The sequence below is a fragment of the Paenibacillus sp. NRS-1760 genome (genome assembly GCF_050467785.1).
Classification (GTDB): Bacteria; Bacillota; Bacilli; order Paenibacillales; family Paenibacillaceae; genus Pristimantibacillus.
This window is the reverse complement of sequence record NZ_JBITPK010000021.1, coordinates 346,029-403,699: the sequence shown is the minus strand read 5'-3', so window position 1 is coordinate 403,699 and position 57,671 is coordinate 346,029. Positions and strand designations below refer to the sequence as shown.

The following is a 57,671-nucleotide window of genomic DNA, read 5'->3' as shown; positions in this document are numbered from 1 at the left end:
GTTCAACAAGTGAGCGGTTAGTCCAAGGTGAAACGAGTTGATACGAGGCTCGGCACCTAGTGGCTGTACACCTGCCCGGTGGAATGAAACCTTGTAGCCTAATGAACGCAGAAGCTGGCTAAATGCGCCATTTAAATGAAAACAATATCCGCTTCTGCCATGGATAAGGAGCGGGACGGATTGATTGAGTTGAATTCCTGCGGGTTTACCTGCAAAAACATCAATGGTTTGCCAAGAAAAAACTCTTACATGGGCTCTATGAAGCTCAAATAAAAATGCCTTGGTTGGCTCCTGAATTTCTGAGATGCCAAGCCTGCTTAAATAAGCTTTTATTTCTTCTCCCGTCAACGGTTCCATAACGATTCACCTCTATTGCTCAAACATCATTTTGAGCTTCTTTATTTTATTGCCTTTATCACATCCTAAACGAGAAAGAGCTAGAGAACAATGTAGAAATGCAAAGACTGTACCGGTACAGCATCATCAAATGAATGGTTAGTCATGATGACCAAGTCCTTATACATATACTTTTTGAAGAGCATACCGAGAGGAGACATCTGCGTGAATAATCAGGTGCGTTATTATAAGCCGTTTATTAGCCCTTTAGATCCCTGCCCGCCTATAAAAGTAAAAAGCTTCAGCACACCGCCTCAATTATTTATTACCTTTCAACCGCCCAATTTACCTCAGTTTTCACCTCATGAAGCATTGAGATATGGTACTCTCTGGCCCATGTTGTATAGCCCATATGATCCGAAAAACGACAGACAGGAAGAAGGTGATTGACGGTGGCGATCATACTTGATGAAGAGTATTACAAGCTGCTGCATGATTTGCAGGCGGTAGATTTTGTACTCGTGGAGCTGAATTTATATTTGGATACTCATCCTACAGATTCCAATGCCATACATCAATACAATCAGTTCGCACAGCTAAGATTGCCTATCGTACAGCAGTATGAATCGAAGTACGGGCCTTTAAAGCATTTTGGCCAAAGCTTCTCCACCAACCCTTGGTCATGGAATGATACACCATGGCCGTGGCAAGTATAAATAGTGGATAGAGCCAGTAGGAAAACTAGAGGAGGCACCGTACATGTGGGTTTATGAGAAAAAACTGCAATATCCCGTTCGCGTAAGTAAATGCGATCCAATGATGGCTAAGTTTCTAATGGAGCAATATGGCGGTGCTGACGGTGAGCTTGCAGCAGCGCTTCGGTATTTAAACCAGAGGTACACGATTCCGGATAAAGTCATTGGATTGCTAACAGATATAGGCACTGAAGAATTTGCCCACTTGGAAATGATTGCTACAATGGTCTATAAATTGACAAAAGATGCAACGCCTGAGCAGTTAAAGGCTGCTGGCCTAGGTGCTCATTATGTGGCTCATGACAGCGCCTTATTCTATGAGAATGCAGGAGGCGTACCCTTTACGGCTACCTATATTCAAGCGAAAGGCGATCCGATCGCGGATCTATATGAGGACATAGCGGCGGAGGAGAAGGCTAGGGCGACGTATCAGTGGTTGATTGATCTAACGGATGATGTCGATCTACAGGATAGCTTGAAGTTTTTGCGGGAGCGCGAGATTATACACTCTCTGCGGTTCCGGGAAGCGGTTGAGATCCTTAAGGAAAAGCGGGATGAGAAGATATTTTATTAGAGGGAACCTCTCTGCAGGGTGCTGCGGGGAGGTTTTTTTAGTGTAATACAGAGATTTTATTTGAGGTAAGATAGTTTCCAATTATGACCTACACTAGCGCTGCATAAAATTCCGAAGTCATTTATGCAACGCTAGTGGGTTCGATGATTAATGTTTACTTTAAATTTAACCAAAGGTATATTTTATAAATTTTCAGTTTAATTCGACATAAATCGACAAAATATAACAAAATAACCCTCTATTTATTACATTATTTTAATATAACCTTATTTAGCAGAGTAATTGCTGTAAAAATATTAGGGATGGTGTCATGTTGGAAAGAAAAAGAACGAGACTAATTACCCATGTATTGATTTTAGTTGTTTTTTTGCAAGTATTTACATCAATTCAATTTACAAGACCAAGTATAGCTGCGTCATATGATTTTAGTGACATGTTAATAAGTAATGCCCTATCTTCAAGTTCATACGCATTAAAACAAGGTAAGGTTTATGCTTGGGGAAACAATTATTACGGTCAATTAGGAAATGGAACCTTGAAGAATAATCCTACTCCCACAGCGGTACCAGGGCTTACAGATGTTAAACAGTTGGTAGCAGGCGCGAATTATGCGCTAGCCTTAATGAAAGATGGCACAATAAAAGCCTGGGGATATAATGCAAATGGTCAATTGGGTAACGGAACCAAAACAAATCAATTGACGCCTGTTTCAGTGCGTGGTCTGCGCAACGTGAAACAAATTGTTGCAGGAAACACTCATTCTTTGGCTTTAATGGAAGATGGTACCATAAATGCTTGGGGAGATAATTCATCTGGTCAATTGGGTGTCGGAAATAAAATAACTCTAATCACGCCTCTTTCAGTGTCTGGTCTAAGCAATGTGAAGCAGCTAGTTGCAGGAGGCGCGCATACGTTGGCATTGATGGAAGATGGCACCATTAAAGCTTGGGGATTTAATACAAATGGTGAATTAGGTATTGGGACCAATACAAAACAAACGACGCCTGTTTCAGTGCTTGGTCTAAGTAATGTGAAGCAGCTAGTTGCAGGGGCTGCTCACACGCTAGTGTTAATGGAAGACGGTATTATAAAAGCTTGGGGAGATAATTCATTTGGTCAATTGGGTATCGGAAACAGAACAAATCAATGGGCGCCTGTTTCAGTACTTGGTCTGAGCAATGTGAAGCAACTAGTTGGAGGAGGATATTATACAATCGCCTTGATGAATGATGGAACGGTAAAGTCATGGGGGGATAATCTTTATGGTCAATTAGGGAATGGGACTGTGGAATACTCACAAATACCTATGACTGTAGCGAGTTTGACGAACGTCAAGCAAGTTGCTGCAGGAATAAATCATACGATCGCCTTAATGAAGGACGGCTCAGTGAAGTCATGGGGGAATAATACCTATGGGCAATTAGGAAATGGAACGATAAATATGGGGACTACTCCTGTAATGATACCTAGTCTAATCAATGTGAAGCAGATAGTTAGAGGAGGATTTCATACACTCGCATTGATGAAGGACGGTACAGTAAAGTCATGGGGGGACAATTCATTTGGTCAATTAGGTAGCGGAACCCTTATGAATCAGACTATACCCATGACGATATCTAATCTAACCGATGTTAAGCAAATTGCATTAGGAGCCTATCACACTTTAGCTTTAATGGCAGACGGTACGGTAAAGTCGTGGGGTATGGGTCAAACTACACCTTTGACGATAGCAGGTTTGACCAATGTCAAGCAAATTGCTGCAGGAGGCTTTCACTCGCTAGCTTTAATGGGAGATGGGACGGTAAAGTCATGGGGAAGTAACAGTAATGGTGAATTGGGTAATGGAACTTTAACAAGTCAGGATACCCCTTTACTGGTACCAGGTCTTAGTAACGCTATACAATTGGTTGCAGGAATTGCACACACGCTAGCCTTAATGGAAGATGGAACCGTGAAATCGTGGGGACTTAATTCTTTTGGTCAATTGGGCCATGGAACCACAATGAGTCAGAATAAACCTTTGTTAATAAATGGTTTGACAAATGTAAAGAGATTATCAGTAGGGTTTTCTCACTCAATGGCCATATTAGAAGATGGAACGGCAAAAGCGTGGGGAAATAATACACTTGGCCAACTGGGCACATCAGGAACGGGTACTGTACCATTGACTATATTAGGACTAAGCAATGTAAAACAACTAGAGGGGGGAGAGAACTACTCGCTGGCCTTAATGGAAGATGGCACTGTAAAATCTTGGGGAAATAATGCATATGGTCAACTGGGTTACGGAACCTCAAGTCTGAAACAAACGACACCTTTGACAATTGCAGGTCTAAAAAACGTAAACCATATAGTTGCAGGATCAACATACGCGTTTGCAGTACTGGGAGATAGTACTGTAAAGGGATGGGGGAACAATCTAACAGGTAATTTAGGGTTATATCAATTCTATATTCCAATAGTGATTAAATTTAATTTAAAATTAATAGAATATTCATATGATATTAACGGTCAATTAACTGAAATCACTCTGACTAATGGAGACATCATAAAAATGCAGTATGATTCGAACGGGAATTTAATATCAAAAACTCGAATAACATCTAGTTAACGATGTGTAAGTTGATAAATAGTTGAAGTTTTCCAAATACTTCTTTTTGTCCTGCACCCGAGTGATAAAGACATAATCTTAATGTAAACCCAATTGCAACTCCGATTCTTATTTGTACCAATTCACTAGTGGCGTTTAATATATAACACTAATGTTGAATAATCTATAAAAAATTATTATAAGTTTCCGGATATTACTTTCGTGTAATAATCCAATAGATTTAGCACTCTTTAAATGTAAGGCATATGAAAAATAGAAGTTATTCTTGCGATGAGCCCTTTTGGTGGATTATGTAACAGGTATTTTTCACATATCTATTGTATAGGGTTTCTTTCGTTGGAATAAGGAAATGGCTGTACGTTTTAAAATTCCTTAATATATATGTCTAGCACTTGTTAGTTTTATAAATAATGAAATAGGGAGACACATAAGTGTACACTAAAAAACGAATTAAACTAATATCAATAATTTTAATCATCACTTTTTTTATGGGACTATTTAATAACTATGAGCGACAAACTGTTAATGCGGAAGCAGAAGAGAATCAATCGATTATAGCGCAAGACATGATGAAGCGCTTTTCAGTATCAGAGAGCTTTATTCAGGAGAATATAGATAATGGCTACAATTTAAATGAAATATACGCTGCTTTGTATAAAGCTGAATTAGAAGGGATTTCATTTGAACAAGCACTTTATCTGTTATTTTCTAAAATGGTGAATGAATCACAAACTGCAACAACGAGTGTCTATAATGGAGCAGCAGGTGATTCCACCCCGAAAATGATAATAATTGAAGCTGATAAATCAACGATTACAGGAAGTGTCTATAATCCTGATGTGACAGATAGTGTTTATGATTCTCCTTCGGTAACTGAAGGAGTTTATGGGAACAAAGGATATCAGTCAATGAGTTTGGTCGAAACACCGCCAATATTAGAGACAGCTCCGGTGTACGATAAAACTAAATTAAGTGAAGCCCCATATAGTGTTGGAATTAATAATGAATCTATTTCGAGTTTATCAGGCAGCTTATCCATTCAAAATGTAGATATGACATTACCAGGTAGAAATGGACTGTCATTTGCCTTAACGAGACAATATGACACAGATGATGCACAATACTATGATGAGAAATATGGTTCAGAGGTCTATGAATATGGAGACTATAAGTATTATGTCCAATTTAACGCGATTAAAAAGAAAATATTATATCGGTACACATTGAAGTACAATGAAAATAAATGGATTCAGCAAGATTACGATAAAAACGGAAGCATTGATTATAATACCATTCCGTTATCTACTGATGAAAAGTTGCGTGGTACTTATGAGACTAAAGCGGCAGCCCAAGCAGCAATGGTCTTACCACTAAAGTATTCTATTAATTCTGATCAGATTTACAAAGAAGAAATCAGGCCGTTAGATAATTTGAATACAATCCCTAACTATATTATGTATAGTCAATATGGATATAGTGGAGCACTTTATAAAACAGGAGATCCATTTAAAACTTCCGGAAGCTTTACTGATGCAGATACAAAAACAGGCAAAGACACATGTATTGCGAAGTTTCCCGGAAAATATAATTCTTCTAAAATTTGGCAATCCACCGAGCCTGGTGGAAGTTGTGGTACTTCTATGTTTTATGACAAGGATGGTTATGTAGGTAATCTTACAACCAAAGTTAATTCACTAACTAAAGATTGCCCGAATGGTAGTACGCCTGGTTGGATATGTACAAAAGAAATCACATCTTATTTTTCTGGTTTGGTTACAAAACCAGCTGTAGACAATCGGAAATATTCGCAAAAATATAATGGATACCCGACTATGCCAGCTTACGTGAGTTCGACAAACTATGGACCTTGGGTAGATGATTCTGTAACAGGAGGAAGAATGAGGTATGCCTATGAAATCAATGGTTCTCAGTGGATTGATATTGAGGCATATGACGGACCAGTAGAAGGTGATCCAGTTCCGTTGATAACCCCTTTATATGAATATACAACTGCTAAGGATGAAGCTATTTCTATTAACGGCAGAGGAAATACCTTAGCGGGTACAGAGGACGGATATAATTATTATTATGCCTCAAATCCCAATGCGGAGTTGAAGACTTTCCGAGTGGGAACATCGGCTGGAATTCGATACTTTAATGATACGAGTATGCCGCTCAATGAGAAGCTCTATCCAATTGGGAAAGGGTGGTCATGGAATCTACCGCACGTGCAGTCGGAGCAAGATAAACTCTACGTCATTATGGGAAATGGCGGGAAATATGAGGTAGAAGGTACCAATCTGAAAGGATCTGACTGGTTAGGCACGAGCTTGACATTGGATACTACGGTCAAGGTAAATGGAATAAGTTCAAAATACGTCTTGACTCCAATTGATGGTAGTATTAAGCAATATTTTGATCAGGAAGGTCGTATTATCCAAATCTCCGATGCGTATAACAACACGATTGAATTTAAATATGCCCTTGAGAACTCAACTTATAATGGTAGGAAGTTGTTAAGTCAAGTTAAGGATGCAATTGGCAATACCATTGATATTATCTATTCATCTACTGAAGTGAAGATTCAAAAAGGAAACGAAATTGTAACCTATACAAAGAAATTAGAAGGGAATATGGAACTGCTTGAGTATGTCGTAGATGCTGAAAATAGAAGAACAGATTATAAGTATGAATTGGGAGAGGCAAAGTTTAACTTGATGAATGCCTATCCGGAACGTGCGAAATCAAATCCTTATGTATTACTGAAAAATATTAAGCATCCTACTGGGATGAAAACGGAGTATGTATATGAAGCTGCACCTGTCAAACGCTATTCAGGTGTGGATGTCATGAATGAGGCTTACCGAATTTCTTCTCGCGTAGATCGATTATATTATGAAAATGGGACGGAAAAGCAGTTCAATTGGAGATCTATGTCTTATAACAATACGGATGTTGGTCAGTCCTATGGTCAAGATTTTACATTTTCTACAACATTAAATAACGGACTAACAAATGTGACCACACAGTATAAAAAAGACTTTATTAATGATCAAACACCAATGCAGGTTTATCTCGAACAACAAAAGGAGTCGGCAGATGGTTTTGATAAAGTAGCTAACCATGCCTATACAAAGGTTGTCGGGTCTAGAGCGTACCCCGTGTCGGCTCCAACAAGCACCACATTGAGTGGAGTTGGTCAAATATCCCAATAATCAAACGCTTGCTGCAGCTTATAATGATACACAAAATACTGTAACGGTGACGGATGAGATGGGATACCAGACCGAGACTCGTTATAATGGATTGGGTTGGAAAGAAGAAGAAGGGGTAATTGTAGCAGGCAATTTTCAAGTGAAAAATAGACTCTTATATGATGCATTTGGTCGTGTAGCTGAATCGCAGGATGCATTGGGCAATCGAACCCAAATGCAATACGATAACCAAAGCCGAATAGTTAAGACCACTGGAGAAGATGGAACAGAATCTACTATTTCATATGATGATGCGCAGCGTAAAATAACCAAAATGGATCTTATGGGTTATACACAAGTTGAATCCTATAATAAATATAACCAACTAATGACGCTGCAGGAAATGTCGCAATTAGGTGGTGAGCTTCGGTACTTATCTCGTAATGTCTATCATCCGAATAGTGGGAAATTGATCCAACAAACGAATGCAAACAACGAGACGACAACATGGGCGTACGATACGGTAGGACAATTGAGGTCAGTCACCAATGCAGAATTGGAAACAACAAGCTACAACTATGATTTACTAGGTAACCTCGTGAAAACGACATTCCCAGATGGAATGTTTCAAACGAAAGAGTACGATGAGCTAGGCAGATTAATTCGATCAAAAGATCCCTTGCTCAAAGAGAAAACTTTTTATTATGATGCGAATGGGAATCGAATTAAGATGAAAGATAAAGCAGGTCAGGAATTTGTTTACACCTATAACAATAGGAATTTCTTGATGTCTAAACAAGGGCCGTCTGAAGTAATATCTTTCACATACAAAGCTAATGGAGCACGTGAAAGTATGATAGATGGGATGGGGACAACTAGTTACACATATAAGCCATTTACGGGTGAGTTAGAATCGGTTGTTTATCCAGACCTTAAGACCATAGCTTATACGTATGAGCAGAGAGGGCTGCGTGAAACAATGACGACACCTTTCTCTGATACAGTTAAGTATGATTATAACAATATGAATCAATTAGAATCAGTTAAGTGGAATGGTGAATTACAAGAAACCTATAGCTATAATGACAATGGTCAATTAGCTGAAAAGACACAATCGAATGGAATAAAAACAGAGTTAGGCTATATCGATAACAAGTTGATAAGTCTAAAACAAATTAATTCGATTGCGTCGGTATTAGGTGAGTATGCTTATGAGCATGATGCAAACCGTAATATTAAAAATATAATGGAGAAGTTTGAGGGTGATATTAAATCGGATAATAGCTTTACGTATGACTCCTTGAATCGAATTAGTACATCTAGTCAATTTGACGAAACATACACATATGATAATCGCGGCAATCGTCTCACTCTTACATCCGATAATGAAATTCAGCTAAAAATGAATACCTCATATGAATATGATGAATGGGATCGTCTAACGAAAGTAACCGATGATGATGGACAGGTTGTTCAGTATCGTTACAATGGGGACAATCTACTCGTCGAACGAATAGAGAATGGAGAAACCACTCGCTATTATTATGACGGACAACAAATCATAGCTGAGGGTATCGTAAAGCCTAACGGCAAGGCGGTAGAGAAGGTAAGCTATCTTCGAGGTAACGGTCTAGTTATGCAGGAGCAAGTCAATGGAGAAAAAGGATACTATCTGCATAACGGGCATGGGGATATTGTCGGCATTCGAGATGAAGCAGGAGATATTCTGAATGAATATGAATATGACCTATGGGGCAATACAATTTCTAAAGTGGAGCAGGTAGACAATTCTTTCCGCTACTCTGGTGCATATTGGGATGAAACTACTGGATTACAGTACCTTCGTGCTCGTTGGTATGACCCTTCAATGGGGCGGTTTATAAATGAGGACACGTACGAAGGGGAACTGGGAAATTCATTAAGTCAGAACCTATATACGTATGTGGAAAATAATCCATTGATTTATATGGATCCGAGCGGTATGGCTCCTGTTCTAATAGGTTACATTTATATTATTGAAGGTCCGAATACAGAAGTATATATAGGGTCAACGGCACAAGATATAAAGAATAGAATGAGCAATCATAAATGGAAGGAATTGGTCAAAAATCCGGATACTGTTGTAAGGGCTATTGAGGTGAATGCTGAACTTGATATAGAAGCCTCGAGAAGAGGAACTAATTTGGGTGCCAGAAATGAGGCGTTAAGAGCTGCTGAACAAGAAGTTATAAATAAGTATAGAGATGCAGGGACAGACCTTAAAAATTTAGATAATGCAGCTGAAAAATCAAATATGGATATCTGGAAAGCCCGTCATTCAGTTGAATTCGATGTTAACTCGTCAAAAATTGCTTTAAAAGGCGGCAATCGTGTGAATTCTGCTATGGGAATATTTGATTTTTACGGAGCGTTTATGGCTATAACCCAGTCACAATATGAATATGCTCCCTATTATATGCAAGACCAAGGAGGAGCGTTTACGATTGGAAATTCTAAGAATGGTTGGTTTTCTAGTACGAATTATTTCAAAACCTATGAGTCGGGTACGACTGAAGGGATTAGTAAGGATGAGTATAATTTCTGGAAGGCGGAAGGGAGAGCACTTTGGGGGTATCTCGATAAATGGGGTAATTTTGTTCCGGGGTTATTCAATCCGAGATTAGAAGATTATACTGCATAAAAATTGTTGCCCGAGCAAATCAATATAAGGGTTTTGTTTGGGCGACAAAAAAACTTAAAAGAGGATGATTATAATGGCAGCAGATCTAACGATAGATGAGTCGCATTTTACTAGAATCGTTAATATAGAGTCGCAGTATAACAGCTTGACAATCAGTAATACATTAGAAATAGAAGTAAATGCTGAAGCATTAATTGAGCATCTGAATCAGATGGAAGGAACGGACCGAATCGAGAAGCTGATAATAAATTATAACTCTTCATTAGGAGATCTCAGTGTACTACAGGCGTTTTCGAGTTTGAAAATTTTGTATGTCTATGGACAAAAAATTAAATCTTTTGATGGAATAGAGCGGCTCTGCAAAGGTGAATATATTCAAATCCAAACTCATCGTAATCGACGAAGGGATATATCTCAGCTTTCCCAGACAAAAATAAAACGTATTGATATTTATGTGGAACAAATCGAGGATTATTCGGCTGCTGCAAGATGTAAGCATCTGCAGACCATTGATATTTTTCACAGCTTGATAGAGCCGGATTTTGAGGAATGGAAAGAAAGCCCAGTTGAAAAAATGGCATTTAAAAGCTGTAAATTTAAAGAGTTGGGAAATGTAGCGTTAATATCAGGATTGACTAATCTCAGTGTACGGGGTTGTCGCAGCCTCGAGCGTTTCAAGGGAGATAACAGCAGCATTAAAAGGTTGGAAGTAGACAGCTGCAAAAAGCTGGACTTGAGTACGTTAAAAACATTCAAGGGAGTTGAAGTGCTAATTGTAAATAGCTGTACCAAGGAATTTAATCTTACAGAAATTGAAGGATTGAAAGACGTAAAGATTCTAGGTTTCATTTTATGCAATGTAGAGGTAGATTTAATCAACCTGAAGGATTACTTTCCGAATTTAGAGTCCATGCATATCTCTAGTATGAAAAAAGACTATGGTTTGCAGTTGAAACAATTGAACCCTGATGTCCAAATTACGAGTCGATCATTTGAGCTTTAGCAGAATATCATTAAAGTCAACTGATTTAAAAGAAACCTTGGAAGGATTCATGCCTTCAAGGTTTCTTTGTTTGCAATACTAGTTAGAGCTGGTTTTTATTAATGTATTTAATGTTGTAATTCTACCTGGTGAACCTGGTCGTGAAAATAGCAATTAGTGAACGAACGAAGTTTTTGCGTGTTTATCGCACATTTTGATTGCAGTGGATTGATTATAAAATGCTTGTAATCTCTACGTATGGGATAGGAAACTAATCCTCGATGGTAATGGTCGGTTGCTTCCAAAATAATGGTTGGTTCTTTACCCGAGAGTACCTTCAATTCATCAGGCAATTCTCCCAGTCGTTTAAACCGCTCTCCTCGTGCGTAATATTCTCCAATATTCCGTATGGTTCATTCTTTCGCAGAAAAGCCTGTATCACGATGATTTATTTAGCCGCATCTACTCCTATAACTGGCTCCATAACACACTCCCTAATTAAGCGGGATGAGAAGATATTTTATTAGAGGGAACCTCTCTGCAGCGATGTTTGGCTGTGGGGAGGTTTTTTCGCTTACTTATGCTATTGAGTTAACGGGCAGAGGTGGTGCATACAGAAGAGTGGGAAGCAAACCGACTGCGATGGAATGAAGTAATAGGAATTACGAAGTCCTTCAACCTTTTGGGCTCGCGAACGTTTTGTTCTTAACGCGCGAACAACAGATAATGGTATTAGTACTACATAGGCGATCGAGGTCAAAGCAGCAGCGGAACGAATAGGTAGCACGACCTTAGCATCTACCGATAAGAAAGCACGGAGTGGTTATATTGGTGCTAAGCAAGGTAAGGTTAAGCTAAAGACGTTTTAAAAGATGGGGACTATGTATTCCATTTTAGAGCCATGTATTCGAATGGCATCGCGAAGGAGAGGGATGTTACATCGATGCCTGATACGTGTCAGATTTTCATATCGCAATACAAGGCTAGATACATAGCCATATTTAAGTTTTATACCCACGACATCCGCCACGATTTTAACCTCTTTACGTTTCTTGTATCTGTATTTATGTTTCTTGCCTTCTACAAAAGGGCTATCTGGATGCTTCGATATAATTCCTTCCCATTCGCGTTCATTTAACCAGTTCTAAAGTGCCGGTTCATCATAAAGGAGATCCGTTACAAAGACTCGCGGCTGCTTAGTCATAAATTTAGAAGCAAGTCGAGCATAGCGTTACATCATATCTTTTACGATTAACACCCATCAGGACGCGCTGAAAGTTCGGACGGCTGCCGTCAAAATAAGCGATCTCATCATCTAATACACATCGGCCTATACGTAGAGGACTAAGAAGCTATAATTTCGGGAAAACGATCATTTCACAGCTCAACACGCTTTGAGAAGATTTCTATACCTCTGTCTCCATCCTTCCGTACCAGAGTGCGAATGCCATCCCATTTAATTTGGTAACCCCAATCGGGGCCTGTAGGAATGTCTGCTGAAGTAATTGGAGTAATAGGGACTGTAGGCAGCTGCATATTCATGAGGCATTATCCATGGTTTTCATATTAAGATATTACTTTTTTTGTGTTAAATGAGAGATATCGACCTAATTAGACAAAAAAAGTCTTTTTTAGCTATATATAAATAATGTTTGTGTCATTATACTTTACATATGAAAGGTGATTATGAAATTAAATCTAAAGTTTAGTTCTTAGGAGGGGTATAGTGGGTAAGAAAAAAGTTCTATTTGGTCTATTATTGGGTGTGTTAATCCTAAATTCTTCATTTGTTTATGGTAGCGTTGAGAAAGGGAAACGAATAATCCAAACGAATCAATTAGCATTAATGAGCCAATCAATAAATGGCAATGAAGAATTGATTAAGGATAGTAACGAAATGGAATTATCTTGCAAACAAGAATTAAGCGCAAGTAATGAGAGATTGAAAAGTATTAAAGCTTCGCAACCATCTCTGATTGATGAAAATACAAAGCAAAACGGTCTAAGTAAAGATGAGACACTTGCGAATGAAATCATAAGTGAGCGAACAGAGCATAGTAAAACGTTTCAAATTTCAGAAAACATCCAAAAGTTTGTTTCAACAGTGGAATCTCAACATTATATAAATGACGGACAATGGCAAGACATTGACTCTTCGTTTAAATTGAATGAACAGTCACAAATAGTCATGGATGGGAATAGGTTTTGTGTGACTATTAATAACGATTCAAGTTCCGTCAAACTTGCAATCGCAGACTCCACAATGGATTATGTCCCTGTAAGTGCTAATAAAGCTAAGGTAATTGTGGATGAGAACCAAGTAAGTTTTATAGAACTTTGGACTGACACTGATTTGGTTTATACCGTGCATAATGATGTTTTAGAGATGAATATTAATTTGAAGTCGTCCAATACCCCAAGTCAGCTTAAATTGAAACTTGGTATGCATAACTTGCGAGCGGAGGTTGATCAGTTCAATAATATTTTATTAATTAATCAAAATAATCAAACCCTTATGGTTTTACCCAAAATGAATAAACATAAAACCACAGTGGGAAGTCAAATTGAGGGTGAATTTTCCTATTATCTAACGACTGAAGATAACGAATCATATCTAGTATTTAATGTAAACCCAAGTGAGCGAAAAGCATATCCTTTGTCAATTAGTCCAGTTATTACAGAAGTAGAGGGATACTCAAGTAATAAGTTATTTCATGATCTTCCTAATATAAGTACGGATAAAATACAAAGCATTACTTTCCGGAATGAGTCGTCAAATGATGATGATTGGAATCCTATTAATCGTCCTATGAAAGTTTATTTTATGCGTGAAGAGGTCTATGATAATGGATGTAATTATGGACGCGGTTGTAGTCCTGATCTAGAACCAGGTTCTGATGGGAGAACTGTAGCTTGGCTAGGAACTACAACAAGTTATGATGGCTTTTTTAATAGTATCACTTTCTATTCACCTGAAATACTTCAACTTGTAGGAACGATAGATATTTATGGTGCTGTATTTTATCATACGAGAAATCTCGTTGAACCTACGAATCATATTACATCAATTGAAATGATCTATAAACAAACAACTCCAAAGCAAATTCAATATTTCTATGATGCTAACAATAGATTGAACTATATCCTCATGGACAATGGGGAAAGAATTAACTACATATATGATCAAAATGGGAATCTAGTAAGTAATACATTAATAAATAACCCATAGTAAGCGAAATGATAAATAAAACCTATATTGTTAATGTAACAATAGGCGCAATTTAGGTCGAGACACATGTATCGCAAAATTCCCCGGAAAGTATAATCCACAGGTCCTGGTGGTAGTTGTGGGACCTCAGATTAAATGTCTAGTATGCTGCGTGTTAAAAAAACATATTTTAAAGGAGAAATGAAAAGTGAAAAGGAGAAACAAAGCTATCTCCAAAATTATACTTATTTTATTTGTGTTCCTTTTAGCCGTGACTGACTCGTTGCATATTGTAAGTGCAGAGCAACTAACTGATAAAAATGAAAGCTCAATCAATTCGTTGCAGGAGACTCAATTTCATGGAAAAACTGAGGATTCAATGATTCCTGAGTTTGCACTACAACCTTTAGATATTTCACCTATATCAGTAAATAATTCAGTCTATAATGCAGATTGGAATGGAAAACTTAATGAACTTATTAAGCAAGCTAATATAGAGAGGGAAAATCGTCTTTTTCCTGAAGATCAATTTAACTATACAAAACAAGAAATTGAAGAGTTAATAATGCAAGGTGCGACTGTAGAGGATATTTATATGTCTGATTATATAGGTAATGTTTTACTGGAAAATCCTAAAGATCTGATCCTTTTAAAAAAAGAAAGAGATATAAATTGGGAGCAAATTGATAATGAAATCAAAAATGAAAAACAAATTAAAATAGAAACTTTATTAAAAAAGTTCTCTTCAAAAGAGAATAATATATTAAATATTAAAATGAGTCTTGCGGAAAAATTAATTCTTTTAGAAGCGATTGAATATGAAGGACTAAATAATGCAGATGAACTCGTCGAAAGTTATCAAAATCTAGGTTTTAATGGATTGAATCGAGATATCTCATTTGAGGGTAAAATAAAAATTGAAGAATCTAGTGTTACAAATTCAGTCTATGATAACACTAGATTAGTTAATGGAAAAAGTGTGACTGAATCAGTATATGCTACTTCGCACACTGTAAACAATAAGTATTCTAATATGAGATTAAATATAAATAGCGTCTTGGATGGATTAATAACGCAACAATTAATAAATCAAACAAATAAACAGCAGTTTGCAAGTAATGAAGGTACTGAAACTATCGACCCTGTAACAGGTAAATTATCATGGAAACGCACTGATATCCATCTTCCTGGTAGAGATGGGCTTGATTTAAATCTAGGTGTTATGTATAACTCAAACTACTCATTTGACTATATGAGGAATACTCCAGGGTCAGATCAACTATGGAGGTATAATTATTTAGTATCGAGATATGATTTGGGGGTAGGGTGGTCTTTTCAATTCCCTTCTGTACAAAATGCTGATGGATATCTTTACTATCATCGTGGGGATGGACCTATATATCAAGTAGATTTCAATGCTACGGACACTTTAGGCAGTTATACTCATTTAATAGGATATGAAGGTAAAGACGTTAAGTTTATTCAAGATAATCAAGGATCTTATAGCAATGGTCAATCTAGTTCTGCCTATTTTCTTGAATACGCAGATAAAAAAAGAGAATATTTTGCATCAGATGGCAGGTTGTTGGGAATAGTCGATAGATTTGGAAATGAAATAAAATTTCAACATATTGATCGTCAATTATATGATGGTCAGACTTATAAAGTCATATCAACGATTACTGATTCAATTGGTCGAAAAATATCCTTTGAATATCAATCGACTTTACAAACGACTGGTACGTTTAGTGGTGAAAATATCAAAGTAACTGTGTTAGACCTAAATGGTATTGTAAAACAAACAGTAACATATCAAAAATGGCGTTTAGCATATTCTGATGTGTCAGGTTATTCCCCATATTTGTGGTTAATTCAAGATCAAAATAGTGAATTCACAACTTTTGATATTACGAAATTAGTAGGCTATCATGATTATTGGGCAAAAAATTATAGTAGTAATCATGGTAATATTTATTATTATGGACTAGCGAATATCAATTATCCACGATCATCTGTTAAATTTCAGTATGATAAGATAACACGAAATTGGGGTCCATATGGATACGCAGAAGAGTTCCGAGTGAAAAACAAGTTTAATCAAATAAAGAAGGATTCTAATCTCCAAGGCGATATAAATCATATTAACTATTTATACGAAGGAGATTATACGGGATATCCAAATTATTTCAATCCAAATAGTATCCCTGTTTCTCATTCTTATTCATCGAGCTCAGTTATTCAAAGTACTTCGTTAACCAATGGATTGATTTCTAAAAGCAATTTTAATGGCGTCGGACAAGTGACTTCGACAGAGTCTATTGCTGCAAATGGTGAAAAGAAAATTATTACCAATCTGGCATTTCACCCCACTCAAATTTATAAACCCACTCTTATTCAGAGTGAGGATTACGGGGTGGGAGATACAACCGCCACAACTAATAAGTTAATTTGGGATATGCAATATAATGATTGGGGAGGTGTTCAAAGTAGCAGCTTGCCACTTACGCAAACAGAATTTAATGATTCTTCCATAAAAAGAAAACATACCATTACTTACACATATGACCCGAATTATTATTTTTTAAAGACGAAATCGTGGTACCAAAATATAAACAATACGACTCTTTTATCAGAAACTACAGATTATTATTCAAATGGAAGATTAAAAAGTTATACCAATGCCAAAAATGAGATTACAACATATTGTTATGAAGCAGTTGATGTTAACGGCATTGTGACATCAAATTGTACTAATGCAAGTAATGTGTTGGTTGGTAAAGTACGATTGATAAGAGAATCAACTAATCTTGGAAATGGACAAACAACACTAAATGAAGTTTTATATGACAACAGCACTGTTTATGCATATCCTAGTGAGACCAGAAGTACTTTTTCAACTAAGAGTAACAGGGGGCTAGATATAACTCAGACAGTAAAGAAGACAATGCTCTATGACCTGGGAATGGGGCTAATCAAGGAGGAAAAGGATAGTAACAACGGAAAAACTTCATACACTTATGATAATCTAGGTAGAGTAAAGACAATTACCTATCCATCATTTACGAATTTGAGTAACGTAAAATATAATACAATTGATGAGTACAACTATATAAATACAACAATTCCTCTGAGTGCGATACCAAATAATACTGGCGTGAATAGCGTAATGATTGAATATGGAAGAAAATACATTCAGCAATCAAATGGCGCTACAACTATTTTATCTAAACAAAAATCTTATTATGATGGAATAGGTAATTTGCTATATGATCTTGTATCCAATAACGGAACAGAACAAATAAATCAATATCAATACGATGATTTATCTCGACCAATTGTTGCTTTGGATCCAATGAATAATTCTACAAACGTAACCTATGATGCTTGGGGAATTCAGAAAGAAGCATCAGATGCTTATGGAAACTTATATATTTCAGAGAGAAATCTAAAATTGAGGAGAAATATCAATTATTTTATTGCTGCTGCAGACATAGCATTGTATCGAGCTAATCCATTACAAGATAATATAAAAGAAAGCTATATAGAGCAGGATTACGATCATCATGGTCAACATATCACAACAAGGGCCTACAAAGATTGGCCAATGAAAAATCAGGAATTAACAGAGCGTTTTAGTTATGACATTGCAGGAAATTTAATTGGATACATTGATCCTAAGAACAATCTAAATGGTGATGGGGTAACCACACGATACGGCTATGATACTTTGAATCGTCTGATTAGTGTAAAAGATGCAATTGGACAAATCACTAAGTATCAATATAATGTTAGTGGTCAAATTACAAATACCACAATGCAATTATCAGATACTGATACGCCAAAAGTATTAAATGAAAAAACCTTTACAGAAACGGGGTTAATTTCTGCTAAAACAGATCCTTCCTTGAAATCAGATTCATATACGTATGACAAGCTTGGATTACTTAATCAACGGACAGATCGTAATGATACAGTAGTTTATTCTGATTATGATGAACAATTTAGAAATACAGTGAAGACGGCGTGGTCAGGTGTAGAATATTTAACGCAACAAAGTAAAGTTAATTTTGGCAGTCTCGGAATTCAAAAAGATACTTATGAGTTGTATGAAAGTGGAATTCTCAAAAGTTCCTTAGTTACTACAATAGATAACTTAAAACGGACAACATCTATAAATATACAGAGTCAATCATATACTTCAAATCTTGAGTTGTCCTATGACAAGAATAACCGTATAACTTCTGTTAATAGTATTGGTAATGCAAACAATGCCATAACAAATTTAAAATATGATAAGTTACGGTTAAGCAAAGTCCAAACGAATGGACAAACAGTTATCAATGATGCGGATTCAGCTAATGTGAAGTATCTATATTATCCTAACGGACTATTAAAATCTATAACGTATCCACCGATTGCTGATGGAAGCATTTTAAAGTCAGAATATGAGTATACTAAGTTAAAACAAGTGAGTACTCTTATTAATAAGCGAGGATCAACTGTATTATCCTCTACTTCGTATTCTTATGATAAAAATGGAAATATTGAGACTTCTGTTCAGGTAATGAAGGATAAGCCTACAATTTCTAATGTATTTACCTATGATAAATTAAATCGAATTATTGGAGTTACAAGATCAAATGGCCATTCGATCAGCTATACGTATGATTTAAAAGGAAATCGTTTGACATCTACTGATATAGCACTATTCCCGATTACCATAAATATAAACAGTTATTCTTATGATCTATTCAATAATTTAAAATCCACCACTAAGGGATCATTAACTACTACCTTTGAATATGATCCTAATGGGATGCGCTTTAAGAAATCATCAAACGGCAATATTAAGCAATATCGTTATAACCATAATAAAGAAGTCGTTGCTGAGATGTCTGGAAATAATCAGACATATGCCACATACATCCGAGGAGATCGCTTACTATTAAAGAAAGATGTTATTACGGCAAAGGACTATTACTATTTATATAATGGTCATGGTGATGTCATCCAAATTGTTGATACTGATGGCAATATAGTTAATAACTACACTTATGATGAATGGGGAAACATTACACAACAAGTAGAGGGAATTCCAAACTCCTTTAAATATGCCGGAGAAGAATTTGATAATGAGACAGGATTATATTATCTAAGAGCACGATACTACGATCCAACTATGGGAAGGTTTCTAAATGAGGATACGTATGAAGGGGATATTACGAATCCGCTGACGTTGAATCTTTATACGTACGTAGTAAATAATCCATTAATTTACTCTGATCCATCAGGTCATGACCATGTTTTCAATCAAAATCAATATGATTATCTAATGAACTTGTACGAGAATGGTTCAATAGGGCAATCAAAATGGGCATATAGTCAACTTGACGATGGAAGATACTACATCGATAAGGCAAAACCAAAAGAAGTATTAACTTTAGATGAGGCAATATATGCTGATGCTAATGTTCGTGAAGATCATGTATCAGAGTTTATTATGGATACCTTTATTACTGGGGGAAGCGGTCTAGTAATAAAAGCTGGAAAAGCTGCTGGAAAAACAGTATTTTCAAAAATTGCTGGCTTGTTTTCAAAACCTGCTGCCCAAGAAATTGGGTTTCATGGAGGAAGGGCTGGAGAACTTTATTTAGCTAAATCATTAGGTGCAGATGCAACTCAGGTGTTTTTTAAAACTACTCAAGGCAGAAGGTTTATAGATGTTCTTCACGATGGAATAGCACATGAGAGTAAAGTAGGCTATGTATCCTTAACCTCATTTACTGAGAAGCAAATACTAAAAGATGCTGAATTAATTAAAAATGGTACTGTCGATGGAGCGATCTGGCACTTTTATAAAAGCGGAGTCACAGGTAGAGGAGGAGCGTCTCAGCCACTTCTAGATATGTTAACTGCAAATGGTATAAAATATGTAATAGAAATAGTATATAAATAAGGAGGTTGTTATTGTGAAATATCCCCTTTTGATACCTTCAGTTGAAGTGAAAGATTTTAGGGAAATGAAAAAAAAAGAAGCAGAATTTCATTTTAAATGGTTTATGGATCAAATTCCTACGCAATTAGAAGTTCTAATTAGACATAGTAAATTAAATCTAGATTATAGTCAAACGTCTCTAATAACTATTTGGACTTGGTATCTGAACCAAGTTGAAATTGTTGATAAATCAGTACAAGAACTAGAAGATGAGTATTTACGGAAAAGTGGATGGCTCCAAGAATTTATTTCTCCCCAAAAAGTGAGTGTTGAATCACAGGCTATTGCATTTGATATTGCAATTTATTTAGGAGAGGTAATGAGAAGACACCATGGAAGTATTGAATGGGGAGTTGTCTATAAACCAAAGTCATTCGCCAGTGTAAATCGACCGTTGCTGATTGGATTTAGCGAGAAAATTGAAATGGACGTAGTATTGATTGTTGCTAATAAAATGAGATCTATAATTAAGGGAGAAAGAAATACAGATACTCTATTTAAGATCTATCAAATTTGGAAGGAATATGTATAAAGGTTTATTATTTAAAGTAACATAATTGATAAAGAAAAAGTAATTAATACCATCGTTGTTGTGCTTTATAAGGGAATTAATACCGCAAAAATCACAGAACAGAAAAACGCCTATTTATAACTTTTTTTGCCACATGAGAGTATAAACTATGGTGTCGTTTAAATGGGTGTGTATTCTGCATATCTTTCAGCCACTGCAGCAGTTGGCAGAAGCCGGCATCGTCATTGGAGAAGTGAAGCAGAGTGCCGAGTGTGATTCAATGGAAGTTGACAGTGCGAGCAACATGGGCCTGCTGGGCAATGTCGATACCTAAGACATGGTGCTGGGTTGAAATGCGTTCGAGCAGTTGATTTTATTTGACTTGAGCTTTAAACTTCAAGATAGAGCGACCTCCTTAAGATGGCTAAAGGGCTATGACCCGTGACTACCCCATCGTACAGGAGTCGCTCGTTTTTGTGCAAAGCGCAAAATTAACGCCCTACAGGAATCCTAACGGGTAACTATAGTTCAACCATCTTGGTTTTACGTTGAGGTATAAAAGATTTTGAATTGATAAGTTGTAACAGAAGTGTGAGACCAGTTTTTGGTTGTCGAGTTGCCGCTTCATATAGTCAAAAGGCATTAATACCGAAATATTCAAAATCGAAAAGCCTTTCTGTGTATAGGAAAATCATCACTGTTAATTACAATGTACCAACGAATTTGCACACCTTGAGATGATCGCAACTATGATTTACAAGCTGACAAAAGATGCAACGCCAGAACAGCTTAAGGCTGCAGGCCTAGGTGCTCATTATGTGGCTCACGACAGCGCCTTGTTTTATGAGAGTGCAGGCGGCGTACCGTTTACGGCTACGTATATTCAAGCGAAAGGCGATCCGATCGCTGATCTATATGAGGACATAGCGGCGGAAGAGAAGGCTAGGGCGACGTATCAATGGCTTATTGACATGACGGATGACGTCGATCTGCAGGACAGCTTGAAGTATTTGCGGGAGCGGGAGATTGTGCATTCACTGCGGTTCCGGGAAGCGGTGGAAATACTTAAGGAAAAGCGGGATGAGAAGATATTTTATTAGAGGGAACCTCTCTGCAGGGTGCTGCGGGGAGGTTTTTTGCTGACTGTTGATCTTAAGCTAACAGTAAGGATAGCGTGGTGAAATACCTATTTATTATGGCTCTTTCTTTTGCTAGAGTAACACATCCGCTTCACCTACAATTTGATTGATCCCACAAGTCCATCAGGAGCTAAGCGGAATTTCAGATATACGCTTATAAGCAGCGGTGTATACAGAAGAGTTGGAAGCAAACCGACTTAGATGGAATGAAGTAAACCGATGGACTTACGAGGTCGTTCAACCTTTTTGGGTGTTTCAACGTTTTTTTCTTAACGAGAGAACATCAGACACCGGCATTAGAATGGGATTTGGACTTATGCAGGCTGGAATGAAATGTGTCGGATATGCGGAATGTGATACAAAATGCGAAACATGCCAAACATTCACGCAGCATGAAGCTCATCCTAAAAAAGTATTACACAATCTGCCTAACGTGCGGATCTCCTAAAAAACAGCCTACTCACGATAGTTTTAAAATCTTACATGATCCAAATGAAAGGATGTGGAGTGCTTATGATGTCAGATCCGTCACAGATGACCATATTCGACTTCTTGGAAGAGAACGAGGACCAATTCAAGGAATCGTTGCCGGATTTCCTTGCCAGGCTTTCTCCATTGCTGGAAAGCGTAAAGGATTTAACGACGCTATTAGAGGGACAGTATTCTTTGAGATCATCAGGTTCGCATCTATTCTCAAACCTGAATTTATACTCCTTGAAAACGTCACAGGACTCCTCAATCATGACAAAGGGAGAACGTTCGAGACTATCATCGGAACGCTGGATGAGTTAGGGTACGTGGGGGAGTGGTGTGTGCTTAACAGCTCGGCCTATGTGCCACAAAACAGAGAACGTGTCTTCATTGTCGCAAGTCTTAGAGGATCAAGTGGACGAAAAATATTTCCTTTCAGAGAAGAAAACAACAAGTCTGCTAAAGACTCTAAAATAATAACTTCTAAGGTCATGATCGCTGGAAATGTAAATCCAAGCAGAAGAGGTATGAATGGCCAAGTAATTGCTGCAAACGGACTAGCGCCGACACTTACAACGAATAAGGGTGAAGGTAACAAAATTTTAGTTAATGTATTACAAAAGACAGGTGTCAACGAAGCAGGAGAAGCAGCTTGTTTAGATGCAAGTTATTTCAAAGGATTAGGAGCCAATCAAGCTCGAACAGGGGTCATGGAACCCATGGCTGTATTAACACCTGACCGCGAAGAGAAAAGACAGAACGGACGTCGATTTAAGGAGCCAGGAGAACCATCTTTTACGCTAACTGCACAAGATAAACATGGAATTTATGATGGGTATCGTATTCGTAAACTAACACCTCTTAAATGTTTTCGACTGCAGTCTTTTCCGGATGATTGGTTTTATACACTCAAAGGATATGGGATAAGCGATTCCCAATTATATAAAATGGCAGGCAATGCTGTAACGAGCCGAGTTGCTTATGAAATCGGTAAACGATTGGTGGATTCCTTCAGTTTTTAATGTAATTGAGTAATGCAGTCTGCTCAGTGCTGCTTTACTTTTTTAAACATTATCACATTGCTATCTGAGGGTAATAAAAATAGTACATGCTAGGTTATCAGTATAATCATTGCCCTTAACTAATAAAAGAAAGCAGCCGATCATTTTGATTGGCTGCTTCTGTGTTTTTATTGAACTATCGTGTCCCGATAGCGCAATAACGTCAATCCAGATATCAACTTACCATCCCATACGTTCTCAAAGTGAAGTTATCTGTGCGATATGGTGATAAGCATGCCATGAATACCTTTGAACAGCTGTATCTAAAGTCATATCACCATACGTTGGACTCGTAACCACCCTTTACCGCTTTCTGCATTCGAGTCGGTTCAACTGGCGTAAATTTTTTTTTTGTTTCCAAATACTTATATTTAGCCTCTTTACAACACTACAATATTAGTGTGCTATTTGACTAACACACAAATACAGGGTGAGTGAACAAATCTGTTAGGATACTAATTTTCAGAGGATACTAATTTTTAGAATATGTATTTGAGTGTACAGGCGAACAGACAGGAGTGGTGAAAATTGTGTGCGTAGAATTCGATAACAATTTACCGATTTACTTGCAAATCATGAATTACATTAAGAAAGAAATTGTTATGGGACGGTTAAAGGCTGGCGATAAAATTCCGGCAGTTCGTGAACTAGCATTAGAGCTACAAATTAACCCGAATACTGTACAGCGTGCCTTACAAGAGCTTGAGCGTGAGAATATCGTAGAGACAAAGCGTGGGCTGGGTAGATATGTGACGAGTGAGGAGTTGAGAATTATGGAGATTAAGAAAGAAATGGCCAGCGACTTGCTCGGTCACTTTATACAAGGCATGCAGGAGCTTGGGTTTTCTAATAAGGACATTATCACAATCGTCTCAGAAGCTGTTCAGGATGATAGTAAACAATAGGAGGGAATCAATCGTGGTGAGTATTTTGGAACTGAGCGGTATATCAAAATCTTATTCTGGGAAGGTAGCTTTAAATAATGTATCGCTTAAAATTGCACCTGGAAAAATCGTTGGACTTCTAGGCAGTAACGGGAGTGGTAAGACCACTCTAATGAAAATTGCAGCAGGATTAATTGCAGCGGCTTCAGGTGAGGCAAAAGTAGTCGGTCAGCTTATAAATAAAGAAACGAGAGCAATTACTTCATTCATGCCTGACCGGCCATTGACGGAAAGCTGGATGCGTGTAGAGGATGCGATACATTTTTACACAGATTTCTATGCAGACTTTGATCGTACGAAAGCTCATGAAATGCTCGCATTTATGAAGTTGAACAAAAGAGATCGTGTAACCTCATTGTCCAAAGGGATGAATGAGCGGTTGCAGCTTACATTGACCTTATCTCGGAATGCTAAGCTCTACTTGCTTGATGAGCCAATTGGAGGAGTAGATCCAGTTGCGCGAGCTAAAATTTTGGATGCGATCGTTAGCTACTATAATGAGGAGAGCAGTATCGTAGTGTCCACTCACCTCGTACGGGATATTGAACGGATATTTGATGAAGTCATATTTATACGGAATGGTGAAATTGTACTGCAGGATGAAGTAGAGAATATACGTGTTAGCAGCGGCAAAAGCGTTGATGAGATGTTCAAGGAGGTGTTCGCGGAATGATGAATCTGTTGAAATACGATTGGAAACGGAATATTACCCTTGTCCTTAGTACATTTGTTGTACTCATAATCATGCAAGCTGCACTTACCATTGTTGGAGACGTAAGGGACTGGAATAATCAAATTGTCCTTGTTCTAAGTGTACTTGGTTACACAGCCGTTGCTATACTGTTATTCGTCAATAGCTGCAGGACATTTGATCATAACATTAAATCTTTTAGCCGCAGGCTGCTGCCGATTCATCCGTTGAAAGGGGTTGGAGCTGTCGTATTACTAAGCTTGTTGGTAGCGATCGCCGTTGTTGCTGTTGCAGTTATCCATATCCTCCTATATATAGCCTTCATGGGGATGAATATAAGTGAGCTATTAGACGGGATAACTTTCAACACTCTTACAGTAATCAAACTGTTAGCCGTCTCTATATGGGCGTACTCTACGGTTCTTATTGTTATTATGGCAGCTACAACTGTAACACGCTGCTTTCATAGTAAACATGCGATTTGGATTGGGATCATATTTTTCTTTGCAACTATGAGTTTAATAAGTTGGTTGGAGAACGTGCTGTTTGAGAGCTCAGAAGGAGCGTTTAGAGGTGTTTCTGTAGAAAATGAATTTTCATTCTCATCATCCTTGGATTTCGACATCCCACTAGGACCTATACTGTTAGAAATGGTTGTTGTTGGAGCGCTCTTGTATCTAATAACGTATTTATTAAATAAAAAGGTGGAGTTGTAAATCCACTTGTCACTTTGGAGTATGAGGGACCTCGTGTCCCTTATACTCTTTTTTTGTTTCAACCAACTAAGAAAACACTTAAAATGTTCAGATTCAAGTCGGTGCAAAGCAGAGCCAGTCATTGTTTAGAGCGATTTCGGTCACGTGCAAAAACGATTCTTGCCGAACATATGTAAAAAATCATCATTTTGTGAGCATGTTACCTCGTAGATGACAAAACGCACTAAACGAACAAAAAGGCCCTACACGCCATTTTCCCTTTATGATCGTGAACTTCGACCTATAAAAAGAAAATGGCGTGTAGGGCCGTTTATATGCTTCTGAAAAGATTTTGTGGGTAGACATGTTCACAAAAGTGAGTGTTTTATTTAAATGTCCGTTATTGAACTATCGTTAGTTGAACAGCGCATAGATTAAAGTTGTTTCATGTAATAAATTGTGAAAAAAGCAGCCTCGTTAAAACCAAATTGCCTCTTTTCAATGAAATAGCTTACGTCGAATATATCAATGACATCGCCTTTAATTAATGTTGGTAAAGAAACTTTTGTTTCCTGTTCAAATAAACATTTGTTGTCAACAAAGAAACGAGTTATAAAAAATTCTACGGGGGGAAACTCGGGCTCATATTTTTCAATCTGCATCATAGTCACCTCGTTATTTGTTCACGGAGTACCGGATGCATTAAACCAAAGGGTACCGACCCGTACCGTTAGCAAGACCGGCCTCCACCCCTTGGATAGGCGTAACGAAGGAATGAGAGGGCTTTGACCCGTTAAGACATGGGAGTGAAAACCTCCAAGGGCGGCGTGGAGAATGCGTGCAGTAAATGAAAATATATGGGACGACAACCCCTTTATTCCCGAGCGCCTTCATGTTGCCAAAGTCTAACATGGCGTTCCCCTTCTTGTCTTTCAGCCCTTACCCACCGGGCGAAATCCTGCGAATAAGCGAGAATTCGTGAGAAAATCATATCGTACAAAGGGAGTTTAATAAAATGAGCAGGATACCGAAGCCTGTTCTAAAGCAGACAAATATAGTTTGAAATTAGAAAACCGAACTTATTCTATAAAACATAATGGTTCCGTTCATATGATAGAGTATGATTTTTTAATTGATGTAATATCAAAACATACACCTGATCATGAGCAAAAGAAGATCCTGGGAATCATTGTTCAAATTGATTTTAAAAATGGTGATGTACATCATTTTTTAGAGCATCTGGCTACGGGGTATGTAAAGACCAATTACTAATCAAGATCTCGATGATTATACCGTATCAAAATGTGTGATAAGTAAATGAAACGTATCAAAAATCAAATATACAGTTTTTGAAACACTTTATTGTGTCTTTTTTTAGTGTATCAAAAAGCGTCGTTATCTAGACAGCCGTCACAGTTCATATCAAACAGAATACGAACAAACCTAACACCATCTTGATGATTTGGTGTTGGGTTTGTTCATAAAAGTTCAAGATGACATAATATATTTATGGCACTTTAGCTTATAGTTTTGAATTCGTCCCGAAATACTGGACCAGGGTTGCAGTATTACTATCTTTATAAGTAATACCAGACTGATAATAAATCGTTTTAAACTTAAAGTCGTTTTCTAGTCCTTTATTTTGAATAATTGTGTTAATGAATTTATCAGTAAAGTAAGGGCTGAAATACTTTCTTATTTGCTTAATAGAAGAAATATCGGTCGCTTCATTTAATTTGTCGACCAATACTTTAAGTCGCTGATCGTCGCTGATCTGTGAACTGCCGTCTTAATGGTTGCTTGTTCGGTTTGCTGATTCCATCCAACCTCTGCCCCCAGAGTTTGACTTACAAAACGTAGTGGAACATATGTCATTCCTCCACCAAATAGCTTAGCCGAAACATCAAGAGACACTTGTGTGGTTGACCGATACTTTTGGAGAATTTAGTGTGAGCTTTATAGTTGTGCTGTTCTGGGTGATCATGATCTGTTTGCTTTGTTGATTCCACTGTAGATCAGCACCCAAATTCTCCTATACAGCCCACAAAGGAGTCAGCATCCGATTATTTTGAAGTTTTCCACTGTCTAATTGAACTGGTGCGCTATCCGCAAAGCTGGAGTCTGCAAAAGTTGGCAACGGCAGACGAATTATGCCTCCAGATAACGGGGGGCTGCAATACTTTGAGAGCGAACACCCAATTCAACCATGTAATGACTTGAGAGCAATCAAACTCGAAACGTTATCGGTTTGAAATACAAATTGCCGGTCGTATTATTTTTAGATTATAGAGCAAGATAATACCACATGATTTTGATTACTTTCAGGATGGAGAAGACTATGGTTGAAAAATACGACCCTCAAATGTCCACATGGCTTGATGTATTAAAACAGAAATTAAACTATATGGATGATGCCGAAATCGTTGAGCACAGAATGGGTACCAGTGTTTCAGTCCATCTTTTATACATAACGACGTTAATCGATCAAGAGCGTTTAAACGAAGCGATTATTCAGCCACTTCATCGATCTGCCGGCAATTCGCTTTCTTCATGCATAACCAATACCAAAGTTTCGGAAGTTCTATCGATCGAAGATGCTGAGCAAAAAATAATGCAGGGATTTATTCTTCTAAACGATTCAGTCAACGATCAATGGTTAGGCGTCCAACTGGAAAATCCTCTTGGTCGGGCTGTTGAAACTTCCCAAACGGAAACTGTTATATATGGAGCGAAAGACAGCTTCAGCGAACAAATCGATAAAAATGTTACAATGTTGCGCAGGCGTTTGCCTATAACCACATTAAAAACGGAAAGCTTCACTGTAGGTTCACTGAGTAAAACGAAAGTTGTGTTACTGTACATAGACGGATTAATTAATCCGGAATTTGTTTCTCTTGCAAGAAATAAAATTGAAAGTGTTGATTTCGATCAATTTTTAGACTCCTCTCAGCTTGCAGCTTTTATTGAAGATCATCATCATACGGTCTTTCCGCAGTTACTACAGACGGATCGGCCGGATTCCTGCGCCTACGCCTTAGGTGAGGGAAAGCTGACGCTATTGGTCTCCAATTCACCGTTTGCCTTAATTGGTCCCATTACTTTTTTTCATTTATTCCAATCGCCGGAAGACTACTTTCTTCGTTGGCCAGTAGCCAGTTTTTTACGTTTAATCCGGTACGGAAGTTTTATTGTTTCTTTGACGATGATTCCATTTTATGTTTCGCTAACGACATTTCATTACCAAATGGTTCCGTTGCCGATTCTTTTCGTATTATTGGAATCCAGGAGCAAGTTGCCCTTTACTCCGTTTGCGGAAGGATTTTTCATGATCGTAACGCTGGAAATCATCAAAGAAGCAAGTTTGCGAATGCCTACCAAAACCAGTCAAACGTTAGGGGTTATCGGTGGTATCGTCATTGGACAAGCGGCTGTAGAAGCAGGCTTTGCAAGTAAGGTATTGATTGTATTGATGGGTATATCCGCTATTGCTTTCTTTTTAGTTCCCAATTATCAAATGACAAAATCCATGGTGCTGATGCAAGTTCTTCTTCTTATCCTTGCATCATTTCTTGGGTTGCCGGGAATCATGATCGGGCTTATTGGGATTCTTGCACATCTTCATGGATTAACGTCATTAGGTCAACCTTATTTAGCGCCGATTGCCCCTTTTTATGGGAAGGATTGGATGGACCTCTTTATCCGCGGCCCTTTAATATGGATGAAAACGCGTCCGAAAAACCTAAAACCACTGCGGAAATGGCGGAAGGAGATGAAGAAGTGAAGAGTTTATCCTTATACAATCGAACTTCCACTTTTGGTGGCATCTATTTCCTTTTATTAGTGAATCGCACGCAAATGCATTATTTTATTTTAATCATGCCGGTTTATTTGGTTCATTCGTATATGGTTTGGGGAATTATCGTGATAGGGCTGCTGTCCCAACTTAATGTGATGATGCTGTCCAAATGGTTTACTTCCAGTTATGCAGCGAAAGGCTATCAAGGATTTTTACAGCTTTTCGGGAAACGGATGGTTCAAGTTTCCGCAATACTTGGTTTTGTGATAATATTGTTAAAAATTTCAATCATCACATTGGGATACGTTGAAATGCTCCATAGTTTTATTTATCCATCAATGAATAAAAAGTGGCTGATCTTAATGATTCTTTTGATTAGCTTATTTGTGGCTTCACATGGAATGGAAAAAACATTGCGTTTTGTCGTCATCGCCTTTCTTTGCGGGGCTTGGATATTAATCGTATTTATACCTTTTTTATTTCCGCCGATTGCAAATTATCGCGATTTATATCCCCTCATACCCACCGAATGGTCAGGACAATCATGGCAGGGTTTGTTGTTTATTTGGTCGGCATTTTCTGGTCCAGTATATTTGGCCTTTATAGTTCCATGGTTAAGCTCCAATAAAAAAATATTGAAATATCTGGTAATTGGAAACATGCTGACGATCTTGGAATATTTATTATTGTTCATTGCTTCGGTATTGTTTTACGGTTCGAACTTCTTAAGCAAGATCAATTTTCCGATAGTATATATGGGAAGCTACATTCAAACGAGCGGTTTAGAACGAATCGATTATATCCTTATCTCTTTTCATATGTTTAATTATGTGTTTGACATTTCAATTCTTCTGTTGTGTTTTTATGGAGCCGGAAGAGTCTTTATGAGAAAAATGAACAAACGCACAACTCGGATCGGATTATTGTCGAGTTGGTTCGTCATCTTGATAAGCATCATCATAATGGATCAATGGTTATGGCAAATGGTTCCGGTTCAAAAGATGTTATTGAACATTCAAATCTGGCTCGGCGCATTCCTTTATTTACTTGTTCCTACGATCCTTTTCACTGCAGTTAAACGAAAGGAGAGTATTTAGGCATGGTACCATACAAGCACTATGGTTTATTGGCGATTGTAAGCCTTATGTGGATGGCCGGCTGCTCTTCTCCATATGTTGAGAACAATATGATCGAAGAGATCGCTCCGGTAGTTTTCTGGTCGGTTGACAAGGGGACGGAAGGAAAGTTGAAAATCAGCACTTTAGTACCACCGCTCATCCAAGAAAAAAAACGTTTTCTCTCCAAGGAAGTCGATCTGTTAAAACAGGGAGGCAAGAAGTTTAATTTAATTTATTATCGGGAATTAAAGCAGGGGCAGCTGCGAATGTTATTAATCAATGAGAAGCTGGCAAAAAAAGGAGGCATTGAAAAGCTGGTCAATACGATATTGGTTGATCCCGATATTTCAATGCGTGTCTATTTATTGATTGTCAGAGGCGATTTTGATGAATACATAAAAAATCAATTGACGAAGCAAGAAAACCAAGATTATTTTCTTTATCGGATGTTAAAGCATTACGAGGAGCATAACCAAGGTGAAATGAGCATCGTCAATATTCATCAATTTATGAAGATGTTATATTCCCCTCTTAAGGATCCGATCCTGCCAGTTTTTCATTCGGATAAGAACAATTTCAATTACGTAGGGACAGCTTTCTTCCAAAAAGATAAAGAAGTAATGGTCATTCAAGACGTGGACGATGAAATTTTTCAACTCCTGGATAACGATCATTTCCTAAAAGTCTTGGCCATTCCAAAGTTATCTATCAGTTTAGGACGTATTCGATCCAATGTTCGCATGAAACTATCGAGGGACTATTCATCCTTGTCTTTACACGTGGAATTGAACGGAAGAATTGAGGAATACCAGGGAGAAAAGAATATTCAAAGTGAGGAACAATTGGAACATTTAATTCATGAGATTGAGGTCTACCTTGAGGAACAAACGTCGGATTTATTAAAAAGAATGCAACGGTGGAAAGTGGATCCCCTAGAGGTCGGAACACATTCGCTTAAGCCGTTTTCTAAAGAAATAACGGAAGAACAATGGTTGAAATATTGGGGAAATATGAAAATTAATGTTGACTACGATATCAAAATACATCCTTTAATGTAGATGAAAACAACGCGTTAAGAGCGCAGCATAAGAAAATTGACAGTAAGGAATTTTATCCTGAGCTTGGTATTCTCGAGATTTTCGTAACTCTTAAAAAATCGGCTGTATGAGGCTCACAAATCGATTTATTGGTGCTTGCTTTGGCTTCAAAATGTGGTTTTAATCACACAACAACACTATATGTACTAATCAAGATTTCGATGATTATACCGTATCAAAAAGTGTGTCCAGAAAATGAAACGTACCAAAAATCAAATATACAGTTTTTGAAACACTTTATTGTGTCTTTTTTTAGTGTATCAAAAAGCATGCATTTTGAAAGGATAGAATGGTGACTAAGGCTATACCGGTATATAATTCAATCCAGATACTTCAATATGTGAAAAAAGACAATTTATCTTTCTTGTACAATATGGGACACTCTTCTGAATTAACGTAATGGACAAAGAGTATGAGTTATAAACCTACAAGGGAGAGAAGACATAGATATCTTTATAGAGATGGAGGAGTATTAATGATGGAGATGGGCTACGCGCGTGTTTCTACTAAGGAGCAAAATCCGGAAAGGCAACTGCTGATAAATTGAGCGGCAAAGACTTCAATCGACCTCAGTATCAGTCTAAGTGTCTTATGTTGAGACAAGGTGATTTAGTTTACATCGATTCGTTAGATCGATAGGGACGAGATTACGAAGGAATCATAGATGAGTGGGGATATATTACTCGTGAGATTGGAGCGGATATTGTTTGTTTAGATAATGAGCTGCTCTTTGATTCTAGAAAGTACGAACCATGGGTAACTTCGGAAAGGTCCTGGAGAGTCAATTTCTTAGTTTGCTTGCCTATGTAGCAGAACAAGAGTGTAAAAAGAATCTGGAGCGACAAGCTGAAGGAATTGCAGTGGCTAAATCTGAAGGAGTTAAGTTTGGCAGGCCGCGAAAGGAAATTGAATCAAATTTTATTGAAGTGTATCAAGCTTGGAAAGCTTCCGTAAATCTATAGCTTATGTCACAAGGCAGATGGAGGAAAATATAAGATTTCTGCTTAGGCTACGCTTTAACGACTAGCAACTCAAATTACCGCTGGCTAGTCAAAAAGCCGAGCGGTTTTTTTGGCCAACCTGAGAGCGCATAGCTCGTTTATTACCTACCACAGACATCATAGCTAGTACGGTTAAGAGGTGTGCCATAACGCCGTGAAGCAATGTCGCCGTATGAAATCAAGACGTTGAGCATTGCTCTTTCCTTCTAATTTATTGTTGCCTCTGTGATTAAGAGACGTATACGCCAACCGTATCCTGCTCGGTTAAACCTTATGAGCAAGCTACTCGTGCGGCGGCTGTAACGGTTATCATCAGGGCATTATCTCTGTAGTTGCGAACAGCCCCAGTAGACTGAACATTTGAGAAATGTTTAGTCTGTGAGGTTTTCTATGAGGCCAACGCCAGCTGTTTCACCCCATTCAGAAAAGAATCGTCGTAAGAATGCAAAATAAACTACGACATCACAATTAACTAATGGGTATTTCCAAGCCGGGTATCAAAGGTATAGGGGAGAATGAGACCGAGAAGAAGCAGTCCAGTATGCTGGCAAAAAATCGATTAGGAAGCGTCCCCAATGTTTGAATTAGAATTGAACTGACTCACTATCCGTATTGCAATCAAACGTCCTTTGTCTTATTGGCGTCCTGCGTTTCAAGCTTCATCGTCTGCCGCTTGAACCTTCTGAATATTTTGCAACTCAGGAACCGAGAATATTGAATTATTAAGCGCTCTCTTGGATGATACAATGTTATTGCAAACAACCACAATAGAGAGAGGGGCATCATCCTTGAAAAAGTCAAAACTTGCTGTCATCGGCACAAGCACACTGCTCGTCACTGCCTTCCTTGCAGGCTGCTCATCCAATAACAATGTGAACACCGCCAGCCCGTCGGGAACTGCTTCAGAAAGCGCATCCACATCGTCTTCTGACAAGCCCGCATCCGGCGAGCAGGTCAAGCTGACTTTCTGGCGCAACTCCGGAAATGACGCCGAAAACTCCGCTTACGATCAATTGGTGAAAGCATTCAATGCGAACAATCCAGACATCAAGGTCGAGATGAGCCCGATTCCTTATTCGGACTATGATGCGAAGCTGCGGACCTCGATCGCAGCGAACAATCCGCCGGATATTATGGCGATTGATGCCCCGAACATGGCATCCTACGCGCAATCAGGAGCATTGCAATCGTTGACGAATTATTTTAAGGTGGACGGCAATCTCGACGATATTCCGGCGGGTACAATTGGGGCCTATACGTACAAGGACAACATCTACATGGCGCCGCTTACCGAATCTTCCATTGCTCTTTTCTACAATAAGAAGATGTTCGAGGCAGCAGGTATTCCTCTACCATCCAAAAACCCGGATGAGCCGATGACATGGGATCAAGTGCGCGATGCGGCTATCAAGCTGACCGACGCGAAAAAGGGCATTTACGGCATCGATCCGGCCCAAGGCTTTGGGAACGCGGGAGCGGCCGCTTACTTCAAGTACCCGATCATCTGGCAGTTCGGTGGGGAGATCATGGACAAGGATGGTATGACATCTAAGGGCTACCTGGATATGCCGGAGACCAAGAAAGCGGTACAGTTCTTCGCGGATCTGTATAATAAGGACAAAGTGTCGTCGCTGGAATACCCGCCGGATCCGTTCCCTACAGGCAAGCTTGCGATGACGGTCGACGGCTCCTGGTCGTTGTCCTTCTTGGCCGAGAAGTTCCCGAATTTCAAGCTCGGTGAGGAGTGGGACGTCGCGCCGCTGCCTAAAGAAACGAAGCAAGCGGTGGCCAACGGCTCTTGGTCCCTCGCCATCTCTTCCAAGAGTAAGAACGCGGACGCAGCCTGGAAGTTCGTGAACTACGTGACTGGAGCGGAAGGCTCCAAGCTGTATAGCAGCGTGACGAAAGATATTCCGGTTCGTTACTCCGTCGCGAAGCAGTTCCCGGAGCTGAACGAATATCCGAAGAACGTCTTTGTCATCCAGAACCAGAAATACGGCCGCTCGCGTCCGATTACGCCGATCTTCCCGCAGATGTCGGATGCCGTCAACAAGATGATTGAAGACGTAACGATTGGTAAACGCAACGTCGATACGGCGATTGCTGATGCCATCAAGAAGATCGACAAGGCTTACGCCGATATGCCGAAGTAAGAAATAAAGGATAACCTGAAAAAGACGTCCGCTATTTGCGGATCGTCTTTTTCAGGCTTTTGCGTTCAAATAGCTCTCATCTTACATTCACCGGAGGCCTGACGACATGCTCTACTCGCTTCGAAGCCGACTTATGGTTGCTTTCTCCATTCTGCTTATTTTCCCGTTCGTTTCGTTGGTCTATATTCTGACTTCCGCGTCGGCGAACCTTATTAAGAATTCCCTTGAAATATCCGCTTCGCAGACGATCGAGCAGTATGCTTCCCACGTAACGACCTTGATGAAGCAGTTGGAGGATATCGGCAACCAGGTTCTCGGAAGCTCGATTACCCAGACTTGGCTGGCCGATCTGCGCAATAGCGAAGACCTGGAGAGAGAAGAACTGCTGGCGAAGCGCAGGGTGCGGGATTTTCTGTCCTCCTATGCGGCGAATAATTCCAACGGAATCTCGATCAGTCTTTTTACTATAGCGAAGGGCGGATTGTGGAAGCAGGATCGCACATATGAACAGCAATCTTGGTTTCTGGATTACAAGGAGCAGAATGTGAAATGGACGGGGTCACACCTGGACGAGGACCAGCCGGATGAGAACATGAGGAACCGCAATGTGAACGGCTACCTGCTGCCTCTTGTTGAGCTTCAGACGTTGACCAGCGTTGGCATCGTTAAGGTCAACTATCCGACGAGCGTTCTGCGGGATCCACTTGAACGGATTCATTTCGGCGAGACGGGCCGCGTCTTCCTGCTGGACATCGATGGGCGGAGCGTGCTAGGCCAGCAGTTTACAGGAGTAGCGGGCATCTTGCAGGAAGGGATAAGCAAGCTTGCCAAAGTCCGGCAGACCAATCAGGCGGGGAAGCGAGAGAGGGAGAGCGGCGTGTTCGCCGTACGAAATCAGGGCAAGCCTTACCTGGTCTTCTACGAGGAGCTGCCGGATCAGAACTGGACGATCATGGGCGTCGTGCCGGAACGGGAATTGTATGCGAAGCTGAACCGCATTAAGGAGACGATGCTGCTCGTAAGCGGAATTCTGCTGGTGATCGTGCTTGTCGTGGCATTCGGCCTGTCCAAAAGCGTCACGAATCCCCTTACGCGAATGGCCCGATCCATGAAGCTTGTGAAGCGAGGCGAGTTCGACGAAGCGATTAAACAGATGCCCAACACCCAGCGGGGGCACAGTGAGATCGGTTATGTGACCGGCGCTTTCGGACAGATGACGCACCGGCTGAAGTACCTGATCGAAACGGAATACGAGACGAACCTGAGGCGTAAAAACGCTGAATACAAAGCGTTGCTGCTGCAGATCAACCCGCATTTTTACAACAATACGCTCGAAATTATTAGCGGTCTGGCCGCTATGAAGCGCAATGACCTCGTTATGGATGCAACCGAGTCGCTGGGACAGATGATGCGGTATTCGCTGGATTTGAGCTCTGATCAGGTGTGGGTGCCGGAAGAACTCGATTATATCCGGGATTATTTGTTCATCCTAAAGCTAAGGTATGACGATAGACTACAGGTACGGATCGAAGAGGCGCCAGGGGCCCGTGAACTTAAGATGCCTAAGTTTATACTGCAGCCCTTGGTTGAGAATGCGGTTAAATACAGCTTGGAAAACGGGGAAAAGGCGATTGTTGAACTAGGTGCCGAGGCCCGCGACGGTTGGCTGTACTTGACCATCTCTGACAACGGAATCGGCATGAATGGGGAACTGGCAGCCGATTTGCAGAGGGGGCTGTCTGGGGCGGATACGACGGCGATCCTCCACACGGAGGGGAACAGCATTGGACTCCGAAACGTGCTGGCGCGTTGCAGGGTGCAATACGGCGATGCCTTTGAAGTCCACATTGCTTCATCACCTGATTCCGGCACGACGATAACGATGCGGTTGCCCGCAAGCAGGAGTTGATCATCATGTACCGTGTAATGCTCGTAGACGATGAAGCCGGTGTTCGCAATAGCATCCGGGCGAAGATTGATTGGGAGAGTGCCGGATTCGTCATCGCTTACGAAGCGTCCGATGGAGAGGAAGCACTCCGTATGCTTGCCGAGGCGGTGGTTCGTCCGGATATCGTCATCTCGGACATTAGAATGCCGAAAATGGACGGGATCACCTTCATCCGAGCTTGCAAGGAGGCCTATCCGGAACTGCGTGTTATCGTCTTGTCCGGCTATTCGGACTTCGATTATATGAAGTCGGCCATTCAGCTCGGCGTCAAGGATTACCTGCTGAAGCCTGTAGTGCGGGCGGAGCTCTCATCGTTGCTCGGGAAGCTGGCGGGCGAGTTGAAGGAGGAACGACTGCTGGAAGGTGAGCGCCAGCGGGAGAAGGTTCAGCGTAACCAGCAGTTGCGGCAAATGCAGGAGCATTTCCTCCTTCAATTGGTGAAAGAGGAAGGCGTAGGCGAGTCTGCGGTGAGAGATCGACTGCACCATTTGCAGCTCGCCAAGCTCGACGGCGAAGCGCTAAGCCTACGCTTTGCGACACTAGAGATGCGCTTGCCGCCGGGAAGGCTGCGAAGCTGGGAGGGACGCCGCGATCTGCTGCAGCTGGCATTCCGCATGCTCTGCCGAGAGACGGCCGATAAGCGTGAGGACGTGTACCCATTCTATGACGTGGGGCACCCGTCGATGATGTTTTTCCTGCTGGTGGACACGGGAAGTAAGGAGTCTGGGGACGCAGCCGCGGAGCAGTTCGTTCGCGAGCTGAGGCGCAATGCGGCGATGTACCTGCGGCTTGAGAGCGTCGGCGGCATAGGCGAGCCCGTGTCGGGGTGGCGCGAAGCGAAAAACGGCTATGCCAGCTGTATGCTGGCCTGGAGCCGCGAGACGATCGATGGATCGGCCACCGCATCGACCCAGCAGGGAGTACTGGATTGGGCGCAGTCATTCACGGCTGAGACGGAGCGAAGGCTGATTCAGGCGATCGAGACATTGAATCGGCAAGCTTTTTCCGCTCAATTACTCGAGCTGTTCCCGTCGAATCGAGACATGCCGATGTTCGCCTTCACCTTCCTGGCGCTGCGGGTCATTCTTACCTTCGGTTCACTTGCGAAAAAGTTTGAACTGGGCGATACCTCGCTTCAACAGGTGCTATGGAATTGCCAAGCTTCGATTGCGACCTATCGGAGTCGGGAAGAGGTACTTGCGCAAATTGAACGGATCGCCGATTTGGTCATGGATGCGGTGCGAAGCAGCCGGACCTCCAGCGGCCAGCTGCAGGCGGAGGCGGTCCGCAAGTATGTGGATGAGAATTATCCTTATGAGTTGACGCTGTCTCAGTTGGCCAGTATGTTTCACATGAACGAGACTTACCTGTCGGGCTTGTTCAAGCAGAACGCTGGCGTTACATTCAGTGACTATTTGACGCGGCTCCGGATGACGCGCGCCGCCGAGCTGCTGAGCGGGACAGATCTGAAGTTGACGGATATCGCGATGCTGGTTGGCTACTCCAGCTCCAGCTATTTCAGCACCTCTTTTAAAAAGTATTACGGCTGCAGCCCAAAGGAATACCGGGAGAAGCGGCAGACAACGAATGAGAGCTAACAGCTTTTATAGAAGAAGTCATCCCTCCCCACTATTCGCTACTTCCTCCCCCCCACCCAGCATTTTAAAAGTTGCTCCCCGAGCATAGTGAAAGTCTTGGCCCTTCCCGCAGCCTTACAATAGAGGCAATCGAAACAAATATGGAAAGCTGCGGGAAGGAAGAATTCGACATGACAAACACGAACACGAGGCAAGACAGCCGCCAATCCGAGCATGAGGAGGCGCTTAAGATAGCGGAGGAAGCGGTACAGGCCGGAGCCGCTCGGGCGGCGCAAGATCCGTTCCGCCTGCGCTATCACCTGATGGCGCCGTCGGGCTGGATGAACGATCCGAACGGACTTATTCATTTTAAAGGCGAGTACCATGCCTTCTATCAACATTTCCCATTCGGTGATTATCAAGGCCCGATGTACTGGGGACATGCGGTCAGCCGGGACTTGGTGCGGTGGGAGCATCGCCCGGTTGCCCTTGCACCGACGGAGCCCTACGAGTTCGGTTCGTCTGAAGGCGGCTGCGGCTGTTGGTCGGGCAGTGCGGTGGAGCACGAGGGACAATTGGTGCTTTTCTATACCGCACACGTCGATGGGCGTACCCCGGAGGAAGTGCAGACTATGGCGACGAGCGAGGATGGAATCCGCTTCGTTAAGCATCCGGTGCCCGTCATTCAAGGCAGTCCGGACGGTGAATGCTTCGGCTTTCGCGACCCGAAGGTGTGGAAGCATGAAGAGCGCTGGTATATGGTCATTGGCTCAGGTAAAAACGGTCGCGGCCGCGCCCTTCTATACGAGTCTCCCAACCTTTTGGATTGGTCGTACCGGGGTGTCGCGGCGGAGAGCGACGGGACGCAGGGAGATATGTGGGAATGCCCGGATTTGTTCCCGCTAGGAGGCAAGTACGTCCTAATCGTTTCACCGATGAACATGGACGGCGTCAAAAATCTCTACATGATCGGTGAGATGGACTTCGCAGCAGGTCGTTTTATCCCCGAGAGCAGCGGCATCATCGATGACGGACCGGACTTCTATGCCGCGCAAACGATGTTGGACAGCAACGGACGCCGCATCCTGATCGCCTGGATGGACATGTGGGGATCGCGACTCATTAAGACGGGACGCGCCTGGTATGGGGCTATGACGCTTGCCCGAGAGCTTCAGATGACCGAAGATGGGCGTCTGGCCTCGAGGCCAGTAGAGGAACTAGCTTCTCTTCGAGGACAAGAGATTTCGAAATTAGACAACGGACTCCATCTGCAGCCTGGCGAAGAACGAATCTGGTTGCTGCCGCCGGCCTTTGAATGGCAAGCCGATATTGATTTGTCTGCAACAGAGGCGCAGGAGCTTCGGATCGTAATTAGTGGAGCATGCGAGGATTTATCCGACGCTGAGTCCGTAAAGAATTCGCGGTCCGTCACAGACCAAATCACTAAGATCCGCTGGCTGGCTGCGCAGCGCCGCATCGAATTGAACCGCAATGAGGCGGGAATTGGCGATCCCGGCGTGTACGTATCCGACCTTCCGGCTTCTGCCGCCACTCGCCTGAGTCTCCGTCTGTTCTCAGACAACTCGTCCATAGAGTTGTTTGTCAACGATGGCGATCGAGTGTTGACCAGCCGCATTTATCCTCTGGCTTCAGGACGCAGACTGGAGATTCAGGCGGTGGGAGGAACCATTGTATTCGAAGCCATGCGGCTCTGGACTATGGATGGACTGGAGGTTAAGTAATGAGCAGGATTCCGAAAAAGTCTATGTCGGCCCTAGCCAGGATCGCTATCGGCACCGTGGTTGTGCTCGCGATAGGAGGAGCGATCTGGATGTCTTTCCACTCCGATTCAATTAAAGATTCCGCTGGAAAAACCAACAAGGCGGAGGAAATCTACGCGACGCCCGCACCTTTCCGATTCAACCCGATCGCGAATTATTACACGGAACGCTATCGCCCGCAGTACCACTTAAGTGTCGAGACCGGCAACATGAGTGATCCAAACGGCATGGTGTATTACGAGGGAGAGTACCATCAGTTTTACCAGAACAGCGGTCAGTGGGGGCATGCGGTCAGTCAGGATCTCGTGCATTGGGAGCATCTTCCGGTCGCCTTGATTCGCGATGAGCTCGGCGAAATATGGTCGGGCAGCGCGGTTGTGGACTGGAACGATACGAGCGGTTTTTTCCAAGGTAAATCCGGGCTGGTTGCAATCTTTACGCATTTCCAGAGCGGCGTGCAGTCGCAGAGCATCGCGTACAGCAGCGACCGCGGGCGCACCTGGACAAAGTATGAGGGTAATCCGGTCATTCCGAATCCCGGAATCAAGGATTTCCGCGATCCGAAGGTTATCTGGCACGAAGCGAGCAAGCGTTGGATCATGGTGGTATCAGTCGACAATCATGTTAGATTCTACTCATCGCCCGATCTTCGAAACTGGACCAAGACAGGTGAATTCGGCATAAATCAAGGTTCGCATGCCGCCGTATGGGAATGTCCAGATCTGTTCGAGCTTCCGGTAGACGGCAGTGGTAATCACAAGTGGGTGTTGACGCTGAGCGTCGGCAACAACGAGGCGACCAAAGGTTCGACAGCGCAATATTTCATAGGAGAGTTCGACGGAAAAACCTTCCATAATGATAATCCCGCCGATAAAGTGTTGTGGACGGATTACGGTAAGGACTTCTATGCGGCGGTCTCGTATTCGGACATCCCGGAGAAGGACGGACGGCGTATCTGGCTCGGCTGGATGTCCAACTGGCGCTACCCGTTTACGATGCCGACCGATCCTTGGAAAGGCAACATGTCCGTTCCCCGCGAGCTTACACTTCGCGATATTCCTAGTGAAGGGATCCGTCTCATTCAACAACCAGTCAAGGAACTCGATTCGCTGCGCGGCACCGTACTTAAGCTCGAAGCGCAGCAGCTCGCGACCAACTCGAACGCGTTCGGGAAGTGGCGCGGAACCTCTTTTGAGCTGGATACGATTTTCACCGTTTCGGCTGATGCTGCGTTTGCACTCAAGGTAAGGACTGATGGTACGGGGGCGGAGGAAACCATCATCCGCTACAATGCCGCAGCAGGAACACTTACAATCGACCGTTCGAAATCTGGCGCTGTTTCGTTCGAGCCGGGCTTCGCGGAGAGCTTTGCGGCTCCGGTGAAGCCGTCTGCAGACGGAAGGTTACCTCTTCGGATCTATGTAGACGAAGACACGCTCGAAGTGTTTGCTGAAGACGGAGCGAAGGTGCTATCCGCCATCGTGTTCCCCGAGCCTTTAAGCAATGGCTTGTCGCTAGAACTTGAGCGGGGTAGCGTCAAGCTAGATGAAGCCTCATTTTACCCGATGCGCTCTGTGTGGCGTGACGAGAATCCTGATTCCAACGTACCGAGCCGCATCCTCATCAGCAAGGAAAGTGTGGATGTGGCGCTTGGCGCCCATGTAACCGTGAAGTCGTCCGTGCTGCCGCTGTCCGCCTCCCAACAGCTCGAATGGGCGTCCAGCGACATGTCAGTCGCTAAAGTGACACATGCAGCGGACGGAAACGGTGTTGACATCTCCGGCATAAGTGCAGGTCAAGCCGACTTGATCGCGAAGACGCCTGACGGCAAAGTGACGGCGACGATGAGCGTGTTTGTCTTCGAGCCGTAAAGGGCGATAGCTCTCTGAATCAAGTTTATTCACCCAATCCACCAAACTGAAAGGAAGGGAAAACCATGGCACACACCGAGCTGGCTCCATTGATATCCAAGCGCCGCAAAGGAAATCCCTTCGGCCGGGCACTGCGCCAGGAAGAGAAAACGGCTTGGCTGTTCATCTTGCCTGCGTTGGCAGCGCTTCTGCTCTTTGTCTTCTACCCGATGGTCCAAGCATTCTTCATCAGCTTCCAGAACTACAACATGGTAGGCGGAACCCGGTCTTTTAACGGCATAGATAATTACCGGACGCTGATAAATGACTCTGAGTTTCTGGCAAGTCTTCGGCATTCACTATTCTTCGCGGTCATTGTTATTCCGGTACAGACAGCGATCTCGCTAGGCCTCGCGTTGCTGATTCAGCGAGCCGGGCGTTTTACAAGCCTGTTTCGCACGGCTTATTTTATCCCAGTCGTGATCTCGACCTCGGTCGCAGCCACGGTGTTCAAGCTCATCTACAACAAGGACTTCGGCATCCTGAATCAGCTTCTCAAGTCGATGGGACTGCCGCTGACGAACTTTTTATCCAATCCGGATACCGCGATGTACGGCATAATCATTCTCGGCATTTGGAAAGCATCTGGGTTTTTCATGATTATTTTTCTTGCGGGACTGAACAACATCTCTCAAGACTTATATGAGGCGGCTCGGGTTGACGGAGCAAGCCGAGCGCAGCAGTTCTTCCGCATTACGCTGCCGATGCTGAACCGGACGATGGCTTTCGTTGTCATTATGACGACGATCGATGCAATCAAGCTGGGTGGTATCGTCTTCGTCCTCACCAATGGAGGACCGAACGGGTCCACCCAGACAGTCGTGTATTACATCTGGAAAACGGCTTTTCAGCAAATGCAAATGGGCTACGGCACAGCGGCAGCTTTTGTACTGTTCGCTATCGTGCTGATCATCTCGCTTGCGCAAATGACCTATTTCAATAAGAAAGCTGACTACTAGGGGGATTATTATGCGGCAAATGGGGTTTGCGCTTAAATACATCATGATGACGCTCATCGCCATCGTCTGCATCATTCCGATCGTATGGATGGTCGCTGGATCTCTGCGTCCTTATGAGGAACTGTTCCAATATTCATCGAGCTTGAATTGGCATATGTTCGTGCCAGTCAAGTTTACCTGGGAGAACTACAAAAACGTTATTTTCAGCGAAACGAATCCATTCCTACGCTACATTTGGAACACAGTGATCGTGGCTGGATCCGTAACCGTCAACGTGCTCGTCGTAAGCGCCTTGGCCGCCTTCGCTTTCGCGAAGCTGCGATTCCGTGGCAAGTCGATCGTCTTCGCCTTGTTCATGTCGGCGATGGTTATTCCGGGTGAAGTAACGCTCGTGCCAAACTACTTGCTGATGAACAATTTCGGTTGGGTCAACTCATACGCTAGTCTCATTGTGCCTTCCTCGCTGTCGGTGTTCGGCATCTTCCTGCTGCGGCAGTTTTTCGCGGACATTCCGAATGAGATTATGGAAGCGGCGAAGATTGACGGTGCTTCGGTTATGCGTGTGTTCATTAGAATCGTCGTTCCGGCGGCCGTTCCGGCGCTAATAACACTCGGCCTTATGACGTTTCTCGGCAACTGGGACTCGTATCTCTGGCCTCTTATCGTCATCAACGACGAAAAGAAGCAGATGCTTCAAGTCGCGATTGCGTCGTTCTCTTCGCTAGCCGGTACCGATTGGTCCAAAATTTTGGCGGCTAGCACGATAGCAACGGCTCCGATTCTGATTCTGTTCTTGTTTCTGCAGCGCTACTACATTCAGGGCATCACGATGTCGGGGGTCAAAGGGTAATGGGGCACAAAATTTACGATGCGGTGGCACTTGGCGAGTATTTGATCGATTTCGTGCCGGATGGCGTTTCGGTATCGGGTGAGCCTTTGTTGGAGCGCAACCCCGGCGGCGCACCGGTTAATGTACTGGCGGCGCTCGCAAAACTGGGCAACAAGACTGCCTTTATCGGCAAGGTCGGACAGGATCCGTTCGGCGAGTATTTGCGGGATGTGCTGATCCGGCAAGGAATCGCAGATGAGGGGCTTGTATTAAGCCGGGACGCACATACGACGATGGCGTTCGTACATTTGGACGAGCGGGGAGAGCGTTCGTTCCACTTCGCCCGTCAGCCGGGAGCGGACGCGCTGCTTACGGAGGCCGAAGTGCGGCCGGAACTTACAAGCGGAACGCGTCTGTTCCACTTCGGCTCCATCTCGCTAACATCGGAGCCTTCGCGCCATGCGACGATTCATGCAGTTGAGGCGGCGCGGCAAGCAGGCGCGATCATCTCCTACGATCCGAACTGGCGTCCATCTCTGTGGGAGACCGAGGAACTCGGGCTTGTATGGATGAAGAGTGGGCTTGAACAGGCTCACATTGTTAAGGTGTCGGATGAGGAACTGGCGCTGCTGACGGGCCTGCCTGACGCCGGCACACTGGATATTGCTACCGGAGCCGAAGAGCTTGTCCTTCGCTACGGGCTGGACGTACTGCTTGTCACGCGAGGAGCAGCAGGAACGTATTATCGGACGGCGCGCTATGCCGGCGAAGTAGCAGCCAACCGTGTCGTTCCAGTCGATACGACCGGGGCGGGCGACGCTTTCATGGGCGCGTTTCTGCACTGCGTGCTCGGCAGCGAGACGAAGTTGGCGAACTGGAGCGAGGAGGAACTGCACAGAACAGTCGCCTTCGCCAACGCCGGCGGGGCGCTCGCTACGACTCGTAAGGGCGCCATTCATTCGCTCGGGACGCTGGAAGAAATCGAAGAGTTGCTTCGCGGGAGACGTTAACCCCAAAAAGCCAGAGTCAGTTGTCTGACTCTGGCTTTTTTTGTGCACCGTACCGTCTAAGAGGCTCCAGTAAATTATTTTGATCAGTTCTGAGAGTTTGATAGCTATTCCAAATAATTCCACTGAATGGTTAACGTTGGATGCTCTCAAATATTGAAGGAGGATAAAAGCATAAAACTCGGGTTTATCGGATGCGGCGGCATTTCAGATGTGCATCTTAAAGGGATCGTTGAGTTATGAAAGGAAAACAGGCAACCTTCGAGCCGTCTATATCGATTACAAGGAGATGCTCGTACTTGGCTGCATCCTCCAGCATCTTCCATCCGAAGGACGGGGAACGTTAGTTGAATAGCTTAAGATGAAGCTTTCCGACCTAGTGAATTCGGGTTTTTTGATTTTTTAGTCATGTTAATGGCCCGTTTTTTATTAAACTAATGGGAAGGTTAGCGCAAAAAAAAGAGATTTACAAGCCGTATACTTAGTGAGTCAGCGAAATGAGATTAAGAGGAAAGAATGAAATATTTAACTAAAGAGTTGTACGAAGAAATGCAGATAAGAGGAGATATGGAGTATTAAACAAGGTTCGGAGTGACCAAGCTGGGCAAAATTCTATGAATTAATCGCTACTTTTTTTAAGAAATTACATCAACTACCTTGATAACACCGTGAGCGCAGAAAAGACTTACAAGCACTGTTCAATATTGACCGATGATATAAATCTATACTGTATGAGAAGTGCGGTTCCCTCTGGCAGATCATCATTTTTCTATACAGGGGTTTCTTACAGCACTACGATTTATTATTAGGTAACATTAACGCATTTAGCCCTTTCGGCAGTCCCTTTGGGAAAAGGGATTTATACGATTCTTTACTCAATTGGCATGCAGATACTGGATGTATCGATCCTGTCGGCCCGGCTCCTTCACGAATCGAAACAGGGTGGTGTTACGTTTGGCAATGGTCATTCAGTCGAAGTTGTGCTCCATGAGGAACACGAAAAAAATCCTTACCACTGATCCAGGGCATCTATAAGCACACGAGACGTTTCGTGAAGCATCAGGATCCTTTTCTTTAAACTCGCTTAAGACGCGATTGGGCAGTATGAGCAAGGAGGAGGCGAGTGCTTATATCCGCCACTGGATGAGCATAAGCCGGACGGAAAGCCGGTAGAACAGATCTATCTGAAGATTCTGCTTGCTGCCGCCGCTCGAAACCTAGAACTGATATAAGAAGGCGATGTCGTCCAGGTGCTTACCGATATGGATCGACAGCGAGACGTTACCAATTAACTCAAAATTTCCCCATACTCCCATTGTTGGCGTCTGCCGCTCCTTATTCACATGGCCTATAAGTCAATGAGAAGTAACATTTGACTCACTGACGGGCAATGAGAGCTAATTAAGTATAATGAGAAGGTGCTGCGGACATGAACAAAGAGGTGTTTCTAAAGGAACTCGATGAAATAGTAGAAGATAAAATGTTCATTGGAAATGATATCGATGACTTAGAAGAAGAAATTTCACAAAACACATGGTCAATTTCGATGAGTCAACAGTTAGCTAGTGAGTTTACAGTTGGTGAGATAGGAAACTTTTTTTGTAATGTAATTACAAATAGAACTGAACAAATGACAAAAGCAGACTGTAATAGAATGCTTTTTTATGTATGGTTCGATTGGCGATCTGGAAGGTTGCGCTTTAATTTCATTTCAGACATCCATACAAAACTACCTTTTAAATGTGAAATTGAAACAGTAGAAAACATAGATTCGATAATAAATGTGTTTTTAAAATATCAGTATCATGATGGTATTCCTTTTGAGGAAGCAAGAGATGAAGATAAGCAAACTGTGGAAAATATAAAAGTAAATTCACTTAATGTTTTTTGTACGAATTGAGAAGTTAGAGGAACAAATTGATAAGCTAACAGGGAACGATAGCACAATAAACACCTATGATGAAGCTGCCGGAACGATGGGCAGCTTCATTACGTTAACGAGCAGAATACGTTAATCACCTCTGTAAGTAGAAAACCATTTACATAGTTATTTTTCTCATGCTACAATTTTCCATATTAGAAAGGATTGAGAAAAATGTAGTCGAAATAACTCTTATTCTCGTGCAAGGTCTTCACCTACTTTACGTGGTATGGGTTCTCAAATTGATAGATGCGATTTTTAATATTACTTATTATGTAAAAGTACATGAAGCGTATATTGGGAGAGTTGAAAGATGATCGTTATAAGAAAAGCCTTGGCTTGTGATTTGGATTTCATATTTAGTATAGATTTTAAAAGTGAAGGAACGACAACAACAAATGCCGATAAGACACCTGAAGAAATAATGGAGCACCGGCTTACAGTTTCTTCCTTTATAGAGAATGATGATAATGGAATAGGTGCATTTATTTGTGAAGACCAATCATACAAGAAAAAGATTGGATTATTGATGTATCGAGTAAGAAATCGTGACGATGTTCCCGATTTTAGTATTTTACGGAGGATAGATCGAGCTTTGTTTCCCGAAGATGGTCAGCTTATGGAAGTTTACCAACTATGGGTCGATAAAGATTATCGTAAACGAGGGATCGCCTACGAACTTAAGCTAAAATTAGAAGAGGAAGCACGAATTAAGGGTGTACAATTAGTCTACTCCCATACTGAAGAATCAAATATCCCCGTGATTAAAATGAATAGTAAGTTAGATTACGAAGTGGTATGACGCGGGCCTATATGGGATGATCAAATAGTACGAATTGCATTTATAAAACACCTCGTATCGAGCTAAACGTTCACGATGTTGAATGGAGACAATAAGAGGCATCCGAGCACAAGTCAGTGAATCGGAATTATAGGACTGAGGTAACTTAATTCATTTTTAATCGTAAACAGCCTGCCAGATCACTCCGGCAGGCTGTTTAGCTATCAACACTTTGAATGCTATGACGAAGAATCTAAAAGAAACCTTGGATTTCTCAAAATCTCATCTACAACTTCCTCAATATCAGTGTGCGTTGTATTCATGATGTGCTTCTCAGGTGGATTTGACTTTAGTATCTTGTTAAGCCCTATAATACAACGATCACCCATTTGATGTCTAAGAGGTCTCTGACTATCTCTTCGTAATAACTCATTCTTGTCAACCAGCAATACAATAAATTTAATGTCAATGTTTAAATCTCTTGATGCTTCCATCATATAACTCGTTTTATCACTATAGGTAACGTAATAGTCGATAACAACATCATGATTATTATTCAAAAAATTCTTTGTTAAGGATAAAATGTTAAGCCATATCAAATTCAATTATGCGAACCATTTTTTGAGCCTTCATAAATACCTTAAACCCTTGTGCAACAAGGGTTTAACCTATTTCCCTACTTCGCTTTTGGTGCTTTGTTTTCGCATAACTTTGATTTTTTTAGCTTAGATATACGAATCAGGTGTTCAAGGTTTATGCGCAGAAAAGGATTTGCGAACCTGAATTTCACGAGATATACGAAGCTGATACTGTCATATTACTTATGAAAGATATAATAGTCGTTTGCAACATGTCCATGCTTTCTCAAAGCGATAATGGGTTTACCGTATACATGTGAAACAGATAAAGGAGAACTAGCTTATAGCGAACCACAACATCATAAGCTGCAACCTCTGGGCAATCCAGCGTTTTTTTAATGCAGCCAAAAGGAATATTTTTGCAACCAATCAAACCACATATTCGTTATGTATAAGACCACCAACAACTTATATAATGGAGAAATCATGAGAACTTTCGAAATATTATTAACTCTTTTGTCTTTTGTCATGCTGTTTCAGCAAAAAATGCCGAGAAAGCTTGCGGCGTCAGCCGGATTTGCGAACATTGGCTTATTGGCGGGACAGCTTTTTTTTGAGGGGTACAGATGGCAAATGGTTTTGATCTATCTGATCTCCGTCGTCCTCGCCTTTATCGCGATCTTCGGAAAAAGGTTTCATATCAGGATGTGGAAGCCGCTGAAATATGGCTTGTATGTTCTAACAATCGCCATGCTGGCGGTCTCCGTCTTCCTGTCTGTATACCTGCCCGTTTTCGATTTGCCTAAGCCTGACGGTGCTTATTCGGTCGGGACGAAGATGTTTCATTTGACCGACCGTGGCAGAGAAGAAACGCTGACAAAAAATCCGCACGATCATAGAGAACTGATGGTCCAAGTATGGTACCCCGCACAAGGTTTGAATGGACAGAAACAGGCACCTCTCTTTTCCGAAGACGCAAGCACATTTCACGAGTATATCGAGAGGTTCGCAGATGGATTCGGCCTTCCCGCGTTTGCTTTGGACTATTGGCGCTATATCAAAACTAACTCATACGAAAACACCACGATTTCATTAGCTGAAGCCCGATATCCAGTCGTCGTAATCAGCCACGGCTTCGGAACAAGCCGGCTGCTGCACGCTTCCCAAGCCGAGCATCTGGCAAGTCATGGATTTGTCGCAGTGGCTATCGATCATACTTACAGCACAATGGCAACGGCTTTTCCAGACGGACGGGTGACAGGCTTAACAACCGAGCCATATATGAACGGAGTTTCCGAAAACATCAGCAAGCTCGGGAACATTTGGACGCACGACGCCGACTTTGTCATCAACCAGTTGGATCAGCTGAATCGTGATGCCTTTGAGGGAAAACTCGATATGGATAACATCGGGATGATGGGTCACTCATTCGGCGGCGCCACGGCGTTTAACGCCGCATATTCAAATCACAGAATTAAAGCAGGAATCAACATGGACGGTTCATTGTACAATGTCAACGACAAGCAGGCGATTTCAAAGCCGTTTCTGTTCATGGAATCGACCAGCTTTATGAACATCAAAAACAAGGCGCTGAGTGGAAAGATTTCTGATGAAGAAATCAAAAATTCGGGTTTAACGAAAGAAGAATTCAACAAGATGATTGAGGAACGAAAAAAGGAATACAAAATCATAGACCAAGCATCAATGGTGTATATTGAAGGTACAGAGCATTACAACTTCACCGACTTACAGCTTTATTCAAAACTTTTGAAGCAGCTCGGCATGACGGGCGACATTGACGGCGAACGAAGCGCGGATATCGTGAACCGGTACGTTTTGGATTTTTTCAACAAGCATTTAAAAGAAACCGGCGGTGGCTTGATCAGCAAGCCGAATCCGTCATATCCGGAGGTTGAGTTTCCGAAGGAATAAACCGAAAACTACAGAAAGGGTGCCGACGGTGGCACACTCTCTTTCTTATTAACATATACAACAAGGATGAAAGAACTAAATATTTTTCGTTCTGGCATGCTACAGAGATGCCTTTTCACTAATTGGCCGCTAAACTCGGCATATCGGAATTGTGTAGCTTGTAACTCCGCGTCATGCACGGCGTCGCTAAGATGCGTTTCATGTTTTCCACCGGACTCTATTTTTTATGCTGCTGTTTTATATCGCTGCTGAATAATTTGACATAGTAATCGACCATATCGAGGGTGGCATGTCCCAAAATGCGCCGAAGAGTCAACGGATCGCCTCCGTTCAAAATGTGAAACTTCGCCATCGTGTGCCGGAACGTATGAGGAGAGACTCTCACTCCCGAAATGTTTGCCGCGTGACCATAGGCATGCATCTTATATTGCAATGCGCGCGCGTACTGATTGGCTCATTATTGATGAAAGAACCTTTCAGGAACAAAAAGTCTCATTAGATATGTATACGAAATAAGCTTCGAGATTTACAATTCTGAAGAAAGAATTGCACAGCAGCGTTCCAATTGACGTTCATGATGAAGTGATCTTGGTTTTGCACTTCGCATATCCTTATGAAGTTATGCGAACCAAAACGGATATACGAAGGAGGAGGGGAGAAATCGTATAACTATGGGATATACGATTTCATATAACTTTCACGAAAAATCGGAATATTTGCAGTCGATTGGGATTGTTTTACAAATGACATGATCCCTTGATCCATAAGGGTTTATCGGGAATTTAGAGGTCTGGAATCACCTGCTTCCAGCTCGTATAACACCATATTCACGCTTCGGGCCATTCGGCTCTCGGTCCTTTAAGCTAACGGGAAACGATAGCTGAGTAATACACATTGATGAGCAAGGGCTAAGGTATCCTGCTCTTTTTATTAAGCAAACGGATAGGATAACGTGGTGGTCATTCCGAAAGAACTAAAGTTCTCCGTTAGAGCTAACCGTTGTATGCAAGCAGTAGTAACTTTTTTTATTTCCGCAACTTCTGACAAGTGTATCTTTCAAAACGCTATGACGGGTTTCGCTATTGCCGTTTGAGGGGATTACGGAATGCGACTAAGCAAGCGCTCATGACCGCAGCCGAGCAGAACATGAAAAAGATTGCCCTTCTCCTAGAAAGGAGGGCAATCTAGGGAATATTCCTTTAACCTCTCTTCAAACCGTGTCTTAAAAAAGAGAAACCCATTGCATCGGAAAAAGCTTGGGTTTCTCTACAGCTGACAATTGATCTAATAAGATCAATTGTCTTTTTCATATTTAGGTACGAATGCTTTGGGCGGATGAAACTCTGACAAATAGCTTGTCAATATTTCCAGCAAAACAACTCGAAATCGTATGTTATAGTGAGTCTGAAGAAGGATGAGCAGAGAACATTAATGCAACGTTAGTAAAATGAGATACAAAGTAGCATATCGATGAAGGCGATGCCCATTCAGCATTTCATTTTAACACGCGTCCATCGACAGCTTAAAAAGCTGTCCCTCTAGGTATTCCACCTTGTGTGACAGACCTTAGCAAAGATGCAAGCCACTGATCTTATAAAGTTAGAATATCTACTCCCAGAGCTGGCAGCGTCATCTTCTGTTCCGATATCTCGCTCGTCAACAAGCTGCGATAGGGAACATCGAGAGTAACCTCTCGTTGCTCATTCGTCAAATTGATCAGGAACAGGAAGCTTTCCTCACCCTTCGTTCGAATCGACAGCTCCACACCTTCTGGCAGTTGGAGCTTGGGAGACAAGCCTTTTTCCTTCAATATCCCTTCGAACAGCTGATAGAAATACGATGGCTCCGGCCAAGTGCCGACATAATACACTTCACCTTCACCAAGCTTATTGACAGTAACTGCCGGCACACCTTCGTAAAAGTCGTTGTCATACCAGGCAATCGGTTCTGCTCCTCGCAATTCCAGCAAATCACACCATTGCTTCGCAGCGAATGTCTGTCCCTCCGCGTTCCGTATTCGATGTACGCTGTTGCCGATTGCATCATATTCACTCACGACAACACCCGCCGCTTCCGCAAGCAGCCCTGGCAGAGGCAGCATCTGACATACATTCCTCATGTTCTTCACGCCTGTCCGATTGGTGAGGACGACCGTGCCACCCCCGGCTGCGAATCGCTCCAGCCGCTGCGCTGTTTCTTCACTTAACAGAAAGAGGGAAGGGACAATGACCAGCTTGTAGCCATCGAGCTCCTCGGTCCAGTTGATAACGTCCGTACCGACGCCCATTTTCAGAAATGCATTGTGCATAGAGGACAAGTTGTCCATATAGTGCATCCCCCCTTCCGCTTGCGCCTGAAGGGAAAGCGCCGTATGCTGATCATGCGAATGCAGAATCGCAACCTGGGTAACGATTGTGGAGCCTGCCAGTAGTTCTCCTAGCTGGTTCACCTCGCGAGTAAGCTCCGCGAACTCCCTGAACCTGCGTCCAGGAACATTGCTATGGTCGATGAGTCCATGCCAGAACTGTTCGGCTCCCACGGCAGCACTCCGCCAGCGGAAATGGACGACCATATCGGCGCCGCGGGCGATTGTCTGCCAGGAACGAGCTCGGATCAGTCCGGGATAAGGGGTACGCTGAATTGGCATCCAGGCGCCTTGCGCTCCGCTCAACTGTTCCATTACCCAGAAATTGCGGCGCTTTATGCCGCGAACCAAGTCCAGTGTCAGCGCTCCGTTCCTCGGAAACCGATCGCCATGATCGCGATACAGCTCATTCGGATAATAATCGACAGAGGCGAAGTCCAGCTCTTTGTAGAGATCATAATAGTCCAGGCTATTCGGGAATTGCCACATGTTATGCGTCACGAATTTGCCGGGACAGTTTCTGCGTAGAATTTCAAGCTGCCATCCCAGCAGATAGCCTACGCTGTCCGAGCAGAATCGCTTGTACTCCAGAAGATAAGAAGGGTTCATCGGCTTGCTGGTACCGAGCGGCGTCGTTACCTCGGCCCAACTGCTGTACTCTCCGCTCCAAACGACCATGCCCCACTCCCGGTTTATCTCATCCAGACTGGAATAACGCTTCTGCAGCCAAGCGACAAATGCACGATTGCACGTATCACAATGGCATTCCTGGTAGTGCATCTCGTTATCGATTTGCCAGCCAATGACGGCGGGATGCTTCGCATAGCGCTGTGACATCACTTCGACAAATCTAGAGCCCAGCATTCTCAAGGAATAGCTGTTGTTGCAACGATGTCCACGCACACCCGGCCGGATGATTTGACGTTGCTCATCCATTGGCAGCACATCCGGATAACGGGTTGTCATCCAGTTCGGCGGCGTATTGGTAGGTGTGCATAACACGATCTCCATGCCGCGTGCGGCGAATACTTCTATAGCCGCATCTAACCATTCAAACCGATAATGACCCTCGGTCGGCTCCATTCGGCTCCAGGCGAACTCCGCGAATCGTACAACTGCAACACCCGTCTCTTGCATAAGCGCAGCATCCTTCTCCCAAAGCTCGGGAGTCCATTGCTCTGGATAATAATCAATTCCGATCTTAATCGTCATCCTGTAATCTCCTTTGTTCATCAATATATTGCGATTATATGATATATTAAGTGGAGTTAAAATCTTAAATAATTAATACAGTATAATAATATTAAGATAATAGGAGAGTTGGTCGCATGCCTCATCCCAATCGCGCTTTCCCAGTACTTTCCGCTCGAGACAAGCTGCTCCCTTTTTATTTGCTTGGCATTGGTCTGCATCATGACCAGGAGCATATTCGCCGAGACCCAGGCATTCTCGATTATCAGTGGATTCAATGCCGCAATGGCGAGGGCAAGCTCAAGCTAAGCGAAACGGAGTATATCGTCAAGCAAGGCATGGGCATGCTGCTGTTCCCCGGTCAGAAGCACGAATACTATGCTTTGTCGGGGAACTGGGAAGTCGACTGGATTATCTTTGATGGCAGCGGGTCAGCGAGCTTGTTTGAAACAGTCGGCATTGTAGACACATGCGTATTCGCGCTCGCATCGCCCGAATACCTTTTATCCCGAATGCGGGAGTTGCTGCAAGCTGCCCTTACGCCGCAAGAGCAAACGTTAAGCAATTACTCCTGTTCCGCCATCCTCTATACCTTATTGACGGAGATTATTCAGCGCGTCTCTGTCGAGGGCAGCCAGACCGTCGGGCAGCAGTATGAGCGGATAAAACCGGTCATGGATTACATTGACCAGCATTATGCCGAAGAGATTGCTTTGCATACACTCGCCGGACTGATGTGTGTCACACCGGAATACTTCTGCCATTTGTTCAAGAAGACGACAGGCATTCGCCCTATCAGCTATGTCAATCAGGTAAGGATCAACAAGAGCAAGGAACTGCTGCTCGACAATGTGCAGCGCGGGATGCAGGACATTGCTCATCAAGTTGGCTTCGAATCTGCTAGCTATTATGGAGCTATCTTCAAGAAGCTGGAACGGCTGACACCTGGTGCCTTCCGCCGTAGCTATCAGAAGTCATAACATATGTGCTGTCTAAGTGCGTTCGGGGAGTAAATGTGTTTCTAGTTAACTTGGAAGCAAATTCATTGGACATAAAAATCGCGTTATCCAAATGGGATAACGCGATTTTTTTAGGATTTCAGTGAAATGCCAGCTTTGCTAGAGCAGGCATTAGGCTAAGATTACTTAAAGCACTCTGATAGGAAGATGCGGAAGAACAATGTAATGCCATACTGTATGCGTATATAAGTTTCGTCAGCAGCCTCAACGCGGACAACTTCTTCTGTAGACAAATCGGAGATTGGAGCAGAGCCCGGGAGTCGAATATATTTGACCTGAATTCGAAGATAACAACGTGCATGCGAGACTTGATCCGGGTCCGGGTTCCGGGGTGTTTATGAGCAAGATGATTAAAACGATCTGAACTGCAGGCGTTTCCTTTTATTTCGAACAGTGTTGCATTAGCGTGGTTTTTCGAAAGCGAAGCAGAGACCAATTTCATCTTATTCTAAGAGTAAAGGAGCTAAATATTTAAATGACTGTAACAGTAACGATACATTAAAGATCAGAATTCGCCTGAGAATATGAATGCCTTTTTGGTAAGAGCATTTAACTCTAAACAGCTGGTTTATATAAGCAACAAATATCAGAAAAAAGGCTTGGTAAATCTCTGAGTTTGGGAAAAGAATGAGAATGCTATTGATTTTTATAAAAAATGGGTTTTGTTCAAACGGGAGCTCACTCCTTTTATATGGGAGATGAAGAACACATAGATTTTATTATGACCATACACTCTTAGAACCTTAGTAAAGGCAGCAGGATGAATTATCATTGGGTTTCTGATCGGTAATTCTTAGGGGAAGCTCCTTTTATCTTTTTAAACATTTTGGAGAAGAGCAAAGGGTCATTGTAGCCGACAGAGCGGGAGATATCACCTATCGTCAGCTCAACGTTCCCCATCATTTCACATGCTTTTTGGACCCTAATACGAATTAAGTATTCCTGGATACTAGTATTCATTTGTTGTTTGAATAACGAACAAAGATAGCTTCGATTGAGTCCGATGATGCGGGCAATGTCCTCAATGGTAATTTTCTGAGCAAAGTTAGTTTCGACGATTTCCTTCACCTTTTCTACGTAAATTTCCGCACGACTATCCTGTTGCTCAATTGGCGTTACCGGTCCATATTCTGCAAGTAGGGATAATAATAAGTAAAGCAAACCGGTCAGTCTTGTTTCTCTCGTTTTTTGATTTCCATTGGACTCGGCCATTAACATCAAAAATTTATAAATCATATCGTCTTTACCACAGTTGAGTATTGGGCATACCCTCGTTAATCCTGCTTGCTTGAGGAGCAATTCTGCCAGTGTTCCGTCAAAACCAAACCAGCAATATGACCATGGGATTTTGGAATCGGCTTGATAATAAGTAATGACAGCCGGGCATATAAGAAAACCCTGACCTTTCTGAAGCCGGTATTTGTTTCCATCGACTTCAAAAATCCCTTCTCCGTCCAAAATATAATGAAGAAGAAAGTGACTTCTTATGGCTGGCCCAAAAAAATGACTCGGAATACATTCTTCAATTCCAAATTGTGTTAGATACAATTCAGTGTGCTGTTTGCTTCGTGACAAATACTCAATCATGGTATAACCCCTTAATATTAAATTCCAAGCATTATAACATAATTAGTGAGCATCAAGCTATGTACTCAATATTAAGTATTGATATATTATTCCTGTATAGTTGACAAATAATCTATTAATTAGTACCAAGCTTAAAACCATATTTTATTTTGAGAACACTAAAACATTTGCTCCGAGAGGGTAGTGTTGAGAGGAGAAGTTTTATGGGCATCATTGTTCAAGAGAATACGGGGCTTTTTCACCTGCAGTCGGCCGGCATGAGTTATCTTATTCAAATTAAGGACGGATATCCTATCCATGTGTATTGGGGGGGCAATCTGAAGCATCGGGAACCCATGGCGGATTTATTAATTCACACTCCCGAGAAGGCTGGATTGGATCGCTTATTCCAAGAATACCCTCAATACGGGAGCGGGGATTTTCGTAACCCGGCTTATCAAGTAGAGCTTGAGGATGGAACCCGAATTACGGAGTTAAAGTACGTAGGTTATAAGCTCATTAAGGGGAAGCCCTCATTAGCTGGACTTCCAGCCGTTTATGTAGAAAATGAAGCCGAAGCAGAGACTTTGGAGCTGGAGCTGAAGGATGCCTATTCGGGTCTAAAAGTAGTCCTTATTTATACTGTTTTTGTTGATCGGAATGTCATTATCCGTTCAACACGCTTGAGTAATGAAGGGGGAAAGAAGCTTCGGCTTCTCCGTGCTCTAAGTGCAAGTGTAGACTTCCTGGATAAAGGGGACTTAGAAATCATTTATCTTTCTGGAGCCTGGGCTCGAGAAGGTAATATGACCCGCAGAGCTCTTCATCAAGGTGAAACTCGAATAGATAGCAAGAGAGGCATGAGCAGCCATCAATTAAACCCCTTTTACGCGTTGGTCACTCCGGAAACAACGGAAAACCATGGTGATGCTTACGGCTTCAGCTTAGTTTACAGCGGCGGATTTGAAGCGGTTGCTGAAGTGGATTCATTCAACACTACGCGAATTAGCATGGGAGTGAATTCTTTTGACTTCACATGGCTACTGAATCCAAGTGATAGTTTCCAAACACCGGAAGTCGTTATGGTTTACTCTAAGCAAGGGTTGGGCGATATGTCGCGTACTTATCATCGCTTGTACCGGACAAGGCTATGCAGAGGGGAATATAGAGATAAAGAGCGGCCGATTCTAGTTAATAACTGGGAGGCTACTTATTTTAATTTTAATGCTGAAAAGTTGTTAGCAATTGCGGAAGAAGGGGAGAAGCTAGGAATTGAGCTGTTCGTCTTGGATGAC

At 42.2% G+C, this 57,671-nt stretch carries 37 protein-coding genes and 4 pseudogenes (2 of these 41 cut by a window edge); 34 read left to right on the top strand and 7 right to left on the bottom strand.

Going from position 1 to position 57,671, the window contains the following annotated elements:
* On the bottom strand, positions 1–357 hold the 5' end (the start) of the coding sequence (locus ACIFSR_RS29920) for an arylamine N-acetyltransferase family protein (RefSeq protein WP_430062231.1). It extends 519 nt beyond the left edge of the window; the window shows 357 of its 876 coding nt (coding positions 1–357); its start codon is at positions 355–357; its stop codon lies off the left edge, out of view.
* 204 nt (positions 358–561) lie between these two features.
* Between ACIFSR_RS29920 and ACIFSR_RS29915 the strand changes: the two genes are divergently transcribed.
* The 7 genes from ACIFSR_RS29915 to ACIFSR_RS29885 all read left to right on the top strand — a co-directional run bounded on the left by ACIFSR_RS29915 (position 562) and on the right by ACIFSR_RS29885 (position 11,153).
* Positions 562–786 (top strand): spore coat associated protein CotJA, encoded by a 225-nt coding sequence (locus ACIFSR_RS29915; RefSeq protein ID WP_076269558.1) that lies wholly within the window; start codon positions 562–564, stop codon positions 784–786.
* Between the two features lie 2 nt (positions 787–788).
* On the top strand, positions 789–1,052 hold the full coding sequence (locus ACIFSR_RS29910) for a spore coat protein CotJB (protein ID WP_144376813.1): 264 nt from the start codon (positions 789–791) through the stop codon (positions 1,050–1,052).
* Positions 1,053–1,095: 43 nt separating this feature from the next.
* The gene (locus tag ACIFSR_RS29905; RefSeq protein ID WP_430062228.1) at positions 1,096–1,665 is read left to right on the top strand and encodes a manganese catalase family protein; all 570 of its coding nucleotides are present in this window, start codon (positions 1,096–1,098) and stop codon (positions 1,663–1,665) included.
* A 310-nt stretch (positions 1,666–1,975) separates the two neighbouring features.
* Positions 1,976–4,276, top strand: a complete 2,301-nt coding sequence (locus tag ACIFSR_RS29900; RefSeq protein WP_430062225.1) for a hypothetical protein — start codon at positions 1,976–1,978, stop codon at positions 4,274–4,276.
* A 431-nt stretch (positions 4,277–4,707) separates the two neighbouring features.
* Positions 4,708–7,491 (top strand): hypothetical protein, encoded by a 2,784-nt coding sequence (locus ACIFSR_RS29895; RefSeq protein ID WP_430062222.1) that lies wholly within the window; start codon positions 4,708–4,710, stop codon positions 7,489–7,491.
* Positions 7,466–10,150: an RHS repeat domain-containing protein gene (locus tag ACIFSR_RS29890; protein ID WP_430062219.1), complete on the top strand. Its 2,685-nt coding sequence runs from the start codon at positions 7,466–7,468 to the stop codon at positions 10,148–10,150. The genes ACIFSR_RS29895 and ACIFSR_RS29890 overlap by 26 nt, the downstream gene beginning before the upstream one ends.
* A gap of 73 nt (positions 10,151–10,223) precedes the next feature.
* Positions 10,224–11,153 (top strand): hypothetical protein, encoded by a 930-nt coding sequence (locus ACIFSR_RS29885; protein ID WP_430062217.1) that lies wholly within the window; start codon positions 10,224–10,226, stop codon positions 11,151–11,153.
* A 1,356-nt stretch (positions 11,154–12,509) separates the two neighbouring features.
* Here the strand turns inward: ACIFSR_RS29885 and ACIFSR_RS29880 are convergent.
* Positions 12,510–12,674 carry a hypothetical protein gene (locus ACIFSR_RS29880; protein ID WP_430062214.1) on the bottom strand — a complete coding sequence of 55 codons (165 nt, stop codon included), beginning with the start codon at positions 12,672–12,674 and terminating at the stop codon, positions 12,510–12,512.
* Between the two features lie 184 nt (positions 12,675–12,858).
* Between ACIFSR_RS29880 and ACIFSR_RS29875 the strand changes: the two genes are divergently transcribed.
* From ACIFSR_RS29875 to ACIFSR_RS29835, 9 genes and pseudogenes are all read left to right on the top strand, one after another.
* Positions 12,859–14,361 carry a hypothetical protein gene (locus ACIFSR_RS29875; protein ID WP_430062212.1) on the top strand — a complete coding sequence of 501 codons (1,503 nt, stop codon included), beginning with the start codon at positions 12,859–12,861 and terminating at the stop codon, positions 14,359–14,361.
* Positions 14,362–14,548: 187 nt separating this feature from the next.
* Positions 14,549–20,296, top strand: a complete 5,748-nt coding sequence (locus tag ACIFSR_RS29870) for an RHS repeat domain-containing protein (RefSeq protein WP_430062209.1) — start codon at positions 14,549–14,551, stop codon at positions 20,294–20,296.
* Positions 20,297–20,309: 13 nt separating this feature from the next.
* Positions 20,310–20,867 carry a hypothetical protein gene (locus ACIFSR_RS29865; protein ID WP_430062206.1) on the top strand — a complete coding sequence of 186 codons (558 nt, stop codon included), beginning with the start codon at positions 20,310–20,312 and terminating at the stop codon, positions 20,865–20,867.
* Between the two features lie 166 nt (positions 20,868–21,033).
* Positions 21,034–21,180, top strand: a complete 147-nt coding sequence (locus tag ACIFSR_RS29860; protein ID WP_430062204.1) for a hypothetical protein — start codon at positions 21,034–21,036, stop codon at positions 21,178–21,180.
* A 379-nt stretch (positions 21,181–21,559) separates the two neighbouring features.
* Positions 21,560–21,946, top strand: a pseudogene (locus ACIFSR_RS29855) (manganese catalase family protein); the annotation flags it as partial.
* A 392-nt stretch (positions 21,947–22,338) separates the two neighbouring features.
* Positions 22,339–23,478, top strand: coding sequence for a DNA (cytosine-5-)-methyltransferase (gene dcm, locus ACIFSR_RS29850; RefSeq protein WP_430062201.1), 1,140 nt, complete (start codon positions 22,339–22,341; stop codon positions 23,476–23,478).
* Positions 23,479–24,047: 569 nt separating this feature from the next.
* The gene (locus tag ACIFSR_RS29845) at positions 24,048–24,422 is read left to right on the top strand and encodes a GntR family transcriptional regulator (protein WP_430062198.1); all 375 of its coding nucleotides are present in this window, start codon (positions 24,048–24,050) and stop codon (positions 24,420–24,422) included.
* A 13-nt stretch (positions 24,423–24,435) separates the two neighbouring features.
* Positions 24,436–25,134, top strand: a complete 699-nt coding sequence (locus ACIFSR_RS29840) for an ABC transporter ATP-binding protein (protein WP_430062195.1) — start codon at positions 24,436–24,438, stop codon at positions 25,132–25,134.
* Positions 25,131–25,868 (top strand): hypothetical protein, encoded by a 738-nt coding sequence (locus ACIFSR_RS29835; RefSeq protein ID WP_430062192.1) that lies wholly within the window; start codon positions 25,131–25,133, stop codon positions 25,866–25,868. The genes ACIFSR_RS29840 and ACIFSR_RS29835 overlap by 4 nt, the downstream gene beginning before the upstream one ends.
* A gap of 413 nt (positions 25,869–26,281) precedes the next feature.
* Here the strand turns inward: ACIFSR_RS29835 and ACIFSR_RS29830 are convergent, their stop codons facing one another.
* A complete protein-coding gene (locus ACIFSR_RS29830) occupies positions 26,282–26,512 on the bottom strand; it encodes a hypothetical protein (RefSeq protein ID WP_430062189.1) in 231 nt (76 codons plus the stop codon).
* A 1,066-nt stretch (positions 26,513–27,578) separates the two neighbouring features.
* Positions 27,579–27,873: pseudogene (locus ACIFSR_RS29825) on the bottom strand (copper amine oxidase N-terminal domain-containing protein).
* A gap of 312 nt (positions 27,874–28,185) precedes the next feature.
* On the opposite strand from ACIFSR_RS29825, the gene ACIFSR_RS29820 reads away from it, so the two are divergent.
* The 15 genes and pseudogenes from ACIFSR_RS29820 (at position 28,186) to ACIFSR_RS29750 (ending at position 50,235) form a co-directional block, all read left to right on the top strand.
* On the top strand, positions 28,186–29,628 hold the full coding sequence (locus tag ACIFSR_RS29820) for a spore germination protein (protein WP_430062186.1): 1,443 nt from the start codon (positions 28,186–28,188) through the stop codon (positions 29,626–29,628).
* Entirely contained in the window at positions 29,625–30,740 is a 1,116-nt protein-coding gene (locus ACIFSR_RS29815; protein ID WP_430062183.1) for a GerAB/ArcD/ProY family transporter, read from the top strand. The genes ACIFSR_RS29820 and ACIFSR_RS29815 overlap by 4 nt, the downstream gene beginning before the upstream one ends.
* Positions 30,741–30,742: 2 nt before the next feature.
* On the top strand, positions 30,743–31,819 hold the full coding sequence (locus ACIFSR_RS29810; protein WP_430062181.1) for a Ger(x)C family spore germination C-terminal domain-containing protein: 1,077 nt from the start codon (positions 30,743–30,745) through the stop codon (positions 31,817–31,819).
* 517 nt (positions 31,820–32,336) lie between these two features.
* Positions 32,337–32,802: pseudogene (locus ACIFSR_RS29805) on the top strand (recombinase family protein); the annotation flags it as partial.
* 845 nt (positions 32,803–33,647) lie between these two features.
* Complete coding sequence (locus tag ACIFSR_RS29800) at positions 33,648–35,012, top strand: ABC transporter substrate-binding protein (protein ID WP_430062178.1); 1,365 nt, start codon at positions 33,648–33,650, stop codon at positions 35,010–35,012.
* 106 nt (positions 35,013–35,118) lie between these two features.
* Positions 35,119–36,921, top strand: a complete 1,803-nt coding sequence (locus tag ACIFSR_RS29795; protein ID WP_430062175.1) for a sensor histidine kinase — start codon at positions 35,119–35,121, stop codon at positions 36,919–36,921.
* 5 nt (positions 36,922–36,926) lie between these two features.
* The gene (locus ACIFSR_RS29790) at positions 36,927–38,558 is read left to right on the top strand and encodes a response regulator transcription factor (protein WP_430062172.1); all 1,632 of its coding nucleotides are present in this window, start codon (positions 36,927–36,929) and stop codon (positions 38,556–38,558) included.
* Between the two features lie 170 nt (positions 38,559–38,728).
* Positions 38,729–40,279 (top strand): glycoside hydrolase family 32 protein, encoded by a 1,551-nt coding sequence (locus tag ACIFSR_RS29785; RefSeq protein ID WP_430062169.1) that lies wholly within the window; start codon positions 38,729–38,731, stop codon positions 40,277–40,279.
* A complete protein-coding gene (locus ACIFSR_RS29780) occupies positions 40,279–42,189 on the top strand; it encodes a GH32 C-terminal domain-containing protein (protein WP_430062166.1) in 1,911 nt (636 codons plus the stop codon). Before ACIFSR_RS29785 ends, ACIFSR_RS29780 begins: the two co-directional genes overlap by 1 nt.
* A gap of 65 nt (positions 42,190–42,254) precedes the next feature.
* Positions 42,255–43,187, top strand: coding sequence for a carbohydrate ABC transporter permease (locus ACIFSR_RS29775; RefSeq protein WP_430062163.1), 933 nt, complete (start codon positions 42,255–42,257; stop codon positions 43,185–43,187).
* Positions 43,188–43,197: 10 nt separating this feature from the next.
* The gene (locus ACIFSR_RS29770) at positions 43,198–44,037 is read left to right on the top strand and encodes a carbohydrate ABC transporter permease (protein ID WP_430062160.1); all 840 of its coding nucleotides are present in this window, start codon (positions 43,198–43,200) and stop codon (positions 44,035–44,037) included.
* Positions 44,037–45,026: a carbohydrate kinase family protein gene (locus ACIFSR_RS29765; protein ID WP_430062157.1), complete on the top strand. Its 990-nt coding sequence runs from the start codon at positions 44,037–44,039 to the stop codon at positions 45,024–45,026. The genes ACIFSR_RS29770 and ACIFSR_RS29765 overlap by 1 nt, the downstream gene beginning before the upstream one ends.
* Positions 45,027–46,452: 1,426 nt before the next feature.
* Positions 46,453–46,923 carry a hypothetical protein gene (locus tag ACIFSR_RS29760; protein ID WP_430062154.1) on the top strand — a complete coding sequence of 157 codons (471 nt, stop codon included), beginning with the start codon at positions 46,453–46,455 and terminating at the stop codon, positions 46,921–46,923.
* A gap of 334 nt (positions 46,924–47,257) precedes the next feature.
* Positions 47,258–47,746 (top strand): GNAT family N-acetyltransferase, encoded by a 489-nt coding sequence (locus ACIFSR_RS29755; RefSeq protein WP_430062151.1) that lies wholly within the window; start codon positions 47,258–47,260, stop codon positions 47,744–47,746.
* A gap of 1,043 nt (positions 47,747–48,789) precedes the next feature.
* Positions 48,790–50,235 carry an alpha/beta hydrolase family protein gene (locus tag ACIFSR_RS29750; protein WP_430062150.1) on the top strand — a complete coding sequence of 482 codons (1,446 nt, stop codon included), beginning with the start codon at positions 48,790–48,792 and terminating at the stop codon, positions 50,233–50,235.
* Positions 50,236–50,452: 217 nt separating this feature from the next.
* Here the strand turns inward: ACIFSR_RS29750 and ACIFSR_RS29745 are convergent, their stop codons facing one another.
* Positions 50,453–50,656 carry a site-specific integrase gene (locus ACIFSR_RS29745; RefSeq protein WP_339209559.1) on the bottom strand — a complete coding sequence of 68 codons (204 nt, stop codon included), beginning with the start codon at positions 50,654–50,656 and terminating at the stop codon, positions 50,453–50,455.
* Between the two features lie 1,170 nt (positions 50,657–51,826).
* On the bottom strand, positions 51,827–53,812 hold the full coding sequence (locus ACIFSR_RS29740; RefSeq protein WP_339208281.1) for a beta-galactosidase: 1,986 nt from the start codon (positions 53,810–53,812) through the stop codon (positions 51,827–51,829).
* A 116-nt stretch (positions 53,813–53,928) separates the two neighbouring features.
* Between ACIFSR_RS29740 and ACIFSR_RS29735 the strand changes: the two genes are divergently transcribed.
* Both ACIFSR_RS29735 and ACIFSR_RS29730 read left to right on the top strand, forming a co-directional pair.
* Positions 53,929–54,771, top strand: coding sequence for an AraC family transcriptional regulator (locus tag ACIFSR_RS29735; RefSeq protein WP_430062147.1), 843 nt, complete (start codon positions 53,929–53,931; stop codon positions 54,769–54,771).
* A 539-nt stretch (positions 54,772–55,310) separates the two neighbouring features.
* Positions 55,311–55,549 (top strand): annotated as a pseudogene (locus tag ACIFSR_RS29730) (GNAT family N-acetyltransferase); the annotation flags it as partial.
* A gap of 29 nt (positions 55,550–55,578) precedes the next feature.
* Here ACIFSR_RS29730 and ACIFSR_RS29725 read toward each other — a convergent pair.
* Positions 55,579–56,397 (bottom strand): AraC family transcriptional regulator, encoded by an 819-nt coding sequence (locus ACIFSR_RS29725; protein WP_430062144.1) that lies wholly within the window; start codon positions 56,395–56,397, stop codon positions 55,579–55,581.
* A 203-nt stretch (positions 56,398–56,600) separates the two neighbouring features.
* On the opposite strand from ACIFSR_RS29725, the gene ACIFSR_RS29720 reads away from it, so the two are divergent.
* Positions 56,601–57,671 carry the 5' end (the start) of an alpha-galactosidase gene (locus ACIFSR_RS29720; RefSeq protein WP_339208285.1) on the top strand. It continues 1,107 nt past the right edge of the window, so 1,071 of the gene's 2,178 nt are visible here — the first part of the coding sequence; the start codon lies at positions 56,601–56,603; the stop codon falls past the right edge of the window.

Coding starts and splice junctions, on each gene's coding strand:
- ACIFSR_RS29905 (WP_430062228.1), top strand. CDS start 1,096: ATGTGGGTTTATGAGAAAAAACTGCAATATCCCGTTCGCGTAAGTAAA.
- ACIFSR_RS29900 (WP_430062225.1), top strand. CDS start 1,976: ATGTTGGAAAGAAAAAGAACGAGACTAATTACCCATGTATTGATTTTA.
- ACIFSR_RS29885 (WP_430062217.1), top strand. CDS start 10,224: ATGGCAGCAGATCTAACGATAGATGAGTCGCATTTTACTAGAATCGTT.
- ACIFSR_RS29880 (WP_430062214.1), bottom strand. CDS start 12,674: ATGAATATGCAGCTGCCTACAGTCCCTATTACTCCAATTACTTCAGCA.
- ACIFSR_RS29835 (WP_430062192.1), top strand. CDS start 25,131: ATGATGAATCTGTTGAAATACGATTGGAAACGGAATATTACCCTTGTC.
- ACIFSR_RS29830 (WP_430062189.1), bottom strand. CDS start 26,512: ATGATGCAGATTGAAAAATATGAGCCCGAGTTTCCCCCCGTAGAATTT.
- ACIFSR_RS29820 (WP_430062186.1), top strand. CDS start 28,186: ATGGTTGAAAAATACGACCCTCAAATGTCCACATGGCTTGATGTATTA.
- ACIFSR_RS29810 (WP_430062181.1), top strand. CDS start 30,743: ATGGTACCATACAAGCACTATGGTTTATTGGCGATTGTAAGCCTTATG.
- ACIFSR_RS29795 (WP_430062175.1), top strand. CDS start 35,119: ATGCTCTACTCGCTTCGAAGCCGACTTATGGTTGCTTTCTCCATTCTG.
- ACIFSR_RS29790 (WP_430062172.1), top strand. CDS start 36,927: ATGTACCGTGTAATGCTCGTAGACGATGAAGCCGGTGTTCGCAATAGC.
- ACIFSR_RS29785 (WP_430062169.1), top strand. CDS start 38,729: ATGACAAACACGAACACGAGGCAAGACAGCCGCCAATCCGAGCATGAG.
- ACIFSR_RS29780 (WP_430062166.1), top strand. CDS start 40,279: ATGAGCAGGATTCCGAAAAAGTCTATGTCGGCCCTAGCCAGGATCGCT.
- ACIFSR_RS29775 (WP_430062163.1), top strand. CDS start 42,255: ATGGCACACACCGAGCTGGCTCCATTGATATCCAAGCGCCGCAAAGGA.
- ACIFSR_RS29770 (WP_430062160.1), top strand. CDS start 43,198: ATGCGGCAAATGGGGTTTGCGCTTAAATACATCATGATGACGCTCATC.
- ACIFSR_RS29765 (WP_430062157.1), top strand. CDS start 44,037: ATGGGGCACAAAATTTACGATGCGGTGGCACTTGGCGAGTATTTGATC.
- ACIFSR_RS29760 (WP_430062154.1), top strand. CDS start 46,453: ATGAACAAAGAGGTGTTTCTAAAGGAACTCGATGAAATAGTAGAAGAT.
- ACIFSR_RS29755 (WP_430062151.1), top strand. CDS start 47,258: ATGATCGTTATAAGAAAAGCCTTGGCTTGTGATTTGGATTTCATATTT.
- ACIFSR_RS29750 (WP_430062150.1), top strand. CDS start 48,790: ATGAGAACTTTCGAAATATTATTAACTCTTTTGTCTTTTGTCATGCTG.
- ACIFSR_RS29745 (WP_339209559.1), bottom strand. CDS start 50,656: ATGCATGCCTATGGTCACGCGGCAAACATTTCGGGAGTGAGAGTCTCT.
- ACIFSR_RS29740 (WP_339208281.1), bottom strand. CDS start 53,812: ATGACGATTAAGATCGGAATTGATTATTATCCAGAGCAATGGACTCCC.
- ACIFSR_RS29735 (WP_430062147.1), top strand. CDS start 53,929: ATGCCTCATCCCAATCGCGCTTTCCCAGTACTTTCCGCTCGAGACAAG.
- ACIFSR_RS29725 (WP_430062144.1), bottom strand. CDS start 56,397: ATGATTGAGTATTTGTCACGAAGCAAACAGCACACTGAATTGTATCTA.